The sequence below is a fragment of the Bradyrhizobium sp. GCM10028915 genome, from assembly GCF_042666195.1.
In the GTDB taxonomy this organism is placed as follows: Bacteria; Pseudomonadota; Alphaproteobacteria; order Rhizobiales; family Xanthobacteraceae; genus Bradyrhizobium; species Bradyrhizobium canariense_D.
In genome coordinates, this window is sequence record NZ_JBHTFN010000071.1 from 165,592 (window position 1) to 221,623 (window position 56,032).

Here is a 56,032-nt window from a genome sequence, read left to right on the forward strand (position 1 = left end):
ACCGGCACGCTCTCCAGCGGCGACATCGCCGCGCTGTCGCAAAAGCTGCAGGACTTCGAGATGCGCAAGGGCAGCCAGATCGCCGTCCTGATCGTGCCGACGACGGACCCGGAGACCATCGAGCAATTCGCGATCCGCGTCGCGGAGGCCTGGAAGATCGGACGCAAGAAGGTCGACGACGGCGCCATCCTCGTTGTGGCCAAGAACGACCGGCATTTGCGCATCGAGGTCGGTTACGGCCTCGAGGGCGCGCTCACCGACGTCACGTCGCGGCGCATCATCGATGAAGCCATCACGCCGAAATTCAGGAGCGGCGATTTCGCCGGCGGCATCACGGCGGGCGTCGACCGCATGATCCGCGTCATCGACGGCGAGCCGCTGCCGACGCCCTCGCGCAGCGTGAATTTCGGCGATTGGAACGACGTCGAGCCGCTTTTCTACTTCCTGCTGTTCGGCCCGCTGGTCATCGGAGGCATCCTGCGCTCCATGTTCGGGCGGCTGTTCGGTTCGGGAATAACGGGAGCGATCGTTGGTGTCCTCGCCTGGTTCGTGATCGGCTCAGCGGTCATCGGACTGGGCGTCGGTGTGCTCGGCGCTGTCCTGACGTTTATCGCCGATCTGTTTGGGGCGGGATCGGGCACGGGGTCCTCGCGTCGTGGCTCGTGGTCGAGCGGCTCGTCATCCGGCGGCTGGAGCAGCGGGTCGTCGTCGAGCGGCGGCTTCAGCGGTGGTGGCGGCAGTTTTGGCGGCGGCGGCGCCTCGGGGAGCTGGTAGGTCATGAGCATCAGGCGCATCACCCGGCATCTGCTCCAGCACCATTGGCGTGCCAAGCAGGTGTTCCCGAAGGGCGTGCTCGGCCGCATCGAGCAGGCGATCAAGCGCGGCGAAGCCAGCCATTCCGGCCAGCTCCGCTTCGTGGTGGAAGGCGCGCTCGACGGCGGCCCGCTGTTTCGCAACCAGCCGGCGCGCGAGCGCGCGCTTGACGTGTTCTCGCAACTGCGCATCTGGGACACCGCGCACAACAATGGTGTCCTGATCTATCTCCTGCTCGCCGACCGCGATGTCGAGATCATCGCCGACCGCGGTATCGATGCGAAGGTTGGTGGCGAGCGTTGGGAGAGCATCTGCCGCGCCATGGAAGTCGAGTTCAGGTCGGGGCAGTTCGAGCGCGGCGTGATCGGCGGCATCGAGGCGGTGTCCCGGGAGCTGACAAAGCACTTTCCGTCAAGCGGCCCGCACCCCAACGAGCTGCCGGATGCACCGGTGCTGATGTGACGGACAGTGATGTGGACAGAGCGGGCGTCATCCACGCCCGTCGTTGACCACGTGGGGGCGGCAGACCCTGTCCGTTGCGCGGCCGTTCATCTTCGCCCGGTTACAAATTGCTTCATACCCGCCACACCGGTTCCACGTTCCCGGCCCAATTCGGCCCCGGATGACTCCCTAAAATTTCGGTAAGCGGGTCCCGAAGTAAGGATTTCGCAAGCAATGAAAGTTACCAAAAGGTCAATCCAGAGTGGAGTATTTGAGCTGTGAGCGAACCAATGGCTGAGCAGGCTGCCCAAACGACCGGTGAGCAGACGAGCGTCGTCGAAGCCGCCGCGACCGCGCCGCAGGCCGTCGAGTCTGCGGGAATCGAGGCCGCTTCGATTGCCCCTGACCACGAGGCGCCGCCCAAGCCTGATCCGATCGAGATTGAGCCGCCGCGGATCGAGGTGCCGAAGTTCGAGGCCCAGGTTGAGCCCAAAGCCGAGACCAAGTCCGAGCCAAAGCCCGGCAAGCTCATCGTCATGGCACCCGCAGAGCGGTCCTGGGACCGTGAGGAGTTTGCGCCGCATGTGAAGGCGGACGAGCCGCGCGAGAGCGGCGGCGCGCGCCGCCTGTCGGCGATGGCCGCGGTAGTGGCGATTGCAGCCAGTGTCGGCGCCATCAGCGGCGCGCTCGCGACCGCAGGGATGATGCACTTCGCAAGCTCCGCGCCGGCACAGGTTGCCGACACCAGCGCGCTGGAATCCTCGGTCGCCCGGATTGATGCCGATGTCGTCGCGCTCAAAGCCAACGTCGAGCATACCTCCAAGACCGGCCTCGGCCAGTTCAACCGGACCAACGACCGCCTCGACAAGCTCGAGAAGGCGCAGGCCGAGCCAATGGCCAAGATCGCAAAGCTGTCCGAGACGGTCGACAAGCTCCGCGCCACCCCGCCCGCGGCGCCCGTCCAGGCCGCAGCCGCCGTGCCCGCCAAGGAGACCACTGGTTCGATCGCACCGACCCAGGTTGCAACCGCCGCAGCTGCGCCGGCTCCCGTCGCACCCAAGACCGAGGTCGGCCGGTTGCCGACGGTCGAAGGCTGGGTGCTGCGCGACGTCTCCAACGGCGGCGCACTGGTCGAGGGCCGCGGTGGCCTCTACGAGGTGTATGCCGGTGACCCCATCCCAGGGGTTGGCCGTGTCGATGCGATCCGCCGTCAGGACGGCCGCTGGGTCGTCGTCACCAGCAAGGGGCTGATCGTCGCGCGCTGAGCGGCCCATATCCGATTTCCGAAAAGGCGCTTCACCACGATGTGAAGCGCCTTTTTGCTTGAATAGCCGTCCCTGCGCGGTGTTACCTGAGGCATGAGCCGCGCCTTGCGAATTCTCGTTGCCGCCGCCGTATTTTTCGGCGGCATCGTGTCGTTGTTGGCCGCGGAGAACGCGCAACTGGCACGCGGCACGGCGATCACCGATCCCGATCTCCTGCGCGAGCTCGACCAGCACGATGCGCTCACGATCTCGCGCCTGTTGTGGCCGGAGCGGAACGCGAACTTTCCGCTGACGACCGATCTGATGTTTTCGTGGTTGTCGCAGCTCAAGGAGATTCCTCCCGCGATCGAGGCGGAGATCGATCGCTACGTCGCCCGGCAGAAGGCGGCATATCCGACCGAGACCATCGGCGTCGGCGAGGGCTTCGACGTACAATTGTTCGATCGCGCCAATCTGAAATCCCGCGACACCCGTTTCGTGCTGGCCGGCATCGTCAACCGCATGGACCGGGCCTATGTCTCGGAAGACTCCTGCGGCGAGATCAGGCTGATCTATCGTCTTGTGCGTTTCGAGACCAAACCGGATGGCGGCAGGACAGCCACGCGGCTGCCGATGACGCTCAATCTGGTGATGAAGGCGCGCGACGTGCGCCAGATGGACGGGAACGGCAAGCCGATCACCTGCGCCGAGGTCGCGCGACGCTGGCTCGGCAATGGCGACTGGCAGGGGCTGATCGGCAGCGACTTCTTCCCTTACGATGCGATGCTCGATCGCATCGAGACCAACATTCAGATCTCAGTTGCGGCGAAATCGGCGCTGCACGATTTCCGCTCCGACTATCTGCTCAAGGTGTTCAAGTACGACGCCGCCTCGAAGACGTTCGAGGAATCGACGCTGGAGAACCAGATCGACCGCGACCGCATTCTCGCTGACAATGATCTCCGGCGCGACTTCAGGGATTGGCTGCTCGCGCCCGATCATCTTCGCGACTTCGATCGCGGTACGGTGCTGATCCCCGAGAAATTCCTGGCCAAGGCTGCAATCGTGCCGACGCCAGCCGGCCTCGATGCTTCTCCGTTGCAGCCGGAGTTCGGGATGGTGCAAGGGGAGCGCAACGGAGAGGGACAGGGCGAGCCGGTCTTCTCCGACAACGATGTGGTTGGTGCGTTGAAGCAAGCTGCTGCGCGCGGGGACATCCAGAACGTCCGCTCGGTCGCGGGCTTCCAGCGCCGCCTCAATGACGTCACCTGCGCCGGCTGCCACCAGACCCGCGGCATCGGCGGCTTTCACTTCCCGGGCGTTGATTGGCTTGCGGACAAGCCGTCCAACTTGACCATCGTGCCGGCCTCGCCGCATTTTCTTGGCGACCAGGTCCGCCGCCGTGACATCCTGACCGCGATGGCCGCAGGCAAACGTCCTGATTTCTCACGTGGATTTGCCAGCCGGCCGCAGACCCGCGGCAGCACTGAGCTGGCGGGGACCGAATATCAGGACGGCTGGGGCGCGCATTGTTCCCTGGAAAATGCGGGATCGCGATCGACCGACAGGAGTTTTACGTCATGGAGCTGTGCTAAAGGATTGACCTGTCAGGCTGCCGCGGCTTCGCGCCGCATCGGCATGTGCTTCATCAAGACGCGTTAGGCTGTCTCGAACCGGTTTGGATGACCCATGACGGACTCCAGCGAAGCCAACAAGGAGCGCAATCGCGAGATCGCGCAGAATGAAGAGGCCAAGCAGGTTACCGGCAGCATCCGCGTCAGCACCTGGGCGGTCGCGGTCGTCGTCATCATCGGCGGAATCCTGTTCACGCTCGGCTGGCTGGCGCTGAAGTAGCCGCGCCCTCACTTCGCGTAATTCGTCATCCGCTTGCCGGGCAGCAGCTCGTAGGCCGGCTGCCAGCCGGGCAGTGTGGCCATGCGGCCAAGCCAGGCGTGAATGGCGGGATAGCTTTCCGCGAAGTCGAAGCCGTGCTCGTCGCTCGGATAATGCAGATAGGCCATCATCGAGATATCGGCGACGGTCGGCCTGGTTCCGATCGCGAATTCGTTGTGCTGGAGATGACCGTCGAGAATGCCGAGAAAGTCTTCGAGCCGCCTGCGAAAATGTTTCAGCACCTGCGGATCGTTGCTTTGCGTGAAGGCGCGCATGAAGCGGTAGGTCGCCATGTAGCCGGTGAGCTTGTGGTTGTCCCAGAACAGCCAGCGCAGCAGCTCGAACTTTTCCTCCTCGGTCTCGGCGCCGAAACGCCCGTGCTGCTCGGCAAGCTTGAGCAGGAGAGGCGCGGTCTGCGTCATCTTCACACCGTCGACTTCGAGCACGGGAATCTCACCCATCTCGTTCACGCTCTTGCGCCATTCCGGCGTGCGCGTGACGCCGCCGCCAAAATCGGTCCAGACCGGCTCGAACCTCTCGCCGCAAAGCGTCAGCATCAGCCCCAGCTTGTAGCTGTTGCCGGATTCGGGGAAGTAGTGCAGGCGGTAGCTGGGCATGGGACCTCGCGATGACTGTGATTGTTGAAGCGATCTACGTCGTCGTCCCGGCGAAGGCCGGGACCCATAACCACCGAACGCAGTTTGGCGAAGATTTGGAGTTATCAGCTTCGTTCGACCTCTTCCTCTCTGGGATATGGGTCCCGGCCTTCGCCGGGACGACAGCGTGGATGTATGACCGCTGTCGGCTCCTTACCCCACAGCCCCCTGCGACCGCAGCTGCTTGATCGCGGCGTCATCGTATCCCGCGCCGCGCAAAATTTCGTCACTGTGCTCGCCGACGTCGGGCGGCTTGCGCGGCTGCACTTTCTTGGCGCCGTCGATCCAGATCGGGCTGGAGATGGTGAGCATGGTGTCGTTTTCGAATGGCACTAGAACTTCGTTGTCAAGCATCTGCTTGTCGTTCGGGATGTCGTCCAGGATGCCGACGATGCCGAACACGAGACCGTTGCCGTCGAGGATCTTGCGCCATTCGGCGAGATCCTTGGTCGCAAAGGTCTCGTCAAAGATCTTGATCAGCTCGACGGAGCGGGCGTGGCGGTCGGGCTTGGTGGCAAAGCGCGGGTCGGTGATGAGATCTTCGCGGCCGAGACACCTGGCCAGCGTCGGAAACTGTTTCTCTTCGCTCAGCAGTGACAGGATCAGCCAGCGGCCGTCCTTGCACTGGTAGTGGTTGGCGACCGCGTTCAACGCGCGTTCGCGCGGCCGCCGCTCGGCGAATTTGGCGCCGCAGAGCTTTGCCTGCGCCAGCACGCTCGCAGCCCACACGCCGTTCGCCATCAGATTGGAGGCGACGTGCGAGCCCTTGCCGGTCTTCTCGCGCTGGTACAGCGCGGTGACGATCGCGCCGTAGAATGCCATGGCGCAGGGATGGTCGCCCATGCCGGCGACCGAGCGGGCTGGCGTCGTGTCGGTGTCGGCGCGGACGAGGTCCATCAGGCCGGAGCGCGCCCAATAGGCGTTGCTGTCGAAGCCGGGCTTGTTGGCCTCTTCGCCTTTCTCGCCATAACCGGTGAACGAGGCGTAGATCAGGCGATCATTGAGATGGGCGAGATGGTCATAGGTGATGCCGAGCTTGGTGCGCACCGGCGGCGGCATGTTGGTGATGAAGACGTCGGCCTCTTCGACCAGCTTGTAGAGCACGGCCTGCGCCTCGGGCTTTGCGAGGTCGAGCGCGATGCTCTTCTTGTTGCGGGCCTCCAGCAGCCAGGCGAAATTGTGCTCGCTGGTCGGATAGCCCGGAATGTTGGGCAGATTGCGGTAGGGATCGCCGGCGCCGGGCGGCTCGATCTTGACGACTTCGGCGCCGAAATCCGACAGCACGGTCGCGGCCGCTGGTGCTGCGATGAAACTCGCGCAATCCAGCACCTTGAGCCCTGCAAAAATGCCCTTTTCCATTGCGGCGTTGCTCCCTCACTCGTGTTGTATCCCGCGCGCTGGAATTGGCGAGGGCCACGTCACGGCAGCATTAGACCGATGTTTCGGCGGGATGCAACGCTCCTCGCCGCGCCTCACTCATCCCCTGCGAGCAGGGCAGCATTGCCGCCGGCTGCTGCGGTGTTGATCGTCACGGTCTGCTCGGTCGCAAAGCGCGCGAGGTAGTGCGGGCCGCCGGCTTTCGGGCCGGTTCCGGACAGGCCGTTGCCGCCGAACGGCTGCACGCCAACCACGGCACCGATCATGTTGCGGTTGACGTAGATGTTGCCGATCTGGACGCGGTCGACGATCGCCTCGATCGTATCGTCAATGCGGGAGTGGATGCCGAGCGTCAGCCCGTAGCCGGTGCGCTCGATCGCTTGCAGGACGCGTTCGAGATTTTCCGCACGATAGCGCACGACGTGGAGGATCGGGCCGAACACCTCCTCGGTGAGCTGGCCGGCATCCCCAAGCTCGAAGATGTGCGGCGCCACGAAGCAGCCCTCCGGCGCGGTGCCGGCAAAGTGCAGCCGCGCCTCTCTCTTCATGCGTGCGATGTGCGCATCGAGGCGCTGCTTGGCCTCGACATCGATCACCGGCCCGATATGGGTCGCGACGTCGCTTGGATCGCCGATCTTCAACTCGCGCGCCGCGCCCGCGATCATCTCGATCATGCGGTCGGCTACGTCCTCCTGCACGAACAGCAGCCGCAGCGCCGAGCAGCGCTGGCCGGCGGAACGAAACGCCGAGGTGACGACGTCGTCCGCGACCTGCTCTGGCAACGCGGTCGCATCCGCGATCATGGTGTTGATGCCGCCGGTCTCCGCGATCAGCGGCACGATCGGCCCGTCCTTGGCTGCCAGCGCCCGGTTGATGCTGCGCGCGACCTCGGTCGATCCGGTGAAGACGATTCCACCGATATCGGGGTGCGCGGCCAGTGCGGCGCCGATGCGGCCGTCGCCAGTGACGAGGTGCAATGCGCTTGCGGGGATGCCGGCCTCGTGCAGCAGCCGCACCGCCTCGACCGCGATGCGCGGGGTCTGCTCTGCGGGCTTGGCCACCACGCTGTTGCCGGCCATCAGCGCCGCCGTGACCTGGCCGAGGAAGATCGCCAGCGGAAAATTCCATGGCGAGATTGCCACGAAGACGCCGCGGCCGCGCATGGCCAGCGCATTGCTCTCGCCGGTCGGGCCCGGCATCGCCACATCGTTGCCGAACAGCTTGCGACCCTGCGCGGCATAATAGCGGCAGAAGTCGGTGGCCTCGCGCAGCTCCGACAGCGCATCGTCGAGCGTCTTGCCGCCCTCGCGTTGCAGCAGCGCTATGAAATGGGGCGCGCGGTTCTCCAGAAGATGCGCGGCCTGCTCCAGCGCCGCCGCGCGCGTGGCTGCGGGTGTCCGGCTCCAGGCGGCAAAGCCGGCGCGCGCCGCAGCCACTGCCGCATTGGCCTGATCCGGCGTTGCGTCCGCGATCGGCTTGAGGTCGATCGTCTCGGCTTTGACCTCCGTCAGCAACCGGTCGAGCGCGGCGCGCGCGCCGAATTCGACGCCGCGCGAATTGCGCCGCTCGGGCGCGAACAGGTCGCCCGGCAACGGAATCTTGGGATGGGCCGCGTGCTGCGGCCGGACGATGGCATCCGCCGGGCGCTGCAACAGCGCCGTAACCGGCACGCGATAATCGGACGCTTGCGCCACGAAGGAGGAGTTGGCACCGTTCTCCAACAGTCGCCGCACCAGATAGGCGAGCAGGTCGCGATGGCTGCCGACCGGGGCGTAGGTGCGGTAGGCGATGTCCGGGTGATCCTTGGCGAGCTGCTCGTAGAGCGCCTCGCCCATGCCGTGCAGGCGCTGGAATTCGAAGCCGCCGTTCGCACCGGCAAGCTCCAGCACGGTCGCGACGCTCAGCGCGTTATGGGTGGCGAATTGCGGGAAGATGCGTGGCCGCAGACTCAACAGCTTTTGAGCGCAGGCGACGTAGTTCAGATCCGTCATCGCCTTGCGGGTGAACACGGGATAGCCGTCGAGCCCGCGCTCCTGCGCGCGCTTGATCTCGGTGTCCCAATAGGCGCCCTTGACCAGCCGCACCATCAGCTTGCGGTCGTGCGCCCGGGCGAGCGCATCGACATAGTCGATCACGTCGCCGGCGCGCTTCTGATAGGCCTGGATCGCGAGGCCAAATCCGTCCCAACCGGCAAGCGAGGGATCGGCGAGCGTTGCCGCAATCACGTCGAGGGACAATTCCAGCCGGTCGGCTTCCTCGGCGTCGACGGTGAAGTTGAGATCATGGACCTTGGCGCGCTGCGCCAGGTCCAGCAGTTGCGGCACCAGCTCGGCCATCACACCGTCGCGGCTGATTGCCTCGAAGCGCGGATGCAGCGCCGACAGCTTGACGGAGATGCCGGGCCGATCGGGCAGGGGATGGCTGCCCGCCGCCTTGCCGATAGTCAGAATCGCGCTGGCATAGGCGTCGAAATATCGCCTTGCGTCGGTGGCGGTGCGGGCGCCTTCGCCGAGCATGTCGAAGGAATAGCGCTGCCTCTCGCCGGAGCGCGGCCGGGCCCGCTCCAAGGCCTGCGCGATGGTCTCCCCCAGCACGAAATGATTTCCCATCAGCCGCATCGCCTGGCGCGTGGCGGTGCGCACGGCGGGTGCGCCCAGCCGCTTCACCAGCCGGCCGATGGTGCCATCGGGCGTCTCGCCGGGCTGGATCACCCGCGCCGAGAGGCCCAATGCCCAGGCCGAGGCGTTGACCAGGAAGGCGGTGGACTTGGTCTCGTGGTGGATGAAGTCGCCCTCGCCGAGCTTGTCCTCGATGAACTGGTCGGCGGTGCGCGCGTCCGGCACGCGCAACAGGGCCTCGGCCAGCACCATCAAGGCCAGCCCTTCCTTGGTCGAGAGCGCAAATTCCCGCAGCATATCCTCGACTCCACCAAGCCGGTCGTCGCGCTTGCGGATGGCTTCGATCAGCCGCGTCGCGGTGCGATCGATCCGCGCATCCTGCGGCGGGCCGAGATGCACAGATGGCAAAAGGCGCGCGGCGATATCGGCGTCATCGGGCGCGTAGGCGGCGGAGAAGGGAGGCGGAATGTTCGGCATGGCGTGTCCTGTGGCTTCAATTCAGGATAATGCCCACGCTACCTTAGCTCGATAGACAATTTAGCTCATTCGGCTTAGAAAATGAAGTCGCCCAGTCATTTGACCTTACGGAATATGGAATTAGATCGAACCGACCGGAAGATCCTCTCGATTTTGCAGCAGGACGGGCGAATCGCCAATGTCGAGCTCGCGGAGCGCATTGGGCTGTCGCCGACCTCGATCGGCGAACGGCTGAAGCGTTTGCAGCGAGAGGGCTTTATCGAGGGCTATGGCGCGCGGCTCAACCCGCACCGGCTCGGCCTCGGCCTCCTGGTGTTTGTCGAAGTGCTGCTCGACAAGACCACGCCCGACAATTTCGAGCGTTTTGCCCGCGCGGTGAAGCTGGCGCCCGAGGTGCTGGAGTGTCACATGGTCGCCGGCGGCTTCGACTATCTTGTGAAGGCGCGGCTGGCAGACATGGCTGCGTATCGGCGCTTCCTCGGCGAGACCTTGCTGTCGATGCCCGGCGTGCGCGAAACGCGAACCTATGCGGTGATGGAGGAGATCAAGCGCGACGCACCATTGCCGGTGGACTAACGAAGTGCCGTCGCGATTGTCATTGCTGTGGCGTCCAATGGGCGGTCTTCGCGGGCAAATAGTTCTCCCTGTGCAATCGCAACGCCTGTCGTCGAGTGCACTGACCGTTTCTAAAATTTCTTGGCCCGGCTCCCGGATCGATCCGGGAGTTAGCAAAAGCCGGCGGGCTTATACTTTGAGGTTCTCTGCGGAGCTTTTGCCTCGGTTTGCGATCTCTTCATATTCAACCGTCTGTCCTTCGTTCAGGGACGACAGACCGGCTTTCTGCACTGCCGAGATATGCACGAACACATCCTTGCCGCCCGACGCAGGCTGGATAAATCCATAACCCTTCGTCGGGTTGAACCACTTGACCGTACCTTTAGCCATCACGACTTCTCCGCGGGTCTTCCTCCGAGATCTCGAACCGCCAGTCCCCGCCAACCGGCCGGTTCGGTCCTAATACGATACGCGGAATGTGGCTGGCTTGGTAGCTCAAACCACATCGGCATTTCGGCGAATTCCGCTCAACTTCGCGGCGTTTTTGCCGGATTTGCCCTTTTCGCGGTCACTTGGTCGGCGCGCCGCGCGCCATCCGTCAATAAGTCGCGGCCAGATAATCGACGATCTTGCTGACATCGGCATCGTCGATGGGGGCGCCATAGACCTTGATCATCTTGGTCACCTCGGCCTGCCAGAAACCTTTCTTGTCCTTCATCGGCGGCTGCGTGTTGATGTAGTCGGCGGAGTGGCAGGCGCTGCAATTGCCCTGCACGACTTCGAGATTGGGCCCGGGCTTGAACGCCGCGACCTCATCGGGGGTCTTGTAATTGACCGGTGCTGCAAGTGCCGAACCCACCACGGCGGCGAGGGCGAGCGTGATGGCGAGGAAAACGGTGCGCTGCATGATCATTCCCCTCAAGCCACGGTGACGCGGACGGTTTCGACGACGTTGCGCAAGTAACCCGCCGGATTCCAGCGCGGCGTATCCGGCTGGGTTTCGCCGCCATTGCCGGTGGCGCGCACCTTGAGCTCGTAGGAGCCCGCCGCGAGCTTCACCGGCAGCGTCCATTCACGGAATGAGTATTTGCCAAGATCCTTGCCGAGCCTGGCGTTGGTCCAGGTCTTGCCGCCGTCGGTGGAGACCGCGACCTCCTTGATACCCTTGCCGCCGTCGAAGGCGATGCCGCGCAGCGTCGTGCCGCCTGCTTTCAGCTTGGCTCCGTCGGGGACGCTGGTGATGAAGGAACGGATGGTGAAGCGGTTGATCGGGATCGTCGCCTTCGGCGCGGTGCCCGGCTCGACCGCATTGTTCGGCGTGTCCGGAATGCGATAGGCCGACTTCATCCAGAACCCGTCATAGACATTGTCGACGACGGTGATCTCGTTGAGGTGCTTGACCCAATAGGTGCCGAAATAGCCGGGCACGATCAGGCGCAGCGGAAAGCCGTTGAGGAACGGCAGGTCTTCGCCGTTCATGCCATAGGCCAGCATCACCTCGCCGTCGTTGGCGTGATCGATATCGAGCGCCTTGACGAAATCGGGCGTTTTGTCGCTGACCGGACCGTCCATGCCGTTGAAGGTGACCTGCTTGGCGCCGCTCTGCACGCCCGCCATCGCCAGCACGGCCTTCAGCGGCACGCCGCGCCAGCGCGCATTGCCCATCGCGCCGTTGGCGAGCTGGCCGCCGGCCACGCGCGGATCCAGGAAGCCGCGGCTGTTGCCGGAGCACTGGTTGACGGCGACGATCTCGGTCGCCTTCATCTTCCGGATGTCCTTCAGCGACAGCTTGAGCGGCTTGTCGACCTTGCCCTTGACCTCGAGGGTGAACTTGTCGGGGTCGAGATTGTAGGGCAGGTCGGAAAGGTGATAGCGCACGAAGAACGCGTTATTCGGCGTGATCGGGCCGTCGTTGAACACCGCGAAGGGCGTCTCGAGCTGCGGCGGGCGGCTGGTCAGGCCGATCATCGGCCGCTTCTGCGGATATTTCACCAAAGGCCGTTCGCCATTGGCAAAGGGCAGGGCGACGGTGTCGAGTGCCAGCGCTTTGGTCGAGTTCAGTGCAGTCGCAACAGCGGCAAGGCCCGCTCCTTTGAGCAGGTCGCGTCGATCGAACATGTGGTCTCCTCCCGGAGCTTTTCGTTGGATCACGGTCATCACCGCGATCTCTCACTCATCTGTCGCAACGACTCAGATGAAGTCAATTCGTGCTTTCGCAGCAGGCCCATGCCGCTGCGTTGCAGCAAGCCGGTGTTACGCCGCGACGCGTTCGCCGCGATCGACGAGCGCGGACAGCTCCCTCGCGTCCGCAACCACACGCACGGCCATCGGTTCGTCGCGGCCGCGGATCGCGACCTCCCGCTGCGGCAGCGCATCGTCGGCAAGGCCGGCGGTCCGGCGGACTTCCTCCGAGACGATCGCTTCGCAGGCCAGCGTCTTGGTCATGTCCTGGAGGCGGGCCGCGACGTTGACAGCATCGCCCAGCGCCGTGAAGACGATGTGATCGCGATAGCCGATGTCACCGATGATGACCTCGCCGCCATGGATGCCGATGCCGAAGCGGATCGGCTGGCGTAGATCGTGGGACAGGAGCTCGTTGAGCTCATCGATATGCCTGGCGATGCCGGCGGCGGCCTTCAGCGCCTGCCGGCAGGCGGTTTGCGGATCGGCGCTCAGTCCGAACAGCGCCAGCATGCCGTCGCCGACAAATTGGTTCGGCTGGCCGCCATTCTCGATCACAGCCTGCGAGACGGCGCCGAGGAAGCGGTTGACGATGAACACGGTGTCGAACGGCAGCCGCTTCTCGGCCAGCTGCGTCGAGCCGCGCATATCCACGAACAGGCTGACGAGATAGCGCTCCTGGCCGATTCTGGCAGGCGTCGAGGCCTGTGTGTTCGCCGAAAGGGTATGCGCGGTGAAGAGCTGGAAGAAGGAGAGATCCGACGTCGGCCGCAGCTGGCAGGCCAGCCTGATCGAGGGGTCACTGGTGCCGACACGGGTGAGCACGAACGCCTCGCGCTGCGACGGCTCGGGCAGGGCGCCATGATCGCCGATGATGCGGATGCGGCAGGTCGAGCAGCGGGCGCGGCCGCCGCAGACGCTGGCATGCGGCACATTGTGGCGCAGGCTCGCTTCCAGCACGGAGAGGCCCTTGGGGACGCGCACCGTCTTGCCGTTGCCGTAGGACAGCGCGATCATGCCGCCGCGCCGCTCGCGCAGGGCGCGCGCGCCACGCGCCAGCAGCGCCAAAGCGAGCAGTCCGAGATAGCCGGCGGTGAGGCCGCCGGTGATGCGGTCGAGCATCGCGGCCTCTGCCGTGGTGCCCAGCTGGCGGCGCGTGAGATTGTGCGTCCGCCATTCCCCGTCGTCGGCCTCCACCTCGACGCTGCGGCCACCCTGGTAGACACCCAGCAGCGACAGCGTCGGGATCAGCACGGCAGCCGCGAGCAGATAGGGCGCCGCGCGCGTGAAGAACGGTTTGAGGCGAAGCCAGAAATAGATGCCGATGCAGCCGTGCACCCAGGCGATGAGCAGCAGGATCGTCATGGTCCAGATACGGTTCGACGCGACGAAGAACAGATAGAGTTCCTGCGGATAGAGTTTTTGGTGTCCGTAAAGCGTCTGACCGAGCCGCACCCCGATCACATGCGCCATGACCAGCGCGGGGATGCTCAAGCCCAGCACGAGCTGCAGCGGCTCGACCGTCCGCCAACGGAACTGCCGGCGCTGATACAACGCGTAGATGCCGAGCCCCATATGCGTGAGCGCCGCCGTGTAGAACACGATCGCAACCGGCAGGAACTGCCAGAACAGCATGTGGTAGTAGACCCCGATCTCCATGGCATCGACCGAGATGTTGCCGAGCGCATGGTTGAGGAAATGGCTGACCACATAGGCGAACAGGATGACACCGCAAACCAGCCGCACCTGGCGTACGCTGATGGCGCGGGAAAGATCGGAAAATCGTGTGGATGCGGTTGCGGCCATGATTCTGTTGTATCAGTTCATGAAGGAGAACAGCCAGCGTCGCGTTTAATTCCGGGGGTGGATAGCGCGCCCGATCACATGCGCGTCAAGCTGCCGCAATCTCCGTGTCGTCCTGGACAAGCACCCCCGGGGCGCACGCGGATCCGGGACGACGGTACCCAACATTGACTCCCCCTCTCAGGTTGGCGAAAAGCGCCGCCGTGAGGACAGCTCCCGACATCACGATGCTCCCCGCCGGCGCGGCGCGCCGGCCGCTCGTCATGGCCGCGGCGATCATCGCCGCGATGACGCTGCTGCGCATCGTCTACGCCTCGGCCATCGAGCTGCGCACGGACGAGGCCTATTACTGGACCTGGTCGCAGGAGACGGCGCTCAGCTTCCTGGATCATCCCCCCGGCATCGCCTGGCTGATCCGGTTCGGTACTGCGATCTTCGGCGACACCACACTCGGTGTGCGCTTCGGCGGCATCGTCGCGATGCTGGTGACGCAGCTCCTGCTCGCGGACATCGTCCGCCGCCTCACTCATGATGTGCGCGCCGTCGTGCTCGCGGTGCTGATGCCGGAGGCCGCGCTCTATTACGGACTGCTGATGGCCAAGGTCGCGCCCGATGTCGCCATGATCCCGTTTGCGGTGGCAATGATGTGGTGCCTGGTGCGGCTCGCGCAGGGCGGCGACGGCCGCTGGTGGCTCGCGGCCGGCCTGTTCGCCGGGCTCGCGATGCTGTCGAAATTTACCGTGATCATGTTCGCACCGGCGGTTGCCGCCTTTCTGCTGGTGCCGGATTGGCGCTGGCGCTGGTTGCGCAGCCCCTATCCTTATCTCGCGGTCCTGATCGCAATCGCCGTGTTCTCGCCGGTCCTGATCTGGAACGTGCAGCACGACTGGGCCGCGATTCGCTTCCAGGGTGTGCGCGCCACCACCAGCTACGGCATCTCGCTCCGCACATTCGGCGACTACATCGGCCTGCAATTCGGATTGGTCGGCTTCGTCATGCTGCCGGTGGTACTGACGGGGGTGGTGCTGACGGCGTGGCGCGGCTATAGCACGCGCGAGCCGGTCGCGATTTTGCTGTCGACCGCCGTCCTGGTGCCGTTTCTCTATTTCCTGGGGAAATCGCTGACCCTCCGCGTCGGCGACACCTGGCCGATGTTCATGTGGCCGGTCGGTTTCGCCGCCGCCGCTGTCAACCTCACCATGCTGTCGCGTGAAAAATGGTCGGCGCGGATGATCAGATCGTCGCTGTTCTGGGTCAACACGGCGGTGGTCTCCGGCACCGCCTTTGTCGTCATCGTGTTCCTCTACTACGTCGCCGCGCCCTGGAATTTACTTGGCAAGATCGATCCGATCGGTGCCGAGTCCGGTTACGAGCAGGTCGCCGCGCGCGCACAGTCCGCATTGGACGAGACTGGCGCGACCTGGATCGCCACCACGGACTACCGCACCTATGCCATGATGCGCTGGCTGTTCAGGGGCCGGGTGCCGGTGATCGAGATCAACGAGCGCGGCCGCTTCCAGGACTTTCGCGATCCGGGCATGGACCGGATCAAGGGCCACGTCGGCATCTATGTCGGGCGCGAGCCGGACAATCGCTCATCACTGTGGGAGAACATCCCCGCCAAGCGCGAGCCGCTCGGTCAGGTCGAGCGCCGCTGGCGCGGTCTCGTGATGGACACGTACACGCTGGAAAAGCTCACCGGCTGGACCCCGGAGCTGTCGCCGCCGAAAGACTCGCCGCTGTTCCGGTGGCGCGTGCTGGCGGGCGAGTTTGAGCGGCGTACGCTCGCCTAGCAAGGCGGCCTTCTTCCTTCTCCCCTTGCGGGAGAAGGTGGCGCGAAGCGCCGGATGAGGGGTCTCTATCCGCTAAGACGACTGCGAGAGGCGCGCGCGGAGAGAACCCCTCACCCGTCTCGCCGCTCTGCGGCGAGCCGCCCTCTCCCGCAAGGGGAGAGGGGAAAACGAGTCCGCCGCGCAAGATGGCGTTCTACTCTTCCTCGTCCTTCTTCCGCAGCAGATCCGTCGCGAGGTCCGACAGCTTCGGCGGCGGCAGTGCGGCGAACGGCAGCGGTCGTGTGACGTCGATTGCGGCGAGGCCGAGCCGCGCCGTCAGCAATCCATTTAGCATGCCTTCGCCCAGCCGCTGCGACAGCTTCGCCGCAATGCCGTGGCCGAGCATCTGCTGCACCAGGCTGTCGCTCGCCGCCATGCCGCCGGTGATGGCGAGATGAGCGATGACATGGCGGAGCAGGCGGATCATGCCGAGCGCGCCGGGCCGGCCGCCATAGAGGAAAGCGAGCTGGCGGATCAGGCGCAGCGACACGATGAACACGAACATCACGTCGATCGCCGCTCGCGGGCTCACCGCCGTGACGATCGAGACTTTTTGCGCTGCTGACGACACCAGCCGCCGCGCCTCGATGTCCAGCGGCGACATCAATTCGCGCTCGGCGAGCCGGATCATGTCGGCGCCGTCGATGATCTCGCCGGCGTGGCTCTCCAGGGCGGCACGGGCGCGCGCGAGCTGCGGGTTCTGGTGCGCGATCTTGAGCAGATCCTGCACGATGATGCGGCTCTCCTTGCGATCGTCGCTGGCAAGAACAGCGGCTGCGCGCTGATGCAGCTTTTCGATCGTTGCCAGCCGCGCCAGCCCGAAAGCCTCGCGTCCGGTCACCACCGCGAGCGCAAGCGCGGTGACGAAGGCAAGCGCCAGTCCGACGAAGCCGAGGCTGTCGCTGCGCGCAAACAGATCCTCGATCAGACGGACGACGCCGAGCCCGACCCCGAGCAGCGTCAGCCCGGCAACGCCGGACCAGAACATTGCGCCCCAGGGAAAGCCGCGCCGCGCCGGAAGCGTCGCTGCGATTGGCACCGGCAAATTCGCCGGATCGGGCTCCGGCGTGATCTGGATGGTGGTACGGCCGAGCCGGGTCGTCTCGTCGGCCTCGGTGACGACGACGCCGGGGTCGTCGAGCCGGAACGTCGCCGGTCGCCGTGGCTTCGATCGGTCGTTCATGACAATTTGTCTCCGATCAGGAACTGCAAGGCACGGTCGAGGCGGATGTGAGGCAGCGCCGGGTGGTCGGCCCCCTCACGTTCGAGCTTCGGCGGACGGAAGCGCAGGAAGCGAAAATCGCTCTTCCCGGCGGCCTCGGTCGAGAGGCCGCGGAATGCGTCGGTGCCGTTGAACAACGGCTCGGGATCCAAGGGCAGGTCGCCCGGAAAGGTTGCCACCTCGGTGCTGCCGTCGAAGAATTCGCCGCCGGCGCTTTCGCCCGCGGCGGGCGTTCCCAAGATCGACGGCAATTTGTCACGGCCATGCGCGACCTGCGCCTCGCGCGTGGCGCGGACGGCGGCGAGCGCGACGACGTCGATCGCCGCACCGGTATTTTCGGCGCGCGCAACGGCGCGGGTGACCGCGCGGCGCAGCACGGCCTCGAGCCGGTCATGGCTGGAATGATGCAGATGATCCGCCTTGGTCGCCGCGAACAGCACGCGGTCGATCCGCGGCCGGAACAGGCCGGAGAGGAATGTGCTGCGGCCGATGTTGAAGCAGTCGAGAATGCCCGCGAGTGCGGCTTCGAGATCGTGCAGCGCTTCGGGGCCGGCGTTGAACGCGGCGAGCGCGTCGGCCAGTACGATCTGGCGATCGAGCCGGGCAAAATGATCGCGGAAGAACGGCCGCACCACGACGTCCTTGTAGGCCTCATAGCGGCGCACCATCATCGCCCACAGCGATCCCTCCGGCGCCTGGCCACCCGCGGGTACGTCGAGCGGCGCAAAGGTCAGCGCCGGTGTGTCGGCGAGATTGCCCGGCATCAGGAAGCGGCCGGGCGGCAGCAGGCTCATCGCAAACCGCTCATCGCGGCAGCCTTGCAAATAGCCCCTGAAGAGCTTTGCGGCCGTCAGCGTCGCCTGCTCGTCCTCGCGCGCCTCGGGCTTGAGCGTTGCGAGATGCGCGTGCCAATCCGCGGCAAGATGGACGCGCGGCGCCTCGCGTGACAAGGCGAGACTTTCGGCCGACCATTGCTCAAAACTCTTCTGAAGCAGCGGCAGGTCGAGCAGCCACTCGCCGGGATAGTCGACGATGTCGAGCGTCAGCGTGCGGTCGGCGCCGTTCTGGCGCTGGTAGTCGATGAGGAGCCTGAGCTCGCTGATGTCGACAGTCGAGTTCGGCCAGCGCCGCTCCTCGATCAGCGCGCGCAGATGGCTCTCATAGGCAAAGCGCGGCACCGCGTCGTCCGGCTGCGGCGCCAGATGCGCCCGCGCGATCCGCCCGGATGAATAGGCCTCGAACACCGGAAACCGGCCGCCACGGGTGAGGCCGTGGATCAGCGCGGTAATGAACACCGTCTTGCCGGCCCGGGACAGGCCGGTAACCCCCAATCGTACCGTCGGATTGAAGAAATGCTCGCCGTAGTCGATCAGCGCCCGAGCCGACAGGCGCGCCTCCTCGATCATATCCTGGAAACTAAATGCCATATGAACGTTGGGAATCCCGGGCGAGGGCGGATAGGCAAAAAGGACTAATCACAAAAGTGGCAACTGCCTGAGGAAAATCAAGCTTCATACTTCCACCGTCTTTGTCGGCAAATCAGCCGTTTGAACGACGCGCCGATCCCGAAACACCCATACAAGAGGGTATTAACTCACCTTGCGGATTGCCATGACCGTCTTCCAATTGAAACAGCTCGCATCCTCCTCCGTCCACGCAGCCGCCGACGCGGTCGGCTGGCATTACGACCGCGCCGAGTTGATCGCCGACGGCGTGATCCACGCGATCGGCGTGCTCTGCGGCATCATTGCCGCGACCGTGCTGGTGGTGCTGACGGTGCTCTTTGCCGACGCGACCGACATCGTCGGCGTCTCGATCTACGTCGCCGGCCTGCTTTCGATGCTGGTGTTGTCGGCGACCTATAATCTGTGGCCAGTCTCGCCGGCCAAATGGCTGCTGCGGCGCTTCGACCATTCGGCGATCTATCTCCTGATCGCGGCGACCTACACGCCGTTCATCCTGGAGGTGAAGGACAGTGGGTTCGCGCTGGTGCTGCTCGCCGGCGTCTGGTGCGTGGCGCTCCTCGGCATCGTGCTGAAACTTCTCTACCCCGGCCGGTTCGACCGCGTTGCGGTCGGGATCTACCTAGCGATGGGCTGGAGCGGCATCATGCTCTACGATTCCGTGGTCAAGGCGCTGCCTGCGCTGGTGCTGGGCTTCGTCCTTGCGGGTGGACTGCTCTACAGCTTCGGCGTGATCTTTCATGCCTGGCGGCGGCTGCGCTTCCAGAATGCGATCTGGCACGGCTTTGTCTTGGCCGGCGCGGCGTGCCATTATACCGCGGTGCTCGACCTCGTGTTGAGCTGAGCAAGCTCCGCGAAGCGCAATAAGCCAAAACGGTATAAGACAAGAGGAGACGTCGCATGCAGGTGACCGGCAAGGTCGTGGTCGTCACGGGCGGCGCCAACGGCATCGGCAAGGCGCTGTGCGAAGCCTTTCACAAGGCGGGTGCGGCCAAGGTCGTCGTCGCCGACATGGACGCGGACAACGCGCGGGCGGTCGCGGCCACGGTGGATGGCGCGGCCTTCAAATGCGATGTCGCGCAGGAAAAGGATATTTCCCACGTCATCGAGGAGACCGAGCGTCAGTTCGGCCCGATCGAATTGTTCTGCTCCAATGCCGGCATCGGCGGCGGCTTCGACCCGATGTCGGTCAATGCCGGCGGCGCCTCGGATGAGCCCTGGCAGCGTAGCTGGGCGATCCACGTCATGGCGCATGTCTATGCGGCGCGGCATCTGATCCCGCGCATGAAGGCGCGCGGCGGCGGCTATTTCCTTAACACGATCTCGGCCGCCGGCCTGCTGTCGCAGGTCGGCAGCCCGGCTTACTCCACCACCAAGCATGCCGCGGTCGGCTTTGCCGAAAATCTCGCGATCTCGCACAAGGCGCACAACATCCGTGTCTCGATCCTCTGCCCGCAGGGCGTGGACACCAACATGCTGCGTTCGATCCCCAAAGGCCCGCAATCCGGCGACGGCGACCTCTCGCCCGAGCAGGTCGCCAAGGACGTGCTCGCCGGTCTCGATCAGGAGACGTTCCTGATCCTGCCGCACCCGCAGGTGCTCGGCTACATGCGCAAGAAGACCGAGAATTACGACCGTTGGATCGGCGGCATGGCCAAGATCCAGGCTAAGATGCGGGAAGATTTCGGGACGTAGGAAGGGGCCTGCCACGACCTCCGGTGTCGTCCTGGCTTTCGCCAGGACGACCGTCGGCCCTCAATGCTTCTGCCCGTACAGCACCGGCACCGCCGAATCCACGACCACCTCCACCAGGCTCGTCCCTTCGAATGCCATCCCGCGCTTGAGCGCCTCGCCCAGTTCGGCCGCCTTGCTCACCCGCACCGCATGGCAGCCCATGCCCTCGGCCAGCCGCACGAAATCGATCCCCGGCAACTCGAGTCCCGGCACGTTCCTCACCTGCATCACCTGGCTGAACGAGCGCATCGCGCCGTAGCCGGAATTGTTGATGACGATGATCGTGAGCGGCAGCTTGCGCTGCGCGGCGGTCCACAGCGCCTGGATCGAATACATCGCCGAGCCGTCACCGATCAGGCACACCGTGCGGCTCGTCGGCTTGCCGAGCGCCATGCCGACCGCGGCCGGCAGCGAGTAGCCGAGGCCGCCGCTCGCCATGGTGTAAAAACTGTCCTGGCCGCGCATCGGCATGAACTTTTGCATGGCCGGCCGGTGCGAGGGGATTTCCTCGACCAGCGACGCGCCGTCCGGCATCGCCTGCGACAGCGAATGCAGCAGGAATTCGACCGGCAACGGATCGGCGGCTTGCGGCGCCGGCGGCAGCGTTCGCCCCTTCGGTGCCGCGCGCTTGCTCTCCGGCAAGAGGTCGAGCAGCATTGCGAGCGCCGGCTTCATCGTCGCGATGATGCTGGTGCCGACCGGCGTCACCGCCGCGGCATCGGGGTCATCGGTGATCTGGAAGATCGTCGCGCCGCCATCGAAGATCGCGGCGTGGCCTTCGACGTGGAAGGTGAATACGGGCGCGCCGATCACGACGACGAGGTCGTGCTCGCGCAGCGCGTCCGACAATTGCGCCGGCGAGGCATGCAGGAAACCCGCGAACTGGGGATGACGTTCCGGGAACGAGCAGCGCGCCGAAAACGGGCTGACCCAGACGCTGGCCCTGGCCTTCTCGGCGACGCGCACCATCAGGTCGACCGCGCCGGCGCGATCGACGCCGGGGCCGACGACGACGGCAGGGTGCTTGGCCGAGCCGAGCGCGGTGACCAGCGCCTTCATCGCGTCAATCTCAGGCCCGATCTCGCGGCTGACGTTGCGGGCTTCGACGGGAGCCGTCGCATGCGCCCAGTCGTCGACCGGGATCGAGACGAAGGTCGGCCCGCATGGCGGCTGCATCGCGGTGTAATAGGCGCGCGCGATGGCGGCCGGAACGTCCTCGGGCCGCGCCGGCTCCACGCTGTACTTCACATAAGGCCTCGGGAATTCGGACGCACGCTCCGCATACAGGAACGCCTGCAAGGGGAGGATCGAGCGTGCCTGCTGGCCCGCGGTGATCACCAGCGGCGTCTGGTTGCGATGCGCGGTATAGATGTTGCCCAGCGCGTTGCCGACGCCGGCGGCCGAATGCAGATTGACGAAGCCGGCATTGCGCGTCGCCTGCGCATAGCCGTCGGCCATGCCGACGGCGGAGGCTTCCTGAAGCGCGAGCACGTAGTCGATGTCGTCGGGCCAGTCGCTCAGGAACGGCAGCTCGGTCGAGCCGGGATTGCCGAATACCTTCTTGATGCCGAAGGAGCGCAGCAGGTCGAGCGTCGCCTGCTTGACGGTGACGGATTTGCTGCCGGTCTTGCCGTTCTTCGCCATGGTTTCCGTTCCTCTAATTCCTCATCCTGAGGAGCGCGTCTTCGCGCGTCTCGAAGGATGAAGGCCCGGCTGGTGGCCTCGCCCTTCGAGACGCGCGCAAAGGGCGCGCTCCTCAGGGTGAGGGTCTAGCAGCAGTGTATCACCACACCGCGGCCCCCTTCATCGTCGGCTGCCCCTCCGCGTTCGCGGTCCACAGCTCCATGCCATCAGCGGTCTCGTTGGCGTTGATGGAAAACTCGCTGCCCTCGAACAGCGGTTGCACCCCGCGATAAGTAAACCTCTTCGGCGGCTTGCCGCCGTGCAGCTTCGCCGCCATCTCGATGATGAACGTTGCCTGCAGCGGCCCGTGGAAGATCAGGCCCGGATATCCCTCGACCTTGGTGACGTAGTCGCGGTCGTAATGGATGCGGTGGCCGTTGAAGGTCAGCGCGGAATAACGAAACAGCAGCACGGGATCGGAGACATGCGTCTGGCGATGCTGCGCCTTCGGCGGCGGAGGCGGCGCCTTTGCCGGCGCGGACGTCGTCGTCATCTCGCGATAGACGATGTCCTGCCGCTCGCGGATGGCGATGCCGCGCGGCGAGGAGATGCTGTGCTCGACCGAGACGAAGCACAGCGTGCCGGTCGAGCCGGTCTTCACCTGCACGTCGGCGATGCGCGAGCTCCGCGTCGATTCGTCTCCGACGCGCAGCGGCTGCAGGAACTCGATCTCGCCGCCGGCCCACATCCGGCGCGGCAGCGGCACCGGCGGCAGGAAGCCGCCGCGGGTGGGGTGGCCGTCGGGGCCGAGCATCGACATCGGAAACACCGGCTGCGCCAGGCACCAATGCACCGTGAACGGCGCCGCGTCGCCCGGCTTGGGCGCGCCGACCTCCTGGAACAGCGTCGCACGCAGGCCCTTCACGAGCTGCGCGGTGACGGTGTCGGTGGCCTCTTCGCTGCGGCCGATCCATTGCCTGAGATGATCGATGTCGAGCTTCTCGGTCATGACGCCTCGCTCTTGTTATTTCTTGGATTGGGGATTTTCGCCGATCGCCGGTACAGCACCATAGCTGCGCGTCTCGCCGACAATGATCGGCGCCGGCGCGGGATAGCTGACGCGTCCCTGCGGCGTGTCCACCTCGATGCGGCGCAGATGCGGATGCTTGGTGAGGTCCGCCATGGTGTTGACCTCGGCAAAGGCGATGTCGGCCTCGGACAGCCGCTTCAATAGCTCATCGCGCGTCATCTTGCCGAAGGCATCCGCGACCGTCTTGTCGGTGAAGTCGCGGTTGCGCACGCGCTCGACCATGTTGGCCACGCGCGGATCGGCGGGCAGATCCGGCTGGTCCAGCACTTTTGCGCAAAGCGTCTTCCATTCGCGCTCGCTCTGGATCGAGATCAGGATGTCCTTGCCGTCGCTGGACGTGAACACGCCATAGGGTGCGATCGAGGGATGGCGCAGCCCCATGCGCTTGGGCGGATTACCGGCTTCGGAATTGAGCAGCGGCACGGTGCACCAGTCCGCCATCACGTCGAACATGGAGATGCGGATGTCGGCGCCCTTGCCGGTGCGTCCGCGCCCGATCAGCGCCTCCAGGATCGCCGCATGCGCGGTGGCGCCGGTCGCGACGTCGACGATGGACATGCCGACGCGCGAGGCGCCGTCGGGATTGCCGGTGATCGAGGCAAGGCCGCTCTCGGCCTGGATCAGGAGATCATAGGCCTTGCGGTGCGCATAGGGGCCGTCGTCGCCATAGCCGGTGATCGTGCATGAAATCAGCCTGGGATAATCCTTCAAGAGCCGCTCCCGCGAAAAGCCGAGCTTGTCCATCGAGCCCGGCTTGAGGTTCTGGATCAGCACGTCGGCGCTCGCGATCAGTCGCTCCAGTTCGGCGCAACCTTCCCTGGTGGCGAGATCGACCACCGCGGATTGCTTGCCGCGGTTGAGCCACACGAAGTAGCTGCTCTGGCCCTTGGCCGCCGCGTCATAGCCACGCGCGAAATCGCCTTCAGGCCGCTCGATCTTGATGACTTCCGCGCCGGCATCCGCCAGCCGCGACGAGCAGAACGGTGCCGCCACCGCCTGCTCGACCGCAATCACCCTGATCCCGTCAAGTGCTCCCATGATGGCTGCCTCAGTACGAGCGGGGCATGCCGAGGACGTGCTCGGCGATGAAGGACAGCACGAGATTGGTCGAGATCGGCGCGACCTGATAGAGCCGCGTCTCACGGAATTTGCGCTCGACGTCGTACTCCTCGGCGAAGCCGAAGCCGCCATGGGTCTGGACGCAGGCATTCGCCGCTTCCCAGGACGCATCGGCCGCGAGCATCTTGGCCATGTTGGCCTCCGCGCCGCAGTCGAGCCCGGCCTCGTATTTGCGCGTCGCTTCCTTCACCATCAGTTCGGCCGCGCGCATCGCGGCGTAGGCCTTGGCGATCGGGAACTGGATGCCTTGGTTCTGGCCGATCGGCCGGCCGAAAACGCTGCGCTCCTTGGCGTAGCTGGTGGCCTTGGCGATGAACCATTTGGCGTCGCCGACGCATTCGGCAGCAATCAAAATGCGCTCGGCATTCATGCCGGAGAGGATGTAGCGAAAGCCCTTGCCTTCCTCGCCGATCAAATTCTCTGCCGGCACCTTCATGTCGGTGAAGAACACTTCGGTGGTGGCGTGGTTCATCATGGTGCGGATCGGGCGGATCTCAAGGCCCTTGTTCTTGGCCTCGCGCATGTCGACGATGAACACCGAAAGTCCATCCGTGCGCTTCTTGACCTGGTCCTTCGGCGTGGTGCGCGCCAGCAGGAGCATCAGGTCGGAATGTTCGGCGCGGCTGGTCCAGATCTTCTGGCCGTTGACGACGTAGCCGGCATTGCCGTCCTTGCGCGCGAAGGTCTTCAGTGACGTGGTGTCGGTGCCGCTGGTCGGCTCGGTGACGCCGAAGGCCTGCAGCCGCAATTCGCCGCTCGCGACCTTCGGCAGATATTTTGCCTTCTGCTCGTCATTGCCGTGCCGCAGCACGGTGCCCATCGTGTACATCTGGGCGTGGCAGCCGCCGCCGTTGCAGCCCGCGCGCTGGATCTCTTCGAGGATCGCCGCGGCCGCTGAAAGCTTCAAGCCCGCGCCGCCATATTCCTCGGGGATCAGCACCGAGAGATAACCGGCCTCGGTCAGCGCGTCGACGAAGGCCTTGGGGTAGTCCATCTCACGGTCGAGCTTGCGCCAGTATTCGCCGGGAAACTGCGCGCACAGCTTTGCGACGGCTTCGCGGATGTCGGCGTGATCTTCGGTTTGGTGTTCTTCACTCATGGGGTTTCCCGTATGTGCGGCAGTTAAGATAACGCCGGCCGATCCTCTGGCGTTGTGAAAACACTGCCAGCCCCCTATGCTCATTTGCTATAGCGTATGGAGTAGCCTTCCAGGATTGGCAAGCATGGATTTCCGTCAGCTCAGGACCTTCAGTTGCGTGGCGGAGCTCGGCAGCCTCTCCAAGGCGTCCGATACGTTGCGCGTGGCGCAGCCGGCGCTCTCCAGGCAGATCAAGCTCCTGGAACACGAGCTGCGCACGGAATTGTTCACCCGCAACGGCCGCGGCATGGTGCTCACGGATGCCGGCCGCCTCTTGCTGGCGCGCACCTCCGGTATCGTGCGGCAGATCGACCAGATCCGCGACGACATCCAGTCGTCCAAGGGGCCGCCATCGGGCCAGGTCGTGCTCGGCCTGGTCCCGACCGTGAGCTGCGTGCTGTCGGCGCGCTTCGCGCGGCGCTGCGTCGAAAAATTTCCCGGCATTTCGCTGCGCATCGTCGAGAGCTACAGCGGCCATCTCGTCGAATGGCTGCATCGCGGCGAGATGGATCTCGCCATCCTCTACGGCCGCTCCGCCGATCTGCATCTCAACGTGGAGAGCTTGGGGCGCGACAACATCGTCGCGGTTGGTCCGCGCGGTTGTGGCCTCGCGCGCAAGAAGAGCGTCGATGTCGGCTGGCTGCTGCGGCAACGGCTGGTGCTGCCCAGTCATTCCCACGGTCTCCGTGCGCTGATCGAGCATGCGGCGGCCCAGCGCAAGATCAAGCTCAACGTCCAGCTCGAGGCGGATTCGTTCCGCGTGCTCACGAGCCTCGTCGAGGAAGGCCTCGGCTTCGCGCTGCTGCCGCCCTCGTCGGTCCACGGCGAGGTCGCGGACGGGCGGCTGGAAACGGCTGTCGTCTCGAAGCCGATGACGCGCGAACTCATATTCGCCTCTCCGATCGACCGTCCGGTCTCGACGGCCTCGCTTGCCGTCACCGCCCTCCTGCGCGAGGAAGTCGCCGCCTGCCGCAAGGACGGCGTGTGGGACATCAAGTTGAGTTAGATGTGGCGGTGCGGTTTAGGACAGAAGGCCGTATGCGACCCATCGCATGTTGCGCGAGCTGTCATGCCGGAATTTTATAGCTGGGGTGGAGTCGCCCGCTCTCAATCCACCCCCGCGTGTCATTGCCCGCGAAGGTGGGCAAATCCAGTATTCCAGAGCCCGCAGTGCTTGAGCCGAGAAGCCGCGGCATACTGGATGCCCCGCTTGCCGCCTACGCTAAAGCTTCGGCGCCCCTGGACCTCAGCCCGGCGAAGCCTTGGCGTAGCCGGGTCGCGGAGCATGACAGCTGAGGTTGAGAAACACCTGCCGTATAGCGAGCACTCTACCCCGGAATCCTCACCGGCAGCGACTCGTACCCCTTGATGAAGCTCGAATAGATCCGCTTGGGCTCGCCGACTACCTCGATGCGGTCGAAGCGCTTCAGCATCTCTTCCCAGACGATCTTGAGCTGGAGTTCGGCGAGGCGCATGCCGACGCAGCGGTGGATGCCGAAGCCGAAGGAGAGATGGGTCCGCGGCCGCGGGCGGTCGATGATGAACTCGTTCGGCTTTTCGAACATCTCCTCGTCGCGATTGCCGGAGACGTACCACATCACGACGCGGTCGCCCTTCTTGATGTGCTTGCCGCCAACTTCAGTGTCCTGCAGCGCGGTGCGCCGCATATGCGCGAGCGGGGTCTGCCAGCGGATCACTTCGGGCACCATGGAATCGATCAGTTCCGGGTTGGCGCGCAGCCTGTCGTACTGCTCCGGATTCTCGTTCAATGCCAGCACCGAGCCGGTCATGGTGTTGCGCGTGGTGTCGTTGCCGCCGACGATGAGCAGGATGATGTTGCCCATGAGATTATCGGGGTCCATGAAGCGCGTGGCGTCGTTGTGCGCCATCAGCGACAGCAGGTCGTTGCGCGGCGCGGAGTTGACGCGCTCGTTCCAGAGCTTGGACATGTAGGCGTAGCATTCGTCCATCTCGCGGCGGCGCTCTTCGGCCGAGGCCACGATGCCGCTCTTGGGCAGCGCGGTCGCGACATCGGACCAGCGCGTCAGCTTGCGCCGTTCTTCCCAGGGGAAGTCGAACAGGGTGGCTAGCATCTGCGTCGTCAGCTCGATCGAGACGCGCTCGACGAAATTGAAGGTCTCGTTGCGCGGCAGATTGTCGAGCACGGTCTGCGAGCGCTGGCGGATCAGTTTTGCCAGTTCGTCCAGATGCGTCGGCGTGAACATCGGCGACACCGTCTTGCGCTGCGACGAATGACGCGGCTGGTCCATGGCGATGAAGCTCGGCCAGTCATAGCCTTCCGGCACGTCGCGGATCCCGATGCCGCCGAGCGTTGAATCCGAGGAGAACAGGCCGTGATTGGTGTCGACATGCATGATGTCGTTGTACTTCACCACCGACCAATACGGCTCGATCGGCGCATTGGTGCAGTAATGCACCGGCTCTTCCTTGCGCAGCCGCTCGAACCACGGCCACAGGGTGTCGTCCTGGAACAGCCTGGGCGCGCCCGGGTGGAATTGCGCCAGCGGCGTCGCATAGGCCTCCTCGCGCGCCCTGCGCATGCGTTCGGCCTTGTCCACTTGAACCGGCGCTTGGATGTTCATGGTGGTTTGCTCCAGTTGCTTGCTTGACCTCTCCCGCGTGCGGGAGAGGGGGCACAGCTTCCTTGTGGACGTGTCGAACTCATCTTTGCGAATCTAAGCCGCGATCTTCACCGGCAAGGTTTCAAGACCCTTCACGAAACTCGAATAGACCCGCTTGGGTTCGCCGACCACCTCGATATGGTCGAATCGCTTGAGGATCTCTTCCCAGATAATCTTGAGCTGGAGTTCGGCAAGCCGCAAGCCGACGCAGCGGTGGATGCCGAAGCCGAACGAGAGATGCGTGCGCGGCCGCGCGCGGTCAATGATGAATTCGTAAGGCTTTTCGATCGCATCGGCGTCGCGGTTGCCCGAGACGTACCACATCACGACCTTGTCACCTTTCTTGATCTGCTTGCCGCGGAACTCGAAGTCCGCAAGCGCTGTGCGCCGCATATGGGCCAGCGGCGTCTGCCAGCGGATCACTTCCGGCACGAAGCTGTCGAGAAGCGCTGGGTTTTCGCGCAGCTTGCGATATTGCTCCGGGTGCTGGCTCAGCGCGTGGAGCGAGCCCGACATGGTGTTGCGGGTGGTGTCGTTGCCGCCGACGATCAGAAGGATGAGATTGCCGAGGAAGTTCTTCGCGTCCATGTCGCGCGTCGCGGCGCCATGCGCCATCATCGACAACAGGTCGCTCTTCGGCGGCTGTTCGATGCGTTCCTTCCACAGTCGCGTGAAATAGCCCGCGCATTCCGTCAGCTCGGCCTGACGCTCGTCTTCGGTGGCGACGAGGCCGTCGGGGCCGGGAATGGTGGTCGCGATGTCCGACCAGCGCGTCAGCTTGCGGCGATCCTCCCAGGGAAAGTCGAACAGCACCGCGAGCATCTGCGTGGTGAGCTCGATCGAGACATGGTCGACCCAGTCGAACACCTCGCCGCGGGGCAGATTGTCCAGGCACTCGGCCGAGCGCTGGCGGATGCTGAGCGCGAGATTGTCCAGATGCGTCGGCGTGAACATCGGCGCCACGGTCTTGCGCTGCGCCGCATGGCGCGGCGGGTCCATCGAGATGAAGCTCTCGCGGCGCAGTTCCGGATCGATGTCGCGGATGGTGATGCCGCCGAGCGAGGAGGCCGAGGAGAATACCGAATGATTGGTCTCGATCTCCATGATGTCGTTGTAGCGCGTCACCGACCAATACGGCCCGAACATCGAGTCCTTGCAATAGTGCACGGGATCTTCGCGGCGCAGGCGATCGAAATAGGGCCAGAACGTATCGGTCCTGAACAGCTCTGGGTCGCCCGGATCGAACTGCTCCAGCGGCAGTGACGTAGCGCGTGCGCGTAACGCGTCGAGCTTCGCCGCGTTTTCGATGGTCCCATGCATGACCGCTCTCCCTGACATCAACCGCGCGTTCTCGTTGAATTCTGCGCTGCGGTATTTGATTTGCAATTACAGCCGGTTGTCTGCGCCGGAGCAAGGGCGAGTTTTGCCACATGGGTGTGATGTAGCCCGGATGGAGCGGAGCGAAATCCGGGATTCGGTCCGCCACTGCCGCTGTCCCGGATTGCACTGCGCTCCATCCGGACTACGAGGCCATTGATCCAACAACGTGATCTCGCGCACGCCCTCGGCCGTGGAATCGTGCCAGAAATCGACCGGAATCGAGCTAAATCGAACCCGCCCATCTTGGGGATCGACTAATCTCTGATCTATAAGTTTGATCGAACCAGGTCCGCACCCCGAGGTTGCCGCCGTGAACGACATGCAATGGGCCCCCATCGGCTCCGAACCCTTACCCCCGCCGCTGCCGCCCACGCGGGTCGATTTCACCGGCAACCGTACCGAGTTTCGCAAATTGGTCACCAAGGGTGCCCTGCTCGAGCTCGTCACCTTCGGCTTCTACCGGTTCTGGCTCGTCACCGACATCCGCCGTCATCTGTGGGCGAACACCGCGGTTGATGGCGACGCCGCCGAATATACCGGGCGGGCCAAGGAGCTGCTGGTCGGCTTCCTGTTCGCGCTCGCGATCCTGGTGCCGATCTACCTCGCTTACTTCCTTGTCGGTATCGAGTTCGAACGCTGGCAGGGCTTTGCCTCGACGCCGCTGTTCATCAGCTTCTACGCCTTTGGTCAGTTTGCGATCTTTCGCGCGCGGCGCTATCGCCTGACGCGCACGGTCTGGCGCGGCGTGCGGTTCTGGATGGACGGATCGGGCTGGGCCTATTCGTTCCGCGCCATGCTGTGGGGCTTGCTCGTGTTCCTGACGCTCGGGCTCGCATTGCCGTGGCGCGAGGCCTCGCTCGAACGCTACAAGATGCGGCACACCCATTACGGCGATTTACGCGGCGATTTCGAAGGCGACGGCTGGACATTCTTCAAGCGCGGCTGGTGGCTGTGGCTGCTGAGCCCGATCGCGATGGTGATCTTCCCGCTCGCGCCGTTCTTCTATGCCGAGTTCAAGGCGCGCGAGTGGCGCTGGTGGCTCGACGGTATCCGCATCGGCGACGTCAGCGTGTCCTCGCAATTGCCGCACAACGCATTCTACGCGTTGTACTGGAAAGTGATCGGCTGGTGGATGCTGCTCTCGGCCATCTTCGCCGCCTATATCGGCGGAGCGACCATGCTCGTCGTCAAGCTGAGCGGTCTTTCGGTCGAGCAGGCGTTGGTGCGGGGCAATGCCGCCAAGAGCATCCCGACGCTGGTGATGATGGTGATCGGCTACTTCGCACTCGCTCTCGCCCTCAACATCGTCATGCGGGTCTATCTCCAGCGCGATCTCTGGGCCAAGGTGCTGGAAACTGTCGAGGTGCACAACATCGGAGCCGCGGCGGATGTGCGCGGCAGCGCCGAGCTCGCCAGCGCGCTCGGCGAAGGCTTTGCCGATGGACTCGATGTCGCGGGATTCTGAGCTGTGAGTGAGTTGTCCACAGAGGTCCCGGCGCAATCCGCAAAGCCGACGATCTTCTTCGACGGCGTGTCGAGCCGCAGGCGGCAGGTGGCGCTGACGCTCGGTGACGCGCTCGAGATCCTCGAAGAGGGTGCGACGCCCGTTCGCTGGGCCTATGCCGACATCCGCCGCGCCGATAGCCCGCCCGGCATCTTGCGGCTCGCCTGCGCTTCCGCTCCGCCGCTGGCCCGGCTGGAAATCCGCGACGCTCTGCTCGCGTCAGACGTGACCGCGCGCTGCATGCGGCTCGACGAGCACCAGACCTCGCGCCGCGGGGTCGCAAAAATCGTCGGCTGGTCGATGGCTGCCGCCGTCTCCATTGTCTGCGTCGTGCTGTTCGGCGTGCCGCTCGCTGCCGACCGCCTCGCGCCGCTGGTGCCGAAACCGATCGAGCGGCGCATTGGAGATGCGGCGGAGGTTCAGGTGAAGACGATCTTCGGGCGCAGCGAGTGCCAGGATGGGGCGGGGAAAGCCGCCTTCGTCAAGCTCGTCAATCGGCTGCGCGATGCCGCCGGCCTCGACGACGATTCCATGACCGCGGGCGTGCTGCCGACCCCGGTGCCGAACGCGTTCGCGCTGCCGGGCGGCAAGGTGTTCGTGCTGAAGGGCCTGCTCGACAAGGCCGAAAATGCCGACGAGATCGCCGGCATCCTCGCCCACGAGCTCGGTCATCTCAAGCATTACGACAACATGCGCGGCCTGATCTACAACGGCGGCACCTCGTTCCTGATCGGCCTGTTGTTCGGCGACGTCACTGGCTCGAGCGCCGTGATCTTCGCCTCGCGCAGCGTGGTTGAGGCTTCCTATTCGCGCGAGGCCGAGACCGCTGCGGATACGTTTGCCATCGAGATCATGCACAAGCTCGGCCGTTCGCCTAAGCCTGCAGCCGAATTGATGTTCCGCATCACCGGCAAGGAAGGCGGCGGCCTCACGTCGATCCTGGCGAGCCATCCGCTGACCGAGGACCGCCTCGCGCGCATGACGAAAGAAGACCGCCCCGCCAGCGGCCCGCCGCTGCTCACGGATGCGGAGTGGCAGGCGCTGAAGGGGATCTGCGGCAGCGGCAAGGTGTGACGGCCCGCCCTCAGCGCATCACTTCGCGGGCGCAGCAGGTGGATTCGATCCGGTGGTGACGCTCGGCGCGTTGTTCGGATTGGAGGTCGTGGTCTGCGGGCCGACGTCGCGTCCATTGTAGAAGAAGACGGCAGCGACCACGGCGATCACGAAGATCGCGCCGATCGCCCAGCCCACCGGGCTGTTGCGGCGTGCTCTGTCTGCCCTGCGGTCATCCTGATAGGTCATCGTGCTCTCCATCGTAGAGCAGGAAAACCTTGCGCGAGCGAACCTGTTCCTAACGTGACGCGGTTTGCAAGCCGGCGCCTATCTCGTCCCGTAGGCGCGGTCGCCGGCGTCGCCGAGGCCCGGCAGGATAAAGCCGTTCTCGTCGAGACCTTCATCGACTGCGGCCGTCCAGATCGGCACGTCAGGATGCAGTCCGCGCAGCCGTTCGAGCCCTTCGGGGGCGGCGATCAGGCAGGCGAGGCGAATATCCTTGGCGCCGCGCTCCTTCAGCCGGTCGATTGCGGCCACAGCCGTGTTGGCGGTCGCAACCACGGGCGTCACCACGATCGCCAGGCGCTCGCTGAGATCGGACGGCGATTTGAAGAAGTACTCGACCGCGGCAAAGCTGTGCGGCTCGCGGTAGAGGCCAATATGGGCGACGCGCGCGGTCGGCACCAAATCCATCATGCCGTCGACGAAAGTGGTGCCGGCGCGCAGCATCGGCACGAACACCAGCTTCTTGCCCGCGATCTTGGCCGAATGCATCGTCGCCAGCGGCGTTTCGATAACGGTATCGGCGAGCGGCAGGTCGCGCGTCACCTCGTAGCACAGCAGCATGCCGATCTCCTTGATCAGCTCCCGAAACGATTTGGTCGAGATCGATTTGTCCCGCACCAGGGTCAGCTTGTGCTGCACCAACGGATGATCGACGATCGTGACGCCTTGCATGATCGGATGCCTTTCTTCCTTCTCCCCTTGTGGGAGAAGGTGGCGCGAAGCGCCGGATGAAGGATCTGTTTCCGCGAACTCGAACGAGAGACTAGAACACCGTACCGTCGCTGATCACCTTGAGCGGCGGCGAACCATCGGGCCGGCGCGCGAAGGCGATGGCGCGGCCCGCGGCCCAGGTGCCGCCTTCGAGAATGCTGGCGAGCGGCAATGTCTCAGGAGTGCGCTCGAGTTTGGCGCGGACCAGTTCGGCGAGCCGGTCCAGCAGCGCCACGGTCAGCGCGCGCCACTCGACGACGAGCAGGGAATCCACCGCATGCGCGCGCTCGGCATCGGCGGCGTCGCGCAGGCGCAGCACCTCGTGATCGACGAACAGCCCGCCATTGCGATATTCGGCAAGCCCGGTCAGGCCGTCGATGTCGGTGACGTCGAATCCGGCGCGCTGCAGCGGCTCGATCAACGAATAGCTCAGCCATTGCGACAGCTTGTGCAGGGGCACAAGGCCCGCGGTAGCGTCATCGGCCTTGATCGCCGGGTGGCGCCAGCAATCGCCGAGCGGAATCCCGGCAAGCTCCAGCCGCGACGGCCAGATCGGTCCGAGCTGATTCAGCACCGCCGAGAGAATCGCGGGCGCGGGAACCGCGCCGCCCTTCGCCTGCGCCGCGATGTGATCGAACAGCCCGCCCGGCCGCGGGGTGTCGTGCGCGCCGAACACGTCCGCCCGCTCCGCCACCAGCTTGCCCAAGCGGCGCAGCAGATCGGTCCGCCCCTCGACCCCGAGCAGCGGATTGGCATCGCTCACCTGAAAGGCCGAAGTGAGCGCGGCGAGTGGCAGTCGCGCGAGCACGTCGGCATCGGTCCTGAAGGGCGCGCGGGGATCGTGGGAAAAAAGGCCGCTTGCGAACATGTCGAGGCTCGCAATCGCGAGTCCCTCGGATCGGCCGATGCTCTGTCCCGTCACCGCGTCGCGGTATCGCCACGCGGCACCCGCGCCGGCGTCGAGCAGCACGCTGACGATGGCAAGGTCGAACTCCGCGCGCGCCCGTGCCGCGCGGTCGGGCCATGACGTCGCGTCCGCGAGCCGCGCCCAACGGTCGACGCCATCAAGCACGAAATGCCGCCAGCGCGCATGGAACGGAATCTCCAGCGTCGGATAGGCCTCGCGCGTCACGGCGAGAACGGCGTCGGCAACGCCATCCATGCGATCGAGATCGATGGTGAAATGCGTCAGCCCGCCGTTCAGACCGATCCCAAACATCTCGCCGGCACGCGCGCGAACCGCTGCTGCGCTAAGCAGCGAACGGGCCTGCAATTCCAAAGCGTCTGCCATCAATCGATCAGTATTTTTCCAGCGAACGCCCGACCACGCCGTCGACGTCCTTCTCCGGCGCAATGTCGGTGGAGTAATAGCCGGCGGCCTTCTTCGCGGCGATCTCGACATAGGCGTCGGCGGGAATGAGCTCGGGCGGGATCGGCACGCGCTCGACGATGTCGATGCCCTGCGAGGTCAAAGCGTCATGCTTCATGTCGCTCATCGAGAGGAAGCGGTCGATGCGCTTCAGGCCCAGCCAGTGGATGGTGTCGGGCATCAATTGCTGGAAGCGCGCGTCCTGGACGCCGGCGACGCATTCGGTGCGCTCGAAATAGGCGGCGGCCGCATCGCCGTCCTCCTGGCGCTTGCGCGCATTGTAGACCAGGAACTTCGTGACCTCGCCGAGCGCGCGGCCTTCCTTGCGGTTGTAGATCACGAGCCCGAGTCCGCCCTCCTGCGCGCCGCGCGCGGATTCCTCGATGCCGTGAATGAGGTAGGGCCGGCAGGTGCAGATATCGGAGCCGAACACGTCGGAGCCGTTGCACTCGTCATGCACGCGGCAGGTGATCTTGGTGCGATGGTCCGGCAGCTTGGTGACGTCGCCGAACATGTAGACGGTGGTGCCGCCGATCGGCGGCAGAAACACCTTCATGTCCGGCCGGGTCACGAGCTCAGGGAACATGCCGGCGGTCTGCTCGAACAGCGTGCGCCGCAGCTCGGTCTCGTTGGTCGCAAAGCGCTCCGCAAGGCCTGGCAGATACCAGACCGGATCAATCGCGATCTTCACCACCGACACGCTGCCATTGGCGTGCACGACGTCGCCGTCGGCGCGCAGGCGCTTGGCGGCGAGCGCCTCGCGGATCTCCGGCAGGTCCAGCCGCGCGCGCGTCACCGCGATGCTCGGCCTGATGTCGATGCCCTCGGCGATGTCCTTGCCGAAATTCTCGGCGACGAGATGCCCCCAGGGATCGAGCGCGACGATCTTGGCGGGATCGCTCCATTGCGGGAACGGCCCGATGGTCGCCGCGGGAAACGTGTTGGTGAGGTCGGGCCTACGAATCGGATCGAGCGCGCCGGCGGACACCGCGAGCGCGCGGTACATCGCATAGGAGCCGCCATGGCTGCCGATCACGTTGCGATCTCCCGCGCGCGACACCGTGCCGATGATCGGACCGCGGGTGCGTGCGTCGGCGGCGCCCCAGTGGATCGGGAAGGCGGCTGTCCTGCCCGGCTCCGGATGGGAGGTGAGGCGGATGTGGTCGGTACGGTTCGCGCGGCTCATGACCAAACTCCTAAAAAGCCAACGGCCCGCCGCTCGGACGGGCCTTGGCTCGTCGCGCTGCCGATGCGGAACACCGGCGGCGCGAGCTCAATCCAACATATTGTAGCGGGCAGTCGCGACAGACAAGTTAATCGTGCTGCGCGGGGGCGGGGCGGTTCGCGGCCAAATTCCTGTCGTCCCGCGACCCGGCAGCGCTTGCCCGAGTCCCACGCTACCGCACTGGCGGAGCTCTCCGCCACCGCAGTAAGATGATGAAGTAATTATGGTTTTCACGTTTTCAAGAGGCGCCACACGGTTGGCGTGCCGGGCGTCGAGTTTCCGGACAAAACGTGTCATCAAACCAAAACGTACAGATCGCCTTTGCCGCATCGCCTTCCTTGGAGACCGCCATGCCCGCCCCCGCCTACATCGACCCCCGCAACGGTAAGCTCTATCCGCTGGACCAGCCGCGCTGGTGCTCGGACGAGCGCACGCCGCTGCTGGTGACGCCCGGGGCAGGGATGTCGCGGGAGGAGATCGAGCCGCGCACGCGTTCGCTCTGGCGCTACCGGGCGGCGCTGCCGGTCGAGATCAAGACTCCGATCACGCTCGGCGAAGGCTGCACGCCACTGGTGCAGCAGGCCTGGGGCGAGCTGCGCCCGTTCTTCAAGCTCGAATGGTTCAACCCGACCGGCAGTTTCAAGGACCGGGGCTCCGCCGTGATGCTGTCCTTCCTTCGGCAGATCGGCGTCGACGCCATTCTGGAGGACTCGTCCGGCAATGGCGGCTCGTCGATGGCGGGTCTCGGCGCCGCCGGCGGCATGCGCGTGAAGATTCTCGCGCCGGCCTCGACATCGCCGGCCAAGATCGCGCAGGTCCGCGCCTATGGCGCGGCGGTGCAGCTGGTCGAGGGCCCGCGCGAGGAATCGGAGGCCGAGGCAATCCGGCAGTCGAGCCAGACCTTCTATGCCAGCCACAATTGGCAACCGTTCTTCCTCGAAGGCACCAAGTCGCTCGCCTATGAGATATGGGAGGACCTCGGCTTCCGCGTCCCCGACAACGTCATCGTGCCCGTCGGCGCCGGCAGCAGCCTTTTGGGTTGCGCCCTTGGTTTCCGTGAGCTGTTGAAAGCCGGCCAGATCACCAGGCTGCCGCGCCTGTTCGCGGCGCAGCCGCTCAACTGCTCGCCGATCGATGCAAGCTTCAAGGCCGGCGTCGACACCCCTGTCGCGCGCGAGGTGAACAAGACCATCGCCGAAGGCACCGCGATCAAGCATCCGCTGCGCCTGCGCGAGATCATCGGCGCGTTGCGCGAGAGCGGTGGCGGCACTGTCGCGCTGACCGAGGACGAGATCGTCGCCGCGCTGCGGCGTCTTGCGCGGCAGGGCCTGTTCGCCGAGCCGACCAGCGCAAGTGCTGCCGCCGCGCTGGAGAAACTATCCGTCACCGGTAGCATCAAGGCGACCGAGACCACGGTCGCGGTCCTCACCGGCACCGGCCTCAAGGCCGCGACCATCGTTGCCGATCTCGTGCAATAGGACCGCCAGGGAGGCGAAGCCGTCGCCGTCATGGGCTTGCGTTGAACCTTTGGCATCCGTCGTCAGCCTCATGAAAAACTGACATTGAGCGAAGGGAGAGTTCCATGGCCGACCAAGACCCGTTTGCTGGTTTCAAGGCAGTCCAGAAGGAAGCCTGGTCGCTGTTCACGCCGATGGAAGTGTTCACCACGCCCTCGGCCGCCAAGCTCGTGAGCTTCGCCGGGGTCGCGACCGGCCAAATGCTGCTCGACGTCGGATGCGGCACCGGCGTTGCCGCGATCACGGCGGCGCGCCGCGGTGCGAAGGTCAGGGGTCTCGACCTGTCGCCGGTCCTGCTCGAGCGCGCCCGCGAGCACGCGCAGCTGGCGAATCTCGATGTCGACTTCGCCGAAGGCGACGCCGAAAGCCTGCCCTATGGCGACAACGAGTTCGACGTGGTGCTCAGCCAGTTCGGCCACATGTTCGCGCCGCGTCCCAAGGTCGCCATCGGCGAGATGCTGCGCGTGCTGAAGCCCGGCGGCACCATCGCCTTCTCCACCTGGCCGCCGCATCTCTATGTCGGCCGGATGTTCGCGCTGATCGGCCGCCATCTGCCGCCGCCCGAGGGCGTGGCCTCACCGGTGTCGTGGGGCGATCCGAAGATCGTCGCCGAACGTCTCGCAGGGAAAGCGAAGGATATCACCTTCGAGATGGACATCATGACGCCGTCCGCACTCAGCCCGCAGCATTTCCGCCGCACCATGGAAACGACGATCGGGCCTTTGATCAAGCTCGTCGCCCAGTACAAGGACGAGCCGGACAGGCTGCGGAGTTTTCGCAGCGAGTTCGAGGCGCTGATCTCCGAATATTACGACGGAAGCAACAACGTGATGCGCCAGCAATTTTTGATGTCGAAGGCGAAGAAGGCGTAAAGCCGCGCCACGGTGCTTTCCTTCTCCCCTTGCGATCTCACTCCTTCAGATCGTTCACGCGCCTTACCCAAATGCGTACATCGGTGAGCACGTCGGGCAGCGCCGCCTTGACCTCAGCCACGGTCATGCCGGCCTTGATGCGGGGATCGTAGAGCAGGTTGAGGATGTACTGGTCATAGACGTCGAAATAGCCCATCGAGACGTTGTCGTTGAACATGGTCCAGGGCACGCTGGCGGTGTCGTTGATCGGGCCGAGCGATTGCAGCAGCTCCTCATAGGCGCAGTCGAGGAAGGTGAAATCGCCGTTGTCGACGGTGAGGATGACGTCGGAATGCTCGATCTCGAAATTGTCGTTCTTGCGGAAGCCGGACAGGCATTGCGGATCGAGCGAGGTGCGGATCTCGCGGGCCTTCTCCGCACCGTAGAAGCTCGAGATGGTGCGGAACAGATCGCGGTCGCGCACGAGCTTCACGCGCACATTCGCCGCTTCGCTGGAGTCGATCATGGCGATGTCGAGATGCTGCACGCGCTTGCCGATGTCGGCTACGACTTTCGCGAGCTGCGCCTTGCGGTCGGCGCGATCGCTCTCGGCGAACACGCGCACCGGTCCGTCGAACTTGCGGATGCGATCGACACGGCCGGCAAGGTGGTATTCGGCGCCGAACGCCGTCTTCAGAAAGCCGTCGACGATCTCGCCGTCGGTAAAGCTCTTCTTCTCGGCGCGCTGGCGCGAAGCGATCGCGGGCAATTCGCCCGCGACGGCGATGGTAGCGGTGTCAGGCGCGAACGCGACGGTGGCGAGCGCCAGCAGCACGATGCGAAAGCCGGACGGAGACGGGGCCAATGCGCTCATTGCCAGGCGACGCTGCCGTATTCGGAACCGACGCACAAGGCCGCATATCCACGCGCCGCCGATTCTTGCTAGTTGTTCAGCACGACCACCGTGGTGCCGACCCCGACGCGGCCGTAGAGGTCGGTGACGTCGTCATTGGTCATGCGGAAGCAGCCCGAGGACACCGCCTGGCCGATCGTCTCCGGCTCGTTGGAGCCGTGGATGCGATAGAGTGTCGAGCCCAGATACATCGCGCGCGCACCGAGCGGATTTTCGACGCCGCCCTTCATGTGACGCGGCAGGTCCGGCCGGCGCGCCAGCATCTGTGACGGCGGCGTCCAGTCCGGCCATTCCTTCTTGGCGGTGATCCGGTGCACGCCGCCCCAGCGGAAGCCGTCGCGGCCGACACCGATGCCGTAGCGCAGGGCCTGGCCGTTCTGGAGCACCAGATAGAGCCGGCGCTCCGAGGTGTTCACCACGATCGTGCCGGGGGCGTAGTTGCCGTTATACATGACGGTGGTGCGGGGAACTGGGCTCGAGCCGCCGCGGAAGAAATTCGGGCCGCCGCCCATGATGTCGCGCGAGTCGAACTCCTCGGCGAAGGCGCCGCCGGCGGTCGCCGACAGCAGTGCGATGGCGGCAATCGGCGCGGCAAAATACCGGATCATTGTTCCCCCAGCAAAAAATCGATTCAACTGAAGTTACAGGCCATATTTGCGGGCTTTCCGCAAGCCACGGCCTCGTGAGACGGGGCATCCTTAACGGTTGGCGTTACCAAACCGGCAACCGCGCCAATTTGCTGGAAAGTATTAGCCAAACCAGCGCATCGCCGCGCGGGGCAGGGCGGCGACGCCGGCTATTGCTTTGACGAGACGAGCGAACAATGATTGATCGGATGGATTGTTGGAACATTGCCGGTTGCGGGAGCTGACGGATGAACGGTGCGGAAAGTCTGGTGCGGACGATGGTCAAGGGCGGGGTCGACGTCTGCTTCTCCAACCCCGGCACCTCCGAGATGCATTTTGTCGCAGCGCTCGACCGCGTGCCCGGCATGCGTTGCGTGCTCGGCCTGTTCGAAGGCGTGGTGACCGGCGCCGCCGACGGCTATTTCCGCATGAAGGGCACGCCGGCCTCGACGCTGCTGCATCTCGGCCCCGGTCTTGCCAACGGCCTTGCCAATCTGCACAACGCCAAGAAGGCGAATTCCGGCATCGTCAACATCGTCGGCCAGCACGCCGTCTACCACATCGACTACAACGCGCCGCTGACCTCCGACATCGAGGGCCTGGCCCGGCCGATGTCGTCCTGGGTCCGCACTTCGCCGGACTCCAAATCGGTCGCCGCCGACGGTGCCGCGGCGATCGCCGCCGCCAAGAGCGCGCCGCCGCAGATCGCGACCCTGATCCTGCCCGCCGACACCGCCTGGAACGAAGCGGACGGCATCGCCGAGGTTCCGGCCGAGCAGCAGCGCGCGAGCTATTCGCCGCAGGCGGTCGAGCAGGCCGCAAAGATCCTGCACGGCGACGGCGAGGGCACGCTGCTGCTGATGACCGGCAGTGCGCTGAGCGAGCAGGGCCTGGCGCTGGCCGAGCGCATCGCCGCCAAGACCGGTTGCACCGTGATGGGCCCGACCTTCCGTCCCAGGATGGCGCGCGGCCGCGGCCGCTTCTCGATCGACCGCATCCATTACGTGATCGACAACGCGCTGCAGATGCTGGCCAGGTTCCGCCATATCGTGCTGGTCGAGTCCGACGATCCCGTGGCGTTCTTTGCCTATCCGAACAAGCCGAGCATCCTCAAGCCCGAGGGCTGCGAGGTGCATCGCATGACCTCCTGGGGGGAGAATTCGGTCGCTGCACTGGAAGCGCTCGCCGGCGCGGTGAAGGCCAGCGCGAAGGACGTCAAGCCGCAGGCCGCGGCTGAGCTGCTCAAGCCGACCGGCGCACTGACCCACGCCTCGATCGCGCAATCGATCGCCTATGCGATTCCGGAGAACGCGATCCTGGTCGACGAATCCCTCACTACCGGCCGCGCCTTCTTCCCGCCGACAGCGGCGGCTGCTCCGCACGACTGGCTCCAGAACATGGGCGGCTCGATCGGCTTCTCGACGCCGCTCTCGATCGGTGCCGCGATCGCCTGCCCGGACCGCAAGGTGATCTGCATGGTCGGCGACGGCAGCGCGATGTACACGATCCAGTCGCTGTGGACGCAGGCGAGAGAAAATCTCAATATCGTCACCATCGTGTTCGCCAATCGCATCTACCAGATCCTGCGCGGCGAGTTCGACAATGTCGGCGCCGGCGAGCCCGGCCAGCGCGCCAACGACATGCTGCGGCTCGACCGGCCGACGCTGGATTTCGTGGCGCTGGCCAAGGGCATGGGCGTGCCCGGCCGCGCCGTCACCAACGCGGACGAGTTCAACAAGGCGCTGGCCGAGGCCGTCGCCGAGCCCGGACCGCGGCTGATCGAAGTCCAGATGTAGGGCACCGCATCAGGAGCGCCGAGGGCCGGGGGCAAGATGCAGACCGAGCTGAACAAGGTGATCGCGGCACTCCGGGACTTCTACGCACACGAAACATTCCTGTTCGAGAAGGACATCGGCGAGCGTGCCATCACGCACCGCTTCGCTGTGCATCTGGAGAAGCAGTTCTCCGGCTGGTCGGTCGATTGCAACTACGACCGGCTAGGCGAGCGTACGCTGCATCTGCCGCACGGCACCATCATCTCGACCGACGATCATCTGGGCAAGTCGATCTACCCTGACGTCGTGGTGCATCAGCGCGAGATCCCGAACAATTTGCTCACCGTGGAGATCCGCAAGGCCAGCAATCACACCGCGCTCGACCACGACCAGCACAAGCTGATGGCGTTGACCGATGCGCATGTCTGGTTCGCCTTTTGGATCGGCGTGCTGCTGGTGCTGGACAAGGACAACGTGACGATCTCGGAAGTCTATGTCAGCGGCGTCCTCGATCAGCCGCTGTCGCGCTGGTTCGCCACGCGGCTGGAGGAGGTCGGCCTCGGGGCTGCGCGTTAGAGCGTCTACTCATAAGTCATATTCGAGGACGAAGCTGAGTCGCCCCGCCGGACGACATCGACTGCTATGATCCGTTGTAGGCGTTCGACGACCAGCCGACCATGAGCGTGACCAGCGTCACAGAACAGGAGCTTGCCTTTTGACAGGCTCTACATACGCTGCGCACATAGTACTCGGGGCTTCGATGGGCGCGTTTCGCTGGTTTTCATTGTTCTTTTTCATCCTAGCCTGCGGCTCGGCTCATGCCGAGCGCCGTGTCGCGCTGGTCATCGGCAACTCCGCCTACAAGAGCGTGCCGAGGCTCGCCAATCCGGCGAACGATGCTGCTCTGGTCGGTGGCATGTTCAAGAAGGCCGGGTTCGACTGGATCGACCTCAGGACTGATCTCAATGCTACCGAGATGCGCAAGGCTCTGCGCGACTTTGGTGGCCGGGCGCGAGACGCCGAAGTTGCCGTCATCTACTACGCCGGTCACGGCATCGAGCTCGACGGGACCAATTACCTGATTCCAACCGATGCAACTCTCGAGACCGATAGCGACGTTCTCGATGAGACCGTGGCACTCGACCGCGCGCTGTTTGCCGTCGAGCCTGCGAAGCAGCTCCGGCTCGTCATTCTGGACGCCTGCCGCGACAATCCTTTCGCCAAGACGATGAAGCGGACGGTCGCTGCCCGAGCCATTGGCCGGGGCCTCGCGAAGATCGAGCCGACGAGCCCGAACACGATGATCGCCTTCGCCGCCAAGGCGGGCTCGACCGCCTCGGATGGCGACTCGAAGAACAGTCCCTTCGCCGCAGCGCTGGTCGAGCGTTTGCCGATGCCGGGGCTCGACCTGCGCAAGGCCTTCGGCTTCATCCGCGACGACGTACTCAAGAACACCGGCTACAAGCAGGAGCCTTATGTATACGGCTCGCTCGGCGGCGACGACGTGCCGCTGGTGCCCGCGAAGCCGGTAGCCGCTCCTGGACCGCAGGCAAGCCCGCAGGACGCGGTTCGCAGAGACTATGAGCTGGCTTTGCAGGCAGGCGAGAAAGACGCATGGCATGCCTTCCTGCGGACGTACCCGGATGGCTTCTACGCCGATCTCGCCAAGGTCCAGTTGAGGAAGATCGAGGCCGAGCAAGCGCGCTCCGCCGCTGCTGAGAAGGCCCGGCAGGCTGAAGATGAGAAAGCACGGCTCGCGGCGGACCGCGCCAAGAAGGCCGAGCAGGACAAGGCGGCCGCTGCCGCTAAAATCGCCGAGGACGCCCGGCTCGCTGCCGAGAAGGCCAAGCAGGTTGAGGAGGCCAAAGCCGCCGCCGCCGAGCAGCGGAGAAAGGAAGCTGAAACCGCCGTTGCCAAAGCGCTCGCCGAGAAGCAGACCGCCGAAAAGGCGCTTGCGGACAAGATCGCTAGTGACACGGCCGCAGCCGAACTCGCTGCCAGACAGTCCGCCGAGAAGGCGAACGACGGTGGCGAGCAAAAGGTCGCAGCCATTGCCCCGACCTCGTCGCAGCCGACCCTATCACCGCGGGAAACAGCGAAGCTTGTGCAGTCGGAGCTGCGTCGCGTCGGTTGTCTATCTGGCGCGGCGGATGGAGACTGGAATGCAGCGTCGCAGCGATCGCTTTCCACCTTCAACAAATACGCTGGCACGAAGTTCGACGCCAAGCTCGCGAGCTTCGACGCGCTCGATACGATCAAGGCCAAACCCGGACGGGTCTGTCCGCAGGTCTGTGATCGGGGCTTCAGAGCGGATGGCGACACCTGCGTGAAGATCGCCTGCCGAGTTGGCTATCGCGTCAATGACGATAATGAATGCGAGAAGGTCCAAGATAAGAAGCCGGTCGCCAGCCGTGAGGAGTCCAAGAAGCGAGATGCAGAACGGAAGCAGGTTGAGACGTCGCCATCGAAGCCGCAAGCATCGAGCCAGATATTTTGCAATGCTGCTGGCTGCCGCCCTGTCGGCAAAGGATGCAGGATAGAGAGCGCCAGCAGTGGTGACATGAGCTCGGTGATGACGGGCCAGGCTGGCCGGAGCAGAGAAGTCTGCAATTGATCGCCTTGCATGGGCTTGGGCTGCTATGGCCCCAAGCAGGCTAGCAGAACTTCGCCCAAGGTCGCATTGTCGCTTCCGCCATCGCCTTTTGATCGATGCGCGCCGCGGTTCACCTCTGCCGGTTGATGAGAGGGGAGCCGCAAGGCCGCTCGCATGACGAGCGGCCTTGCATCATCATCGTCCGTCACCCGCTCAATGCAGCGGGTCGCCCTGGCCGAGTGCGTAGGCGACGAGGTCCTTCAGCGCGAAGCCGGAGCCGGTCACCGGCGTCCATTGCGGGTCGAGCGACAGCACGGAGGAATTATCTCCGAACATCATGCCGAGGAAGACTTCGGCGACGATGCGACCGCCCACCGGTCCGAGCTGCGGTGTCCTGACCGTAGCGGGCCCGCCGGTAGCGGGTATCGCCATGTCGGTCGCGTTTTGCCGCGCCTCGGCCAGGATGTAGGCCCACAGCGGGCAGTTGCCGGCGAACACGCCGTTCGCGATGGTCGCGATCTTGACTTGCGGATCGCCCGCGCCGGGCTCGTCGACGGCCTTGCCGATGATGATCTCGTCGTCGCTCAGCGGCGTCAGGTTCATCGCCCTGGCGACGGCCTGGCCCGACGGCAGTCCGAGCCGCCAGCTGCGCTCGAGATTGCGCAGCGCGAGCGACGCCGGATTGGAGGCGACTTCCGGCGGCAGCTTGCGCAGCGGGTCCACCAGCGAGGCATCGATGCGATAGGCGAACTGCAGCCGCCTCTTGTTGTCGGGATTGGTGTCGTCGTCCTCGACGCCGTAGGGGCGCGTGTCGAGATCGATGAAGCGGCCCCAGTCCATGGCGCGTCCCGGTCCCATCGCTCGGAAGCCGGTCAGTGCGTTGTGGTCGGGATTGTTGGGATCGGGAAAGATCTGCAGCAGCATGTTGGCCGCGTCGTTCAGCCGGTAGCCGGGGCGGATCATGGAGTGCCCGAGCCGGTAGGCCGCGACCGAGAACTCGACCGGCATGAACGGATAGGTCTTCCAATGGTAGTAAGCGAGCTTGCCGCGGTCGTAGCGACCCGCGGTCTTCAGCTGGTCCAGCACGCTGGCGTGGACGATGCGCGGCAGGAAGTCGTTCAGCACCACGTACTGATAGTGGAATCGAACGCGCTGCTGCACCTCTTCGAACGACAGGCTGTCATTGTCGTCGACCATGCGGTTGTGAAAGCGCAGCATCAAGGCTTGAAACTGCGAGACAATGCTGTTCTCGTCGTTGCGGGGATCGCCGATCAGCGCGCGGCCCTTGAAGCGCGGCAGATCGACTGCATCGGGCACGCCCGCCCCGGTGACCTTCTCGCCGAGCCGGAACTTGATGTCGTCATACATGTAGGGCTGGTCGTTCGGGCCGCGGCCGTAGACATTGTCCATGTCGAGTGACGGCGTGCGGAAGTCGACGAGCCCGTCGGGGTCCTGCTGCTTGGTCAGCGAGCTGACCGGATCGAAGGTGATGTCGTGGTCGATGAACTGGCCAAAATAAGTGTAGAGCGAGGGAATGCCGCTCTCTTCCGCATCCGGCCCGTCCTTCGGCCCGTCGAAGCCGGCGACCATCTTGTCGGCGAGCGCCGACAGGTTTGCGACAGCGTCGGAATCGTTCGGGCCGAATTTGGCCGGTGCGAGCTTGCGGAACATGCGGCCGAAGCGGCCTTGCGAAAGCGGCGAACGCGTTGCGTTCAGACCGCGCGGAACAATTGCGTGGCGGCTGCTCATTGAAACACCTTCCTGAAAAGTCGAATGGAAAGATCGGGCTAAGGTTTCTCGCGCTGGACTTTGCAGCCTAGGCGCGATCACGCCTGCCACGAGCGAGATGGATCACAATTGCCCGGTATCGAAATTTTCGGAAGGTGCGCCTTGGCCCGCAAGCCACGGCTGCGCATCGTGAATTTCTCGGTGCTGATGACGGATAACATTCTCGTCATCGACGGACGCAAGCGGCTTCGCACAGTTTCAATTCGCCGGCACGTCGGCGGAGCGGGTCGTCTTCACGCAAAAATTGTGGCGGCGCGCGCGTCATACGCGCACGCCGCCAATTCGTCAGTAGTCGCGCTGCTGCGAGAACGCGTAGCGCGGGTTGATGCCGCAATAGGACGACGTGCCGGAGGCGGTAGCGAGGCACTGCTGATAGCTGGCGAACTGGCAATTGCCCGGGTAACCCCACGAGCGGCCCTGGATGCAATATCGATCGTTCGCAGGATGTGCCTGGGCTGCCGGGGATGCTACGGCGAGCAGGGCCGCGAGCGATGCGAGAGTGAGGATGGTGCGACGCATGTCAGTCTCCTTCGAGAGCGAGTGGGTGGGAATGCCAGCGAGCCTGGCTCGTCTGTTGCGCAGTCATGCCTGTATTGGTGTCGCCAGAATGCTTTGCGTTCGCGACAAGGCACATCATGACGCAGCCTGCTGCCGGCAATGTGATCTCGGCCACAGTTCACCATGGGGTTCGAGCCTATCGTGAACGGACTTGCACGCGTCGATCCCGCAGAAATACGCTTGCCTTATTCGGATCAGGTATTTTGGAGGTTCTAATGCAGAAATCATACTTGCTGGCTGCGACAGCAGCGCTGGCGCTTCTCATGCAGGCACCGCTCGCGTTGGCGCAGGGCGCACCAGCCGCCGCCGGAACCGCGGCGTCTGCGACGACAACCGCCGCGCCGGCAACGACGACGACCGCGCCGGGCGCAACCAGCGACACCTCCAGCCAGCCGACCGACTCCAAAAAGAGTGCGTCGAAGAAGCCGGCGAAGAAGAAGATGACGCGGCAGCAGGAGATCGATCACTCGGTCGACAGCGGCACGGTGCCCGCGCGCTACCGCAGCTCGGTGCCGAAGCAATACCAACAATACATTCCGTTCGATAAGCAGTGACGGATCGCACGGCAGCGCGGCGTGATCGGGCATCGCGCCGCCAATGCCATCGCGTGAAATAGGACCTTGGCCGGACGGAATCCGGCCATACATCCCCAGTGGCGGTCCGCGCGAGCGGTGCTAGAGTAGGTCGAAGCCTGGGGGGAGTAATGAGTGACGACGTGAAGGATGCTGGCCTCGTGGCGATGATCAGCAGCATCCTGGGAGGCAACAGGCGCGCCGCAGACAGTGTTGCGCCGCCGCCGGTCATCGAGGTTCCGCCGCCGACCGCGCCGACGAACGGATTTGAGCTGGTCGAGCTGCCCGCCGCCGATACGCCGCCGGCCAACCTCGAGGACAAGCCCGAAACAAATTCCGAGAACGCGCTCGATGCGGCGCTGGCCCCCGCGAAGTCAGTCGAGCCGCCAGCGAAGATCGCCACGACACCTGATGGCAAGCAGTTGCTGCCTGCTGAAGCGATCGCCGATCTCGTCCTGGGTGAGCTGCGCAAGCTCGAGAATTTTCCGGCGACCGGCGCCTCCGTCACGGTCTACGGCTACAGGCACTGGAACGCGATGATCACCTTCGCGCCGTTCTCGACCACGTTCCGGGATGCCACGCGGTTCCGGCAGGCCATGCCGGACATCGTTTTCAAGCTGCGCCGTTTCGTCGTACTTGAGATATGATCCGGGATGATCGCCAGCTTCTGCCCGCCGCGATTGCTTGCGGCGCGAAGGCGCGGGCCGTGAGCCCGAACAGTTCGACAGGATTTTCGACTTGAGCGTTGCCTTTACCAAGGAAGAGAGCGCGGAAACCGCCGCCGAGACGCTGTTGCCGGATCGGCCGATCTCGCCGCATCCAAATCTCGTGACGGAAGCAGGCTTGCAGGCGTTGCAAAAGCAGCTTCAGGACGCGCGCGAGGCCTATGAAGCCGCGCAAGCCATCGAGGACGTCAACGAAAAGCGCCGGCAGTCGGCGGTGCCCTTGCGTGACGCCCGCTATCTCACCGAACGGCTGCGCACGGCGCAGGTCATTCCCGCCCCGGCCTCGACCGATGTCGTCGCCTTCGGCAGCACGGTGACGTTCAGCCGCGCCGATGGCCGCGTGCAAACCTATCGCATCGTCGGCGAGGACGAAGCCGATCCCAAGGCCGGCACGATCTCATTTGTGGCACCGGTGGCGAAGTCGTTGATGGGGAAGGCGGTCGGGGATGTCGTGGGATCGGGTGCGCAGGAGATCGAGATTTTGTCGATTGGGTAGGGGGCGTTTATCGATGGTTTCCGCTGTGTCCGCGCAACAAGGCGCGATAGCTGGATGAGGCGGTTTCTGTCGGGAGCATTGCCGTTTTACGCGCTGGCCGGGTTGGCCATGTGCATGTACCTCGTCCTGTACAGGACAAATCTCTTCGACCTGAACGCCATCGTCCAGGATGCGACCGGCTCGGCGTGGTTTCCGGCCTTCATATTCGTCTGCGTGCTGCTGGAGGCGGTCTTCCCGTATTTTGGCTATTTCCCCGGAACCGCTCTCATCCTGATGTCCGTGGCGCTCAATCCAAAGCCCGCGGACGTCTCCGTTTTCATCGTGGCGTGGTTGGCCATCATCCTGGGCGCCGTTCTGAGCTACGGACAGGCTCGTTTTTTCAGACCGCTGTTGCAGCGGATTGCCTCAAAGGCGGCACTGAACCGGTGTGAGTCCCTCCTCGACGCCTACGGTCCTTACGCGCGAATTGCGCTGTTCGTTCATCCCAACGCCTGCGCGATGTATTTCACGGCACTCGGACTCCTCGGCCGCAACCTGACGCGCGAGCTCGCCTATCTCGGCGTGGGCGCAGCAGCCTCTGTGGGCATTCTGTTCGTCGTGGTGACCAGACTTGTGTCGTCCGTAGGCACCACGGACGATGGAGAATTGCAGCTGCTGCTGGCCGCAGCGCTGGTTACTATCGGCACCCTGGTCGGTTTGTACGCAGCCTGGCGACCGGCGCGGGTTGCGTGAAGCTTGATGCGATCGCGCTTCAGGTCCCCCGCGATGATGCCATCATGCCGGTGTTTTGCCCGACGAGTCAAATTATATTTCGGAAAAGTCGCAATCCTGTAACTCATTGATCCGACTGAGGTCGGCTACTGTGCATGGGGTTGTTTTCGCTGTTTTTGATTTGGACGGGTGAAGACAGCCGCCGAGCGTCGGTTATCGTCCGCAACAAATTATGGTTCAGGAAGGTGAATGGTGGGCGCACAAGGGATCGAACCTTGGACCTCTCCCGTGTGAACCACAATCGGTAGACCTGAGCCAACCAAATCCGGCCATAGTTGAAATGTAAAAAACCCTTTAATTGATGGTTGTTATGGCCTTGTGCGGCCATAAGAGCCCATAGGCGACCTTGCTACATTTTGTATGCCCCCGTTGTGCCCGCCTTGGATTTTCCCTCGGGGCACAAAAACGGGGGAGGTCTGAGACCCGGTTCTGTTCGAGGTTGGCCGCCCTTGTTGCGGGGCACATCAGGGCACAGAGAGAGGGAATGGATCATGACGGAGCCGGCCAACCAGCTGACACTCACCGATGCGGTGATCCGCAACGCAACGCTGCCGCCGGGTAAGGCGCAGCATTATCTCCACGACGACAAGCTGCCCGGCCTTGCCTTGCGCATGCGCGCCACCGGCGGCCGAACCTGGGTCTACCTCTTCACTAAGCCGGGGGTGAGGGGGACCCAGCGCAAGACCCTCGGCGCGTGGCCCAAATATAATGAAAAGGCCGCGCGCAAGGCCGCCACCATCGCGGCAGGCGAGGTCGTCAAGGGCTTGGACCCGAACGATGCGAAGCGCGAGGCGAGGCGGCAACAGGCAGCCGATAAGCAGCGCACCACGCTCGCGGCCCTCATTGTTGAAGATGGTCCCTACCAGACGTCCTTGACCGAACGTCAAGTCGTCAACTGGAAGCCAGCAATGTCGGCCTTGCGGCGCGGGCTCAAGGATCACGCCGAGAGCGGCGTGGGGGACCTGACGCGACGGCAAATCATGGCTGCGGTCGACAAGATTGCCAAGACTGGCAAGCGCGGTGCCGCCAAGGACTTGCGCAAGCACGTGCATACCTTCCTCGAATGGTGTGTCGGCGAAGGTTACGTCGAGCACAACGTGCTCGCCGGCTATCGCGCGCCCAAGGAAACTCGCGCGCAGAGAGTCGGGCGCCGAACAAAGGGCCGCGCGCTGACCGATGAGGAAATCATCAAGGTCTGGGATGCATCCGGCAAGCTCGGGGCTTTCGGTTTCCTGGCACGCATGTGCCTGCTCGGCGGCCCGCGGCGCAGTGAGCCTACCATGATCGAGTGGCGAAAGCACATCATGGACGACCGGATCACGTTCGATGCGGCGTGGACCAAGATGGGGCTGCACCACGATGTGCCGCGCACTCATCTGGTTGACGAGGTGCTCACGGCCGCGAAACATTTCCAGCGCGCGACGTCCGACTATGTCTTCCCGTCACCGAAGACCGGTGGGCAGATGTCGGGCTTCACCAAGATGGTCAACCGCCTGGTCAAGGAAGCGGGCGTTGCCAAGTTCACCATGCATGACCTAAGGCGCAGTTTGCGCACCATCATGTCGCGCTGTGGCTACGACAACGAAATCCAGCGGTTGTGCGTTGGGCAGAAGCCAAGCGGAATCGATCAAGTCTACAATCACGACGAACAGTGGATCATCCGCAAGATGGCGTTCGAGGCGGCTCACGACTACGTTGCAGAGCTGGTTGGCGCGAAACGCATCGGGAAGATCGTGCGCCTGCAGCGGACGAATCCGCTTGACCCGATCAAGGCCGAGCTGCTCGGCCGTCTCCGTGAGCATTATGCGGCCGAGGCGTCCTAGTCGTCTTATCGCACTTGGCCAAATAGTCCCGCACCGCATCGACACGATAGAGGGGCCGGCCATCGACGTAGCGCCATTTCAGCGGGTGGTTCGGGTCGCGCCGCCACTGCTCAAGTGCACCGGGCGTGCGCCGGATGACCGCTGCCGCTTCCCATGCGGTCAAGTTGGAGCTGCCCGGCAGCGTATCGATATCGAACGTCGCTGGCGGGGGCAAGCCACGGTTCTTTCGACGGCGCTTCGCCGCGAGCGGCTTATCCAGACTATTCGGCGCCTTTAATCGCTCGATCCGAGTCGCTTCGCCCTTGCCGCTCATGCCTTTGCCCTGGACCGTGATTGGTCTAGGCATTAGGTTCGAGGCTTCTCGAGCAAGAAAGGGATCGAGAGCACAGATATTGCGGCTGGGTAGCTGTGGCGTGCAAATAGGACGAATCGTTCCTGTCCGCGGAATGGCTAGGCAAAGCATTTTGTAAAGCGAGAAGAAGCTTTCTCCCTGCCTACGCATCGCGTGAGGGCGCAGGTAGGTCGAGCCGCGTCCGGAGCTCTTGCAGCGTCATCTTACAGGCATCGTGCATGCCGGCCCGCAAATGCGGCAGAGAAGAAACGTAGATCAAAGCTCTCACTTCGATCGACTGATTGCCGGAACAATCTGACAGGTCGGGCAAATCGACTGCAATACTGGCGTCACGAGACCGTTCACGGATCGGACCATAGTCAAAATGATGGATAGATGCGCCTCAATGCGCCTGTGCTAGTACGCCCACTCTCGAATCGAGGAGCTAAAAGTGGCGAAGAAGGCGAAGAACACGGCTACGAAGAAGAAAACTGTGCGTCGCGAATACACAAAGGCCGACGTGAAAGAGCTGCGCGCTCATTCGAAAGCGAAGACGCCGGTTGCAAAAATCGCGAAACTCACAAAGCGCTCCGAAGGCTCACTCCGCCAAAAGGCGCTCAAGCTTGGAATCCGGCTCGGTCACCAGCGCTAGACGCGGCATCATGACGCTCTTCAATAGAATGCTCTCGACCAGAACGTTGTTGCAAGTCATCTGCGTTCTCGTCGCTGCTGTCCATGAAGTTGTTGAGCGCTCTCTATGACTTCAGCTGGCAACCGCACTTGGCGGTTGATTAGAGGAGCATTCTGGAAGGTTCAGCAGAAAAGAAGTCCATCTAGTGGCGAGCTATCACGCGGCGTTCAGGTATACGAAGTAATGGCGCCTTGAAAGCCGCAAGGTCAAGGAGGCAAGTCAAAAATCAAGCGCGGGCGATTTCCCGATATGTCCGGTAGGCTTCGAACCATCAATCAGGCCGTTATGAGCGGCGGGATAACGATCGGCTTTGTTGATTTTGCTGAGGTTTTGTTTGAATCTGGTCGGGTTCGTTGCGCTTCGGCAGGGTCGTTTCTGAGGCGAAACTGGTGCAGCAACGCCTGCTCATGCAGCCGAGCCCGGCTTGATATCCCAAAGTCCTATCGCAGAGCTCTCCTCACAATAATCATCAAGCGGATCGAATTTACCCTCTCAAGGCTGAAACAGGAGTTCGATTCCCCTAGGCAGCGCCAGCAAGCACGGCGTTAGCGGCGCCCAATAGCGGCACCTCACATATGAGGTAGCGCCCAGTAATCGAGATACTGAGGGCGGGCACCGGCTGCTCACGCACGGTCTCTAGCCGATCTCTAAGAAGTTGGACACCGTGGTGAGCCCGAAAGGCGAAACTAACCACGCCGGCTCGCAAGCCCAAGGCCACTTGGGGCGAGCCGAAGTTCTACTCCGATCGAATACCGCGACATTGCGTCAGAGGGGCTTCTCAGGGCAAGTTCGTTTAAGGGGTGTCGCAGAAGTAAGCGGCATCTCGCCTCAATCGACTACGAGTGTATCGCGGCTGCATTGAAATTCGGTTCCGAGCCTGTCCGCAATCTTTATGGCCTGGTCGTTTGCATCCACGCCTTTGCGGACGTTGACGAGCGCAGCCACACAAGAGGTCTTGTCAGCTTGTAATCGGTGGATCGTCAGCACCTGACGATTGTCAAGGAAGTATCTATGGATCGCGGCGAAGGGCTTGCCGTTGAGAACTCTCCATTCAATTACATTGTTTGGCTCGGCGAACGCCCCTTCCAATGCATCGGAGACGGTTTTGCCGCCCTTAGCCGTGCGCCCGAAGTGCACATACTCGCGAGCATCAGCAGAGAACATGCTCACGGTCCAGCCATCCGGACCCGGCGGGCAACGCTCTTCCAGAACCGGATTATCGCTGGTGCCGCTTCGTTGAACGACCTTGCAGATCCCGTATCGATCTGCACGAACGTCATCGATTTTTGTGTAGACGCGCGTTACAGGCCCCGCAGGGGAGAGCGCCGCGAGACGCAATTGTGCAACATTGTTCGCCTTTGGGGCCGCAGGCGCAGGCGGGTTTTCTTGCGTGGAAGCAGTCGTGAAGCGGGCTTGAGACAGGGATGCGAAGTCCAACTGTTGAGAGTCCGCGCGCCACAAGAGCTCGCGTTCACAGCCGATCATCTCGGCAGTGCTGCGAGCGTGCATCTGACCGCAATTCGCGCCGGCCACGGCCGCCCACAGTTTTGACGAACCTGCGCCGGGCTCCGACTTGATCCCGAAGCCCACCACCGCGAAACGCTTGATCTCTCCCCCTGACGGGGTGACGAAGATTGCGGAATTCCAGCCGTGAGCATTCGAAAACAGACCCCAGGCGCCCTCGCACTCAAGCGCAACCTCATCAACGGTCCAGAACTCGGGACCGCTTGTCAGTCGACCGTGTTCAACTGCTGGGCCGGAAAGAGGCTTGCCCCCGACTTCCTTGCATTGGTCAGCAAGGTCGCGAACCTCTGCCACGACCTGCGCCGGCAACTCCAATGCTGGTTCGCCGCACAGTCGGGTTTCGGAGAACTGCTGACAGGGCGGCGCATTCGCTTCCGAAGCGCATGCTGCCGCCGCTAGGCCGCCGGAAATGCAGAGCGCGGCAAAGAAGAACACGACTGTGCGTATCATTCATCCCTCGGGGCTGGCTGTGGTGCCCGTCGCTAGCACCAGTAGGCACTCGTTCGTCGGCTAATGTCGCGCGACCAATCCTAAGTAGATTTTCCAAAGACGGCTTAAATCGTGGCGCGGGCCGCATCCGCTAAATTTTACGAAAATCGATACCGTCCTTGGTGCATCGCGGCCGTTAGTCGGCAGCGACAGTGAGAAGGGCTCTGCATCGCTAAGCCAGACTCCGGCTTTGCGAGCCACACACATTCCGCGAAATGAAGCGGGGGCTGATACAGCTCATCGTCTCCGCTTGACTTCACCCATATCATTCGAACAAAAATAGAACAAACGATTCCCACCGCGAAGGTCCGCTTGGCTAAACTGCCGCAACTGCCCGTCTACTAGTATCTCGACCATTTCGCCGAAATGCTCGGGTTCGTGCAGCGAACGTACGCCCCCGTGCTTGGTCCGGAGCATCACGCCTTCATAGCGCGGTTCGAGGACATGTCGAGAGATGCACGATGTCTGCTGGTCCGAATGATCAATAGGCGTGGTGCCATATTCAACCGATCGCTGTTCAACTACCCCGAGATCGATTGCGTCGAGCGGGCTGCATCCGATCTGATCAAGGCCGGTCACGCACGCGAACTCGGCGAGGCCGACTATGCGGCTTTCGTCTCATGCCTGCCAAAGGATGTTCGAGCGCATTCCGGATGAGCAGTTTCAGGCCCGGGATTCGTCCCAGCGATATTCCGGACCCCAACCACAATGCATAGCGATCTTCGGCGATGCCTGAAGCCATCTCCGCGAAGGCGCCGTCGAGGAGTTCAAGCGTTTCGCGGACAGTGATACTGGCAGCATGGGGAGCACCGGACATTTAACGCCTTTGGGGAGCTCGAAATAACACATAAGTCAACGCTCGGCATGGTAGCAACATCGGCCCCTTCCAATCAAAGCGTTTGCAGCATCCGTGGATCTTATTTTAGACCTGTTCCCAGCGGCAAGACTATTAACATATTGAATGAGCGTGACTTTCGTCGAATTCAAGTGATCCGTCCAAACGAGCCTTCAGCACGCCGGTCCGCAAGCCCCGAGCAATGAGCGGCAGGATTCAAAGTGAACCGAATTACTCGGCGACGTCTATCGCGCTCTCGTCGTTACCGGCGGCCTGCGTCAAAAGCCATTTGACAAGATCCATGGATTCCGCATCGTCCTCGATGCGATGAAGGACACAGAGATCGTCGGCAAATTCATCAAGGAGTCAGGAAATGGTAGCGGTAGGCTGGCAGCATATCCGCTCCGTTGTCGTAAGGTCCGACATATTGCGTGAGGCCGGACCGACCGTCCCGAGCGCGGCTTCGGCCGCCTTTTCCAGCGTCGACCGCGGTCCATCACCAGCGAGAATCGTGGCCGCGTACGCCTCAGGGAATGCCTTTAGCATCGTCAGATCGAGGTCGAGCGGCTCGGAGAAATAGACCCCATAGGCCTTCAGCATGCCGATAAGTCGCGGGCGCACCGCTCCAGCTCTCTTTTGAGCTCAACGCTGGTTCAGGCAGGCGCGAGTTCGGGCGTGCGTTCGAGGGCTGTCGGTCGCGAAATCTTTTAAGTCCTCGTCAGCTACAGTGACACGATTCATTCCGGCCGCAGATCTCGCGGGACTATTGAAAGGGGGTCTTCGCCGGATGTGACGGTTTTGTCTGAGCGGTCCGTAGAGCTTCAGTCGAATATCCGCATCATTTGCTCATGTGGGGTCGTCCTGGCCAATGAGCCGCTTCTCGTAAAAGATCACTGCATATCCGTGCAACGTCCTTTCCTTCCGGCGAACATAGCCAGCGGTCTCGTAAAGTCTCTGAGCCCCTGCTTGGATCGTTGTTGTGTCGAGCATTATCCACTTGAAACCGAGAGCAACAGCTCGCGACTCCAATTCACGAAGAACCCTCCTTCCAAGCCCTCGTCGCTGAAAGTCGGGATCGACCCGCATACGTTTAACTTCTGCGACATCGTCATCAACACGTTTCAGCCCACCCATGGCAGCGAGTTGGGGACCAATATGGGCAACTACGAAGTCTCCGCCCGACCCGATGTATACTGCGCCGACATTGCGTAAATCATCCTCCCAGGTCCCTTCCGGTCCACACACACCAACATGCTGCGATGCGCTTCTGTGCAGATGCCATACACCATCGCTATCCCCGGACTCGAACCGACGAACGATCAGTTCGTCTTGAGACATCGATTATAACCTCTCGACGGGCGTCGAACACCTGCGCCTATGGCATCGTTTCTGTTTAGCCAAGCAGGGACCACCGTCAGCTTACCGACCCGCCTCTGTCAACAGTCGCTGAGAAAGGACAGCCTCAACATTCTCCGATACCTCAACTCCGACGATTGGACGACCCGGCTCGACGGTATATTTTAACGCCGTACTTCGGTGCATCAGGGTAAACCGATCCAGTGCACAAATGCAGGACGCGCGCAGCCTTCCGATTTCCTCGCCGTGATGCTCCACTATTGGCGAAATCGTCGCAAGCCTGGGAAACTCCGCTTTCCCTTCTAGCCAACCCGGCTTGATCGGTGCACTCCCGTTGTCTGACGAGAGCC

At 63.8% G+C, this 56,032-nt stretch carries 51 protein-coding genes (2 of these 51 running past the window's edge); 24 read left to right on the top strand and 27 right to left on the bottom strand.

Annotated elements, in window-relative coordinates:
- The 5 genes from ACFQX9_RS36425 to ACFQX9_RS36445 form a co-directional block, all read left to right on the top strand.
- On the top strand, positions 1-774 hold the 3' portion of the coding sequence (locus ACFQX9_RS36425; RefSeq protein WP_085349575.1) for a YgcG family protein. It extends 135 nt beyond the left edge of the window; only the last 774 of its 909 coding nucleotides appear in the window; its start codon lies beyond the left edge, outside the window; it ends in the stop codon at positions 772-774.
- 3 nt (positions 775-777) lie between these two features.
- Positions 778-1,275 (top strand): TPM domain-containing protein, encoded by a 498-nt coding sequence (locus ACFQX9_RS36430; RefSeq protein WP_018453667.1) that lies wholly within the window; start codon positions 778-780, stop codon positions 1,273-1,275.
- 269 nt (positions 1,276-1,544) lie between these two features.
- The gene (locus ACFQX9_RS36435; protein ID WP_377791927.1) at positions 1,545-2,519 is read left to right on the top strand and encodes a hypothetical protein; all 975 of its coding nucleotides are present in this window, start codon (positions 1,545-1,547) and stop codon (positions 2,517-2,519) included.
- A gap of 93 nt (positions 2,520-2,612) precedes the next feature.
- A complete protein-coding gene (locus ACFQX9_RS36440) occupies positions 2,613-4,160 on the top strand; it encodes a hypothetical protein (protein WP_377791929.1) in 1,548 nt (515 codons plus the stop codon).
- Positions 4,161-4,187: 27 nt separating this feature from the next.
- The gene (locus ACFQX9_RS36445) at positions 4,188-4,352 is read left to right on the top strand and encodes a hypothetical protein (RefSeq protein ID WP_007596528.1); all 165 of its coding nucleotides are present in this window, start codon (positions 4,188-4,190) and stop codon (positions 4,350-4,352) included.
- 8 nt (positions 4,353-4,360) lie between these two features.
- Here the strand turns inward: ACFQX9_RS36445 and ACFQX9_RS36450 are convergent, their stop codons facing one another.
- The 3 genes from ACFQX9_RS36450 to putA all read right to left on the bottom strand — a co-directional run bounded on the left by ACFQX9_RS36450 (position 4,361) and on the right by putA (position 9,519).
- The gene (locus ACFQX9_RS36450) at positions 4,361-5,008 is read right to left on the bottom strand and encodes a glutathione S-transferase family protein (protein WP_018453670.1); all 648 of its coding nucleotides are present in this window, start codon (positions 5,006-5,008) and stop codon (positions 4,361-4,363) included.
- Positions 5,009-5,200: 192 nt separating this feature from the next.
- Entirely contained in the window at positions 5,201-6,406 is a 1,206-nt protein-coding gene (locus tag ACFQX9_RS36455) for a CaiB/BaiF CoA-transferase family protein (RefSeq protein ID WP_018453671.1), read from the bottom strand.
- 113 nt (positions 6,407-6,519) lie between these two features.
- Positions 6,520-9,519, bottom strand: a complete 3,000-nt coding sequence (putA, locus tag ACFQX9_RS36460; RefSeq protein WP_377791930.1) for a bifunctional proline dehydrogenase/L-glutamate gamma-semialdehyde dehydrogenase PutA — start codon at positions 9,517-9,519, stop codon at positions 6,520-6,522.
- 114 nt (positions 9,520-9,633) lie between these two features.
- Here putA and ACFQX9_RS36465 point away from each other — a divergent pair, with 114 nt between their 5' ends.
- The gene (locus ACFQX9_RS36465) at positions 9,634-10,095 is read left to right on the top strand and encodes an Lrp/AsnC ligand binding domain-containing protein (protein ID WP_018453673.1); all 462 of its coding nucleotides are present in this window, start codon (positions 9,634-9,636) and stop codon (positions 10,093-10,095) included.
- Between the two features lie 168 nt (positions 10,096-10,263).
- Here ACFQX9_RS36465 and ACFQX9_RS36470 read toward each other — a convergent pair whose 3' ends face one another.
- The 4 genes from ACFQX9_RS36470 to ACFQX9_RS36485 form a co-directional block, all read right to left on the bottom strand.
- A complete protein-coding gene (locus ACFQX9_RS36470; protein ID WP_007596519.1) occupies positions 10,264-10,464 on the bottom strand; it encodes a cold-shock protein in 201 nt (66 codons plus the stop codon).
- 208 nt (positions 10,465-10,672) lie between these two features.
- Positions 10,673-10,981 carry a sulfite:cytochrome C oxidoreductase subunit B gene (locus ACFQX9_RS36475; protein WP_085384418.1) on the bottom strand — a complete coding sequence of 103 codons (309 nt, stop codon included), beginning with the start codon at positions 10,979-10,981 and terminating at the stop codon, positions 10,673-10,675.
- 11 nt (positions 10,982-10,992) lie between these two features.
- Complete coding sequence (locus tag ACFQX9_RS36480) at positions 10,993-12,192, bottom strand: molybdopterin-dependent oxidoreductase (protein ID WP_247489376.1); 1,200 nt, start codon at positions 12,190-12,192, stop codon at positions 10,993-10,995.
- Positions 12,193-12,327: 135 nt separating this feature from the next.
- Complete coding sequence (locus tag ACFQX9_RS36485; RefSeq protein WP_377791932.1) at positions 12,328-14,061, bottom strand: adenylate/guanylate cyclase domain-containing protein; 1,734 nt, start codon at positions 14,059-14,061, stop codon at positions 12,328-12,330.
- A 224-nt stretch (positions 14,062-14,285) separates the two neighbouring features.
- On the opposite strand from ACFQX9_RS36485, the gene ACFQX9_RS36490 reads away from it, so the two are divergent.
- Entirely contained in the window at positions 14,286-15,851 is a 1,566-nt protein-coding gene (locus ACFQX9_RS36490) for a glycosyltransferase family 39 protein (RefSeq protein ID WP_377792037.1), read from the top strand.
- Positions 15,852-16,044: 193 nt separating this feature from the next.
- On the opposite strand, the gene ACFQX9_RS36495 is transcribed toward ACFQX9_RS36490, so the two are convergent.
- Positions 16,045-17,073: a YcjF family protein gene (locus ACFQX9_RS36495; protein WP_247489379.1), complete on the bottom strand. Its 1,029-nt coding sequence runs from the start codon at positions 17,071-17,073 to the stop codon at positions 16,045-16,047.
- On the bottom strand, positions 17,070-18,539 hold the full coding sequence (locus tag ACFQX9_RS36500; RefSeq protein WP_204512291.1) for a YcjX family protein: 1,470 nt from the start codon (positions 18,537-18,539) through the stop codon (positions 17,070-17,072). Before ACFQX9_RS36500 ends, ACFQX9_RS36495 begins: the two co-directional genes overlap by 4 nt.
- A 184-nt stretch (positions 18,540-18,723) precedes the next feature.
- Between ACFQX9_RS36500 and ACFQX9_RS36505 the strand changes: the two genes are divergently transcribed.
- Positions 18,724-19,419 carry a hemolysin III family protein gene (locus ACFQX9_RS36505; protein ID WP_018453680.1) on the top strand — a complete coding sequence of 232 codons (696 nt, stop codon included), beginning with the start codon at positions 18,724-18,726 and terminating at the stop codon, positions 19,417-19,419.
- A gap of 56 nt (positions 19,420-19,475) precedes the next feature.
- On the top strand, positions 19,476-20,270 hold the full coding sequence (locus tag ACFQX9_RS36510; protein ID WP_018453681.1) for an SDR family oxidoreductase: 795 nt from the start codon (positions 19,476-19,478) through the stop codon (positions 20,268-20,270).
- A gap of 60 nt (positions 20,271-20,330) precedes the next feature.
- On the opposite strand, the gene mdlC is transcribed toward ACFQX9_RS36510, so the two are convergent.
- The 4 genes from mdlC to ACFQX9_RS36530 all read right to left on the bottom strand — a co-directional run bounded on the left by mdlC (position 20,331) and on the right by ACFQX9_RS36530 (position 25,240).
- Entirely contained in the window at positions 20,331-21,953 is a 1,623-nt protein-coding gene (gene mdlC / locus ACFQX9_RS36515) for a benzoylformate decarboxylase (protein WP_377791933.1), read from the bottom strand.
- Between the two features lie 139 nt (positions 21,954-22,092).
- Positions 22,093-22,941, bottom strand: a complete 849-nt coding sequence (locus tag ACFQX9_RS36520) for a MaoC family dehydratase N-terminal domain-containing protein (RefSeq protein ID WP_377791934.1) — start codon at positions 22,939-22,941, stop codon at positions 22,093-22,095.
- A 15-nt stretch (positions 22,942-22,956) separates the two neighbouring features.
- Complete coding sequence (locus ACFQX9_RS36525; RefSeq protein WP_026232572.1) at positions 22,957-24,060, bottom strand: CaiB/BaiF CoA-transferase family protein; 1,104 nt, start codon at positions 24,058-24,060, stop codon at positions 22,957-22,959.
- Positions 24,061-24,070: 10 nt separating this feature from the next.
- Entirely contained in the window at positions 24,071-25,240 is a 1,170-nt protein-coding gene (locus ACFQX9_RS36530; protein WP_377791935.1) for an acyl-CoA dehydrogenase family protein, read from the bottom strand.
- Between the two features lie 124 nt (positions 25,241-25,364).
- On the opposite strand from ACFQX9_RS36530, the gene ACFQX9_RS36535 reads away from it, so the two are divergent.
- Positions 25,365-26,285, top strand: coding sequence for a LysR substrate-binding domain-containing protein (locus ACFQX9_RS36535; RefSeq protein WP_085349559.1), 921 nt, complete (start codon positions 25,365-25,367; stop codon positions 26,283-26,285).
- A gap of 322 nt (positions 26,286-26,607) precedes the next feature.
- Here the strand turns inward: ACFQX9_RS36535 and ACFQX9_RS36540 are convergent, their stop codons facing one another.
- Positions 26,608-27,882 (bottom strand): cytochrome P450, encoded by a 1,275-nt coding sequence (locus ACFQX9_RS36540; RefSeq protein ID WP_018453687.1) that lies wholly within the window; start codon positions 27,880-27,882, stop codon positions 26,608-26,610.
- A 93-nt stretch (positions 27,883-27,975) separates the two neighbouring features.
- Positions 27,976-29,241 carry a cytochrome P450 gene (locus ACFQX9_RS36545; protein ID WP_018453688.1) on the bottom strand — a complete coding sequence of 422 codons (1,266 nt, stop codon included), beginning with the start codon at positions 29,239-29,241 and terminating at the stop codon, positions 27,976-27,978.
- Between the two features lie 379 nt (positions 29,242-29,620).
- Between ACFQX9_RS36545 and ACFQX9_RS36550 the strand changes: the two genes are divergently transcribed.
- On the top strand, positions 29,621-30,766 hold the full coding sequence (locus ACFQX9_RS36550) for a YjgN family protein (RefSeq protein ID WP_026232573.1): 1,146 nt from the start codon (positions 29,621-29,623) through the stop codon (positions 30,764-30,766).
- 3 nt (positions 30,767-30,769) lie between these two features.
- Positions 30,770-31,879: a M48 family metallopeptidase gene (locus tag ACFQX9_RS36555; RefSeq protein ID WP_026232574.1), complete on the top strand. Its 1,110-nt coding sequence runs from the start codon at positions 30,770-30,772 to the stop codon at positions 31,877-31,879.
- 18 nt (positions 31,880-31,897) lie between these two features.
- Here the strand turns inward: ACFQX9_RS36555 and ACFQX9_RS36560 are convergent, their stop codons facing one another.
- The 4 genes from ACFQX9_RS36560 to ACFQX9_RS36575 form a co-directional block, all read right to left on the bottom strand.
- Positions 31,898-32,107 (bottom strand): hypothetical protein, encoded by a 210-nt coding sequence (locus ACFQX9_RS36560; protein ID WP_026232575.1) that lies wholly within the window; start codon positions 32,105-32,107, stop codon positions 31,898-31,900.
- Positions 32,108-32,185: 78 nt separating this feature from the next.
- A complete protein-coding gene (gene upp, locus ACFQX9_RS36565; RefSeq protein WP_007614501.1) occupies positions 32,186-32,815 on the bottom strand; it encodes a uracil phosphoribosyltransferase in 630 nt (209 codons plus the stop codon).
- 91 nt (positions 32,816-32,906) lie between these two features.
- On the bottom strand, positions 32,907-34,145 hold the full coding sequence (locus tag ACFQX9_RS36570) for a URC4/urg3 family protein (protein ID WP_377791936.1): 1,239 nt from the start codon (positions 34,143-34,145) through the stop codon (positions 32,907-32,909).
- 7 nt (positions 34,146-34,152) lie between these two features.
- Positions 34,153-35,409 (bottom strand): GTP cyclohydrolase II, encoded by a 1,257-nt coding sequence (locus ACFQX9_RS36575; RefSeq protein ID WP_018453693.1) that lies wholly within the window; start codon positions 35,407-35,409, stop codon positions 34,153-34,155.
- A gap of 389 nt (positions 35,410-35,798) precedes the next feature.
- Between ACFQX9_RS36575 and ACFQX9_RS36580 the strand changes: the two genes are divergently transcribed.
- Both ACFQX9_RS36580 and ACFQX9_RS36585 read left to right on the top strand, forming a co-directional pair.
- Positions 35,799-36,926, top strand: a complete 1,128-nt coding sequence (locus ACFQX9_RS36580; protein WP_026232576.1) for a threonine synthase — start codon at positions 35,799-35,801, stop codon at positions 36,924-36,926.
- Between the two features lie 104 nt (positions 36,927-37,030).
- Positions 37,031-37,837, top strand: a complete 807-nt coding sequence (locus ACFQX9_RS36585; protein ID WP_018453695.1) for a class I SAM-dependent methyltransferase — start codon at positions 37,031-37,033, stop codon at positions 37,835-37,837.
- A 37-nt stretch (positions 37,838-37,874) separates the two neighbouring features.
- Here ACFQX9_RS36585 and ACFQX9_RS36590 read toward each other — a convergent pair whose 3' ends face one another.
- Both ACFQX9_RS36590 and ACFQX9_RS36595 read right to left on the bottom strand, forming a co-directional pair.
- On the bottom strand, positions 37,875-38,690 hold the full coding sequence (locus ACFQX9_RS36590) for a DUF2927 domain-containing protein (RefSeq protein ID WP_018453696.1): 816 nt from the start codon (positions 38,688-38,690) through the stop codon (positions 37,875-37,877).
- Positions 38,691-38,758: 68 nt separating this feature from the next.
- Positions 38,759-39,337, bottom strand: a complete 579-nt coding sequence (locus ACFQX9_RS36595) for a L,D-transpeptidase (RefSeq protein ID WP_007596474.1) — start codon at positions 39,335-39,337, stop codon at positions 38,759-38,761.
- 266 nt (positions 39,338-39,603) lie between these two features.
- Here ACFQX9_RS36595 and ACFQX9_RS36600 point away from each other — a divergent pair, with 266 nt between their 5' ends.
- The 3 genes from ACFQX9_RS36600 (at position 39,604) to ACFQX9_RS36610 (ending at position 43,744) form a co-directional block, all read left to right on the top strand.
- Positions 39,604-41,151, top strand: a complete 1,548-nt coding sequence (locus ACFQX9_RS36600) for an acetolactate synthase large subunit (RefSeq protein ID WP_085349553.1) — start codon at positions 39,604-39,606, stop codon at positions 41,149-41,151.
- Positions 41,152-41,187: 36 nt separating this feature from the next.
- The gene (locus ACFQX9_RS36605) at positions 41,188-41,706 is read left to right on the top strand and encodes a hypothetical protein (protein ID WP_377791937.1); all 519 of its coding nucleotides are present in this window, start codon (positions 41,188-41,190) and stop codon (positions 41,704-41,706) included.
- Positions 41,707-41,890: 184 nt separating this feature from the next.
- Positions 41,891-43,744, top strand: a complete 1,854-nt coding sequence (locus ACFQX9_RS36610) for a caspase family protein (RefSeq protein ID WP_377791938.1) — start codon at positions 41,891-41,893, stop codon at positions 43,742-43,744.
- Positions 43,745-43,936: 192 nt separating this feature from the next.
- Here the strand turns inward: ACFQX9_RS36610 and ACFQX9_RS36615 are convergent, their stop codons facing one another.
- Both ACFQX9_RS36615 and ACFQX9_RS36620 read right to left on the bottom strand, forming a co-directional pair.
- Positions 43,937-45,472, bottom strand: a complete 1,536-nt coding sequence (locus ACFQX9_RS36615) for a heme peroxidase family protein (protein WP_377791939.1) — start codon at positions 45,470-45,472, stop codon at positions 43,937-43,939.
- A gap of 324 nt (positions 45,473-45,796) precedes the next feature.
- Complete coding sequence (locus ACFQX9_RS36620; protein ID WP_007596464.1) at positions 45,797-46,030, bottom strand: DUF3551 domain-containing protein; 234 nt, start codon at positions 46,028-46,030, stop codon at positions 45,797-45,799.
- 254 nt (positions 46,031-46,284) lie between these two features.
- Here ACFQX9_RS36620 and ACFQX9_RS36625 point away from each other — a divergent pair, with 254 nt between their 5' ends.
- The 6 genes from ACFQX9_RS36625 (at position 46,285) to ACFQX9_RS36650 (ending at position 51,439) form a co-directional block, all read left to right on the top strand.
- On the top strand, positions 46,285-46,623 hold the full coding sequence (locus ACFQX9_RS36625; RefSeq protein WP_085349549.1) for a hypothetical protein: 339 nt from the start codon (positions 46,285-46,287) through the stop codon (positions 46,621-46,623).
- 149 nt (positions 46,624-46,772) lie between these two features.
- Positions 46,773-47,288 (top strand): hypothetical protein, encoded by a 516-nt coding sequence (locus ACFQX9_RS36630; RefSeq protein WP_085349548.1) that lies wholly within the window; start codon positions 46,773-46,775, stop codon positions 47,286-47,288.
- A gap of 91 nt (positions 47,289-47,379) precedes the next feature.
- Complete coding sequence (gene greA, locus ACFQX9_RS36635) at positions 47,380-47,862, top strand: transcription elongation factor GreA (RefSeq protein WP_026232577.1); 483 nt, start codon at positions 47,380-47,382, stop codon at positions 47,860-47,862.
- Positions 47,863-47,916: 54 nt separating this feature from the next.
- Positions 47,917-48,594 (top strand): hypothetical protein, encoded by a 678-nt coding sequence (locus tag ACFQX9_RS36640; protein ID WP_026232578.1) that lies wholly within the window; start codon positions 47,917-47,919, stop codon positions 48,592-48,594.
- A 530-nt stretch (positions 48,595-49,124) separates the two neighbouring features.
- A complete protein-coding gene (locus tag ACFQX9_RS36645) occupies positions 49,125-50,456 on the top strand; it encodes a tyrosine-type recombinase/integrase (protein WP_377792038.1) in 1,332 nt (443 codons plus the stop codon).
- A 782-nt stretch (positions 50,457-51,238) separates the two neighbouring features.
- Positions 51,239-51,439, top strand: a complete 201-nt coding sequence (locus ACFQX9_RS36650) for a hypothetical protein (RefSeq protein WP_377791940.1) — start codon at positions 51,239-51,241, stop codon at positions 51,437-51,439.
- Positions 51,440-52,306: 867 nt separating this feature from the next.
- Here ACFQX9_RS36650 and ACFQX9_RS36655 read toward each other — a convergent pair.
- Positions 52,307-53,452, bottom strand: coding sequence for a hypothetical protein (locus ACFQX9_RS36655; protein WP_377791941.1), 1,146 nt, complete (start codon positions 53,450-53,452; stop codon positions 52,307-52,309).
- A 405-nt stretch (positions 53,453-53,857) separates the two neighbouring features.
- On the opposite strand from ACFQX9_RS36655, the gene ACFQX9_RS36660 reads away from it, so the two are divergent.
- On the top strand, positions 53,858-54,148 hold the full coding sequence (locus ACFQX9_RS36660) for a hypothetical protein (RefSeq protein ID WP_377791942.1): 291 nt from the start codon (positions 53,858-53,860) through the stop codon (positions 54,146-54,148).
- A 544-nt stretch (positions 54,149-54,692) separates the two neighbouring features.
- On the opposite strand, the gene ACFQX9_RS36665 is transcribed toward ACFQX9_RS36660, so the two are convergent.
- The 3 genes from ACFQX9_RS36665 to ACFQX9_RS36675 all read right to left on the bottom strand — a co-directional run.
- Positions 54,693-54,926: a hypothetical protein gene (locus ACFQX9_RS36665; protein ID WP_377791943.1), complete on the bottom strand. Its 234-nt coding sequence runs from the start codon at positions 54,924-54,926 to the stop codon at positions 54,693-54,695.
- Positions 54,927-55,172: 246 nt separating this feature from the next.
- Positions 55,173-55,664, bottom strand: coding sequence for a GNAT family N-acetyltransferase (locus ACFQX9_RS36670; protein WP_377791944.1), 492 nt, complete (start codon positions 55,662-55,664; stop codon positions 55,173-55,175).
- Between the two features lie 81 nt (positions 55,665-55,745).
- Positions 55,746-56,032, bottom strand: the final stretch of a protein-coding gene (locus ACFQX9_RS36675) for a hypothetical protein (protein ID WP_377791945.1). The gene runs 928 nt beyond the window's last position; the window shows 287 of its 1,215 coding nt (coding positions 929-1,215); its start codon lies off the right edge, out of view — the gene reads right to left on this strand; the stop codon is at positions 55,746-55,748.

Excerpts from the sequence above, each read along its gene's own strand:
- ACFQX9_RS36480 (WP_247489376.1), bottom strand. The coding sequence starts at position 12,192 with ATGTTCGATCGACGCGACCTGCTCAAAGGAGCGGGCCTTGCCGCTGTT.
- ACFQX9_RS36495 (WP_247489379.1), bottom strand. The coding sequence starts at position 17,073 with ATGAACGACCGATCGAAGCCACGGCGACCGGCGACGTTCCGGCTCGAC.
- ACFQX9_RS36450 (WP_018453670.1), bottom strand. The coding sequence starts at position 5,008 with ATGCCCAGCTACCGCCTGCACTACTTCCCCGAATCCGGCAACAGCTAC.
- ACFQX9_RS36570 (WP_377791936.1), bottom strand. The coding sequence starts at position 34,145 with ATGGCAGACGCTTTGGAATTGCAGGCCCGTTCGCTGCTTAGCGCAGCA.
- ACFQX9_RS36670 (WP_377791944.1), bottom strand. The coding sequence starts at position 55,664 with ATGTCTCAAGACGAACTGATCGTTCGTCGGTTCGAGTCCGGGGATAGC.
- ACFQX9_RS36470 (WP_007596519.1), bottom strand. The coding sequence starts at position 10,464 with ATGGCTAAAGGTACGGTCAAGTGGTTCAACCCGACGAAGGGTTATGGA.
- ACFQX9_RS36490 (WP_377792037.1), top strand. The coding sequence starts at position 14,286 with ATGCTCCCCGCCGGCGCGGCGCGCCGGCCGCTCGTCATGGCCGCGGCG.
- ACFQX9_RS36510 (WP_018453681.1), top strand. The coding sequence starts at position 19,476 with ATGCAGGTGACCGGCAAGGTCGTGGTCGTCACGGGCGGCGCCAACGGC.
- ACFQX9_RS36455 (WP_018453671.1), bottom strand. The coding sequence starts at position 6,406 with ATGGAAAAGGGCATTTTTGCAGGGCTCAAGGTGCTGGATTGCGCGAGT.
- ACFQX9_RS36445 (WP_007596528.1), top strand. The coding sequence starts at position 4,188 with ATGACGGACTCCAGCGAAGCCAACAAGGAGCGCAATCGCGAGATCGCG.
- putA (WP_377791930.1), bottom strand. The coding sequence starts at position 9,519 with ATGCCGAACATTCCGCCTCCCTTCTCCGCCGCCTACGCGCCCGATGAC.
- ACFQX9_RS36615 (WP_377791939.1), bottom strand. The coding sequence starts at position 45,472 with ATGAGCAGCCGCCACGCAATTGTTCCGCGCGGTCTGAACGCAACGCGT.
- mdlC (WP_377791933.1), bottom strand. The coding sequence starts at position 21,953 with ATGGCGAAGAACGGCAAGACCGGCAGCAAATCCGTCACCGTCAAGCAG.
- ACFQX9_RS36655 (WP_377791941.1), bottom strand. The coding sequence starts at position 53,452 with ATGATACGCACAGTCGTGTTCTTCTTTGCCGCGCTCTGCATTTCCGGC.
- ACFQX9_RS36590 (WP_018453696.1), bottom strand. The coding sequence starts at position 38,690 with ATGAGCGCATTGGCCCCGTCTCCGTCCGGCTTTCGCATCGTGCTGCTG.
- ACFQX9_RS36625 (WP_085349549.1), top strand. The coding sequence starts at position 46,285 with ATGCAGAAATCATACTTGCTGGCTGCGACAGCAGCGCTGGCGCTTCTC.
- ACFQX9_RS36630 (WP_085349548.1), top strand. The coding sequence starts at position 46,773 with ATGAGTGACGACGTGAAGGATGCTGGCCTCGTGGCGATGATCAGCAGC.
- ACFQX9_RS36595 (WP_007596474.1), bottom strand. The coding sequence starts at position 39,337 with ATGATCCGGTATTTTGCCGCGCCGATTGCCGCCATCGCACTGCTGTCG.
- ACFQX9_RS36660 (WP_377791942.1), top strand. The coding sequence starts at position 53,858 with ATGCTCGGGTTCGTGCAGCGAACGTACGCCCCCGTGCTTGGTCCGGAG.
- ACFQX9_RS36440 (WP_377791929.1), top strand. The coding sequence starts at position 2,613 with ATGAGCCGCGCCTTGCGAATTCTCGTTGCCGCCGCCGTATTTTTCGGC.
- ACFQX9_RS36500 (WP_204512291.1), bottom strand. The coding sequence starts at position 18,539 with ATGGCATTTAGTTTCCAGGATATGATCGAGGAGGCGCGCCTGTCGGCT.
- ACFQX9_RS36605 (WP_377791937.1), top strand. The coding sequence starts at position 41,188 with ATGCAGACCGAGCTGAACAAGGTGATCGCGGCACTCCGGGACTTCTAC.
- ACFQX9_RS36475 (WP_085384418.1), bottom strand. The coding sequence starts at position 10,981 with ATGCAGCGCACCGTTTTCCTCGCCATCACGCTCGCCCTCGCCGCCGTG.
- ACFQX9_RS36560 (WP_026232575.1), bottom strand. The coding sequence starts at position 32,107 with ATGACCTATCAGGATGACCGCAGGGCAGACAGAGCACGCCGCAACAGC.
- ACFQX9_RS36535 (WP_085349559.1), top strand. The coding sequence starts at position 25,365 with ATGGATTTCCGTCAGCTCAGGACCTTCAGTTGCGTGGCGGAGCTCGGC.
- ACFQX9_RS36580 (WP_026232576.1), top strand. The coding sequence starts at position 35,799 with ATGCCCGCCCCCGCCTACATCGACCCCCGCAACGGTAAGCTCTATCCG.
- ACFQX9_RS36430 (WP_018453667.1), top strand. The coding sequence starts at position 778 with ATGAGCATCAGGCGCATCACCCGGCATCTGCTCCAGCACCATTGGCGT.
- ACFQX9_RS36545 (WP_018453688.1), bottom strand. The coding sequence starts at position 29,241 with ATGCATGGGACCATCGAAAACGCGGCGAAGCTCGACGCGTTACGCGCA.
- upp (WP_007614501.1), bottom strand. The coding sequence starts at position 32,815 with ATGCAAGGCGTCACGATCGTCGATCATCCGTTGGTGCAGCACAAGCTG.
- ACFQX9_RS36525 (WP_026232572.1), bottom strand. The coding sequence starts at position 24,060 with ATGGGAGCACTTGACGGGATCAGGGTGATTGCGGTCGAGCAGGCGGTG.
- ACFQX9_RS36575 (WP_018453693.1), bottom strand. The coding sequence starts at position 35,409 with ATGAGCCGCGCGAACCGTACCGACCACATCCGCCTCACCTCCCATCCG.
- ACFQX9_RS36665 (WP_377791943.1), bottom strand. The coding sequence starts at position 54,926 with ATGCTGAAGGCCTATGGGGTCTATTTCTCCGAGCCGCTCGACCTCGAT.
- ACFQX9_RS36530 (WP_377791935.1), bottom strand. The coding sequence starts at position 25,240 with ATGAGTGAAGAACACCAAACCGAAGATCACGCCGACATCCGCGAAGCC.
- ACFQX9_RS36645 (WP_377792038.1), top strand. The coding sequence starts at position 49,125 with ATGACGGAGCCGGCCAACCAGCTGACACTCACCGATGCGGTGATCCGC.
- ACFQX9_RS36640 (WP_026232578.1), top strand. The coding sequence starts at position 47,917 with ATGAGGCGGTTTCTGTCGGGAGCATTGCCGTTTTACGCGCTGGCCGGG.
- ACFQX9_RS36520 (WP_377791934.1), bottom strand. The coding sequence starts at position 22,941 with ATGACCGAGAAGCTCGACATCGATCATCTCAGGCAATGGATCGGCCGC.
- ACFQX9_RS36485 (WP_377791932.1), bottom strand. The coding sequence starts at position 14,061 with ATGGCCGCAACCGCATCCACACGATTTTCCGATCTTTCCCGCGCCATC.
- ACFQX9_RS36540 (WP_018453687.1), bottom strand. The coding sequence starts at position 27,882 with ATGAACATCCAAGCGCCGGTTCAAGTGGACAAGGCCGAACGCATGCGC.
- ACFQX9_RS36585 (WP_018453695.1), top strand. The coding sequence starts at position 37,031 with ATGGCCGACCAAGACCCGTTTGCTGGTTTCAAGGCAGTCCAGAAGGAA.
- ACFQX9_RS36600 (WP_085349553.1), top strand. The coding sequence starts at position 39,604 with ATGAACGGTGCGGAAAGTCTGGTGCGGACGATGGTCAAGGGCGGGGTC.
- ACFQX9_RS36435 (WP_377791927.1), top strand. The coding sequence starts at position 1,545 with ATGGCTGAGCAGGCTGCCCAAACGACCGGTGAGCAGACGAGCGTCGTC.
- ACFQX9_RS36620 (WP_007596464.1), bottom strand. The coding sequence starts at position 46,030 with ATGCGTCGCACCATCCTCACTCTCGCATCGCTCGCGGCCCTGCTCGCC.
- ACFQX9_RS36465 (WP_018453673.1), top strand. The coding sequence starts at position 9,634 with ATGGAATTAGATCGAACCGACCGGAAGATCCTCTCGATTTTGCAGCAG.
- ACFQX9_RS36610 (WP_377791938.1), top strand. The coding sequence starts at position 41,891 with ATGGGCGCGTTTCGCTGGTTTTCATTGTTCTTTTTCATCCTAGCCTGC.
- ACFQX9_RS36550 (WP_026232573.1), top strand. The coding sequence starts at position 29,621 with ATGCAATGGGCCCCCATCGGCTCCGAACCCTTACCCCCGCCGCTGCCG.
- ACFQX9_RS36505 (WP_018453680.1), top strand. The coding sequence starts at position 18,724 with ATGACCGTCTTCCAATTGAAACAGCTCGCATCCTCCTCCGTCCACGCA.